Below are 55867 nucleotides of genomic sequence, written 5' to 3' on the forward strand. Positions count from 1 at the left end.
AGCCTGCGCGGGGCGGACATCGTGTCCGCGTCCGGGCGGCCTGCGGTCTCGGTCGCCGGCGGCACCAAGGGCTGGCTGCGGGCCGGTCACCCGGTCGAGCAGGGTGGCACCCGATGAGCCTGCTCGAGAAGGTCAAGGCGCGCTTCGCCAAACCCTACGAGACGGTCGACGTCCGTCGCGCACGCGAGCTGCTCGAGGCCGGGGCGGTCCTCGTCGACGTGCGGTCCGCCGCCGAGTACCGGTCCGGGCACGCGCCCGTCGCACAGCACTGCGAGCTGTCCCAGGTCCCCACGCGCGCGGCGCGGATCGTCCGCAACCGGCCGGTGGTGTTCGTCTGTCACTCCGGCATGCGGTCGGCCAGCGCCGCGCGGATGTTCGCCCCGGAGGCGCAGGCGCCCGTGGCCTCGCTGCGTGGCGGCATGATCGCCTGGGAACGGGCCGGGGAGCGGGTGGTCAGGGGCGGTCGCCGCTGAAGGCGACGCCGGATCGAGCGGCCCGTGATCCGGGAGGCGGCATCGAGTCGGAAGGTGGGCGCGGGAATACCCCACGGGGTATGATGTGTTCATCTTCAGTATGAAGGGGCCGACCATGACAGTTAACACCGTGAATGCCGCAGAATCCACCACCCAGGTTCTCAACCGGCTGCGCCGTGCGCAGGGCCAGCTCGCCGGGGTCATCTCCATGATCGAGAGCGGGCGCGAGTGCCGCGAGGTGGTCACCCAGCTCGCCGCGGTCTCGCGTGCCCTGGACCGGGCCGGCTTCAAGATCGTCGCCACCCGGTTGCGGCAGTGCGTCCTCGACGAGCAGGACGACACCTGCGTCGACAAGCTGACCGAGGAGGAACTCGAGAAGCTCTTCCTCGCGCTCGCCTGACATCAGCGAATCACGAAGGAGCGCTATGACACTCGCCCTCGCCACCACGCTGCGCGCCCCGCTCGACGACGTCGTCGAGCGCACTCGTGCGGCACTGAAGGAGCAAGGCTTCGGGGTGCTCACCGAGATCGACATGCAGGCCACCCTGAAGACCAAGATCGACGTCGACATGGAGCCGTACGTCATTCTCGGGGCGTGCAACCCGCCGCTCGCGCACCGGGCCGTGTCGGCCAACCGGCAGATCGGGCTGCTGCTGCCGTGCAACGTCGTCGTCCGGCGCGATCCGGAGGACTCCGGCACGGTCCACGTCGAAGCCATGAATCCGCAGTTGATGGTGCAGGTGGCCGAAGACCCCGAGCTGCAGCCGGTCGCCGACGAGGCCGCGCGGCGGTTGCAGGCGGCGATCGACGCGCTGGGTAGCTGAGCCGTCACGACGGGCGCCGGGATGTCTCTCGGCGCCCGTTTCGCGTTTGCCACGGTCTCCCGTGTGTCACGGTCTCCCGTGTGTCACGGTCTCCCGTGTGTCACGGTCTCCCGTACGCCGTCCGGGCCTTCTCCCGCAGCAGGCGCACGGCGCGGGCCGGGTCGTCCGTGCCGTAGACGGCGGTGCCGGCCACGAAGCAGTCGGCACCGGCCGTCGCCGCAGCCCCGATGGTGTCGAGGTTCACCCCTCCGTCGACCTCGATGAGCAGGTCGAGTTCACCTGCGTCGACCAGGCGTCGCGCCGTGCGCACCTTGTGGAGCATCTCGGGAATGAACCGTTGACCGTTGAAACCCGGCGGCACGCTCATCACCAGGAGCGTGCCGAAGTGCGCGAGCGTGCCGAGGTGCGGTTCGAGCGGGGTCTGCGGTGCGAACGCGAGACCGGCACGGGCGCCGGCGGCTCGCAGGCGACCGGCGAGGGCGATCGGGTCGCGGGTCGCCTCGATGTGCACGGAGACGTTGTACGCGCCGGCCTCGGCGTAGTCGACTGCCCACCGGTCGGGGTCCTCGATCATCAGGTGACAGTCGAGCGGCAGCGGCGTGTGCCGGGCGAGGGACCGCACGACCGGCAGCCCGAAGGTGAGGTTGGGGACGAAGTGCCCGTCCATCACGTCGATGTGCAGCCAGTCGGCTCCGCGGTCGGATCCACCGGCCACGATCCGCGCCTCGTCCGCGAGACGCGCCAGGTCGCCCGAGGCCAGGCTGGGTGCGATGAGGGGCTCGCGGCGGCGGCCGGGGCCGGTGCGGACATCGGGGTCCATGCGACGACGGTACCCGGAGTCGGCGCACGTGGGAGGCACGCCGGAATCGTCGTCAACCGAGCGTTGACGAGCGTCATGCGTCAACCTATGGTTGACGAATGACGAATCCGATCCCCATGAGCAATCCCGTGCGGCTGGACGACCTCATCGACGCCATCGAGAAGGTCCACTCCGATGCCCTCGAACAACTGACGGACGCCGTTCTCGCCGCCGAGCATCTCGGAAAGGTCGCCGACCACCTGATCGGCCACTTCGTCGACCGGGCCCGTCGCTCCGGCGCGTCCTGGACCGACATCGGCCGCAGTATGGGCGTCACCAAGCAGGCGGCCCAGAAACGTTTCGTGCCCAAGGGGTCCGCCGATCTCGATTCCGAACAAGGCTTCAGCCGATTCACCGAACGTGCCCGGAACGTCGTCGTGGCGGCACAGAACGAGGCCCGGGCGGCCGGCAATGCCGAGATCGCCCCGGAGCATCTCGTGCTCGGTCTGCTGAGCGAACCCGAAGCCCTCGCGATGCGCGCGCTCGTCGCGCAGGATGTGTCGCCGGACGCGGTCCGTCGCGCCGTGGCGGCGACGCTCCCGCCGGCGACGGGGGATGTGCCCGACCTGATCCCCTACGACGCGCGCGCCCGGAAAGTGCTGGAACTGACCTTCCGGCAGGCGCTGCGGCTCGGGCACAACTACATCGGCACCGAGCACATCCTCCTCGCCCTGCTCGACCACGAGAACGGCAGCGGCGTTCTCGGCGGTCTCGGGGTGGACGCCGCCGCCGCCGAAGCGCATGTCGCCGAGGCCGTGGCGGCGGAACAGGCCGCGTACGAGTCGCACGGACGATCGGACTGAGCAGGTAGCTGTCCGCTCCGCAGCAGGAAACCGGCTCCGCCGCCTGCTCTTCGGTCTACCGTGGAGTCGAGTAAGCCGAGAGGGGGAGCAATGACCTACCCGCTCGTCGAGAAGACCCGGGAACGCTCGGAAACCGGGCGGCATCTCGTGACCGAGGACTACACGAAGACGCCGTCGCTCTGCCGACGCGGGGTGTGGGTCGGCCGGCAGATCGACTTCTCCGAAACCGTGCTGATCTCCTTCGAGCACGGCCACGAGGATCTGTCCGTCGGCTGGATCGTCGACGGCGCGGCGATCGTGCCGGCAAGCTACTACGCGCCGTGCCAGGGTGCGCCGGCGATCCGGTACCGGTGTCCCGGGGACGGTCGGAACCTGCACACCCTGTCGCTGATGAGTACACCCGGCAGCGACCGGGGCTGTGTGGACCTGCAGGTGGTGTTCACGCGTCCGCCACAGTGGAATCCGCTCGAGTACGGCCCCTCGACGAGGGTGTGCCTCCGGGGGCGGGTCGTCGAGTGGCCGTGGTACCTCCTGCAGCAGGAACAGGAATGCTGGGAGCGGTTTCGGAAGGTCTTCGAGAAGTACGTGGTGGTGCCCCGTCCGGTTCCCGCTCCGCCCGGCCCGGTGGAGCGGTGGATCGCCAGCCTTCGCGGCGACGAATCCGTGACGGTACGGGCGCACTTGGACACCGTCGAGCACCTGGACCCCGCGCGGGACGGCGACCTCTTCGCTGAACTACGTGCCGACCTCGCAGCGAGGTTCCTCCGGTGGGCGAACTCCGCGGACGGACCGGATGCCGACGGCCGCTCGGCCGACACGGCGAGCAAGGCCGATATCCCCCGTGAGTGACGAGGGTGGAGCTGCGACCGGCCGGTCCGTGCTCCGGCGACTGGCCGAGCGGGTGTACGACGGCGCCGTGCTCGTCGTCGACACAGCCTTCACGGTGGTGCGTGTCGCCGTGTGGCGCTCGCGTTGGAAGCCCGCCCTGACTGCCGTGCGCCGGTACAACAAGTCCGTCCTCAACCCGGTGATCCTGAAGAGGAGAGGGGCGACGGTCACCGCGGTGCACCACGTCGGCCGCCGATCCGGGAAGCCGTACGTCACCCCGGTCTGGGCGGAACGAGCCGGACAGTCGTTCTTCGTCCATCTGCCCTACGGCACCGACGTCGACTGGTGCCGCAACGTCCTGGCCGGTGGGGGCTGCACCCTCGAGCAGGCCGGCGTGCGCTACGACGTCGTCGCTCCCGTGATCGTGCCCGCAGCGGAAGCGGAACCGCATCTGACACCGGCATCGAGAAGGATGCACCGCCTGTTCGGCGTCCGGTCGTACCTGCGGCTCGACGTCGCCCCTGAAGCGAAGGTCGACTGATCCAGGGCCGGCAGCGGAACTCGGCCGGCGTTCCCGTGTGCCCCCGGCAGGATTCGAACCTGCGACACCGGCTTTAGGAGAGCCGTGCTCTATCCCCTGAGCTACGAGGGCGGCGCGCGGTGAACCGGTTCGATTCGATGCGCGGTGTGAGTGTAGCCGGGATCGGGGTACCGGTGTGAAACGGTCGCGGACCTGGGGCGCAGCGGTTGTACCCGCCCACTCCGCCCGGCCACTCCGCCCGACCGAATGTCACACGCCGTCGATCCAGCCGAACGCATGTGACATTCGGTCGGGCGCACCCCGGCGACGGCAGTCGGGCGCACCCCGGCGGCGGCAGTCGGGCGCACCCCGGCGGCGGCAGTCGGGCGCATCCCGGCGGAGGTGCGGCCAGTGATCCCGGGGGTGGGAAACGTCCCCCTCGGGGTGACGGGGCGCAGCCCGAAGAGCCCTGGATCGAGACCCCCGCACGCCGGAGGGTGGATCCGCAAGCCGAATCCTCGTCCCCCGGGAGTGCTCATGCCTCGTTCCGTTTCGTGCACGATCCGCCTCGCCGCCGTGGCCGTCGTCGCCGTGGTGCCCGCCCTCGGTGCCGTCGCTCCGGCCGCCGCGGAGGACGAGGCTGCACTGCAACAGCTTTCGCCCACGGCGGAGTGTCCGTTCGCCGCCGGGCCCACCGGGCAGTACACGACGGAGATGATGGGACCGTATGTGCAGTGCTTCCTTCCGTCGATCGAGTCGTGGATCGACGCCACCTATACGGACATGCCGCATCCGAACGCCTACTACGCGGTATCGGCCGGGAAGCCGGGGGAGGCGGCGCCCGGCTGCGCCTACGACGAGAACTCGCTGATGTACTGCGCGGCCGACCGCAGCCTCTACATCGGCGAGAAGGCGGCGAGGGAACTGGTGAGTGACTACGGGGAGATCGCCGTTGCCGCGGTGCTGAGCCATGAGGTGACGCATCACTTCCAGACGATGCTGGGGCTGCCGCAGCCCGACCCGGCAGAACCCAACAGCGCAATCCCGTACGAGAACCAGGCCGACTGCGGATCGGGCGCCTTCGTCGCGTACTCCGAACGGGATCTCGGCGTCACGATCGAGCAGGCCGACCTGGCATCACTGGGGCGGGCGTTCGCCGCGGTGGGGGAGGACAAGGGGCCGGAGCGCACCCACGGCACCGTCGAGCAGCGCATCCAGGCATTCGATACCGGCTACCTCAGCCCGTCGCCGACGCCGTTGCTCTCGTGCGTCGACTATGTCCCCGACGCGCCCCTCGCGTATGTCGGCTGAGGCGGCAGGCGAACCGCTGTGATCACAATCACATAACCGGAGGCGGCTCCGGCCGGTTGTGCGGGAGTGGGACGCGGCGTCGGGGTCCGGTGGACGCTTCCGCCGTGTGGTGCCCACCGCAGGACGGGTTTCCGCTGTTCACGAGGGCGCGGGAAGCGCGACAGCCGACGACGGCGCCGCGGCGTCGGCCGCCCTACCCACCGCGACGGTGTCCGAAACGTAACGCTGGCGCTGGCCTATATCGTTTTGTTACTTTGAGTCGCCAGAAACGGCCGGGGGTCACCCGGCGCGCAACGGACGACGGATGAGGTAGCAACTGTGGGACGGCACCAGCGGGCAGGCGACGAGGCGACCACCTTCGAGATGGACCTGTCCGGTGCGTCCTCCGGCCGCGGCCGGCACCGCGTCGAGCCCGCCGGCCCGTCGGCGCCCGTGAAGGCCGCCACCGTCGCCGCCGCCACCGGCGCCTTCTTCGCCGTCGGCGCGCAGCTCACCGCCGGCACGGCCAGTGCCGCCCCCGCCCCCGCTCAGACCGGCACGCTGCCCTTCGAGGTGCCCCAGGGTCTGCTGCCCGAGGGCTTCGAGCTCCCGCAGCTGCCCGGAGCGCCCGCCCCCGCCGACGAACACGGCCACGGGCATGCCGCCGCTCCCGCCCTGCCGCCGGAGCTCGACGCCCTGGTCGACCAGTTCGCCACGGGTCAGGGCTGGCTGAACAACCTCAACCCGGCCAAGCCCGCCACCGTGCAGCCCGTCTCGGGCACGCTCACCTCGGACTTCGGCCCCCGCTGGGGCAGCCACCACGGCGGCATCGACATCGCCGCCCCCATCGGCACCCCCATCAAGTCCGCCGCCGACGGCACCGTGCTCGACGCGGGCGCCGCTTCCGGCTACGGCCAGTGGGTGCGCGTCCTCAACGACGACGGCACCACCGCGGTCTACGGCCACGTGGACACCTACCAGGTCAGCGCCGGCCAGCGGGTCACCGCCGGTCAGCAGATCGCCACCGTCGGCAACCGGGGCTGGTCCACCGGACCGCACCTGCACTTCGAGGTGTGGGATCAGGCCGGCGGCAAGACCGACCCCAACGCCTGGCTCAGCACACGCGGCGTCGTCGCCGACTGGAGCAGCTACCGCGCCGTCTGACGCTCGCCCCCACCTGCGGTCGCTCGGCCGCTAGGCTGACGAATCATCACCTAGCGGGGGAGAGGGACACGGCTCCATGGGCACGCAGATCAAGGCTCGGTCCTTCACTCGCGCCGACCGGCGCGAGTTCCGCACCAAGGTGCAGGCCTGCCTGGCCGCCCTGGAGCGGATGCTGCGCGAAGGCGCCTTCACCGATGCGCGCGAACGCCCGGAGCCGCTCCTGGGCATGGAGATCGAGTTCAACCTCGTCCAGGACGACATGGAACCGGCCATGTGCAACCTCGAGGTGTTGCAGGCGATCGACGATCACGCCGTGTTCCAGACCGAGCTCGGCCAGTTCAACGTCGAGATGAACGTCGACCCCGGGCCGTTCGCCGGCGACGCCGTCCTCGACATCGAGAACTCCCTGCGCGAGTCGCTGCGCCGCGCCGACACGCGGATGCACCGACAGGACGCCCAGCTCGTCATGATCGGCATGCTGCCGACGCTCGAGCTCGCCCACCTCGACCGGGAACGCATCACCGCCAATCCGCGCTACGAGGCCCTCAACGAGCAGATCTTCGCCGCGCGCGGCGAAGACATCGAACTCGATCTCGACGGCGTGCCCCTGCCCGGCCGCGACGGTGCCGAACAACTGCGGGCCGATGCCAACTCGGTCGTGCCGGAGGCGGCGTGCACGTCGCTGCAACTGCATCTGCGGGTGGCTCCGGAAGACTTCGCCGAACACTGGAACGCCGCCCAGTGCCTGGCCGGGGTGCAGGTGGCGCTCGCCGCCAACTCCCCGTTCCTCGCCGGCAAGGCGCTGTGGCACGAGAGCCGGATTCCGCTGTTCGCGCAGGCCACCGACACCCGCACTCAGGAGCTGAAGAACCAGGGGGTGCGCCCGCGGGTGTGGTTCGGCGAGCGCTGGATCGACTCGGTGACCGACCTGTTCGAGGAGAACTCGCGGTACTTTCCGGCACTGCTTCCCGAGGTCTCCGAGGTCGACCCGCTCGCCGAGCTCGATGCCGGACGGACTCCGGGCCTGCGCGAGCTGCAGATGCACAACGGCACCATCTACCGCTGGAACCGGCCCGTCTACGACGTCGCCGACGACCACCCGCACCTGCGGCTCGAGAACCGGGTGCTGCCGGCGGGGCCGACGGTGCTCGACGTCATGGCCAACGCCGCGTTCTATTACGGGGCGCTGCGGGCTCTCGTCGATGCCGACGTGCCGCTGTGCCGGTTCATGAGCTTCGACGCCGCCCGCGAGAACCTCGGGATCGGGGCCAAGTACGGTCTCGACGCGCGGTTGTACTGGCCCGGACTGGGGTGGGTCGGAGCCGACGAACTCGTGCTGCGCCGGCTGCTGCCGATGGCGGACGCGGGGCTGACCGCCTTCGGCCTGTCGCAGCAGGCGCGGGACAGGTACCTGGGCATCATCGAGGGCCGGTGCCTGAACCGGCAGACCGGTGCGGCGTGGCAGCGCGCGCAGGTCGTCGAACGGGAGGACGCCGGCGCCGACCGGCGCACCGCCCTCCACGGAATGATGCGCGACTACATCCGGAACATGCTCGGTGGCAAGCCCGTTCACGAGTGGCCGCTCAGCGAGGTGTGATCACAACCGGACGGTCCGGGTCACCGCGACCGCCGGGGTGACCACGACCCGGTCGTCCGGAGCGCGGTATCCCGGGACCACGGTCAGCTCGTCGGTGACATCGGCGACGTGCAGCACGGTCGCACCGGAGCGCGGAACGACGGTCAGCCGCACCTCGATGCCCTCGGCCGGCGTCCCCGAGAACAGGAACCCGAACGGCGCGGCCGGTGCGGCGTTCCGGCCGGCCACCGCGGCCTCGCGCACCTCCGCGGTCGTCTCGTCCACCCACAGCCCGACCGTGGGCGCCCCGCGCGGCGACGTCAGCCGCAACGTCAGCGTCCGCTCGTCGCCGTCGGTGACGTCCGCGACGACGTCGAGCCCGGGCGCGGGCAGCGGCGCGGCCGGTGCCCGGCCGTGGGCGAACCTGGTCTCGCTGCGCCACGGGAACGCGTCCGGCAGGGTGGCCGGCGCCTCGGTCAACAGGGCGCGGCTCCAGTCCGACGCGGGGGCGCGCGGCGAGGCCCACACGGCGGCGCCGGTGTCGGCGTTCAGTGCGTAGAGGAGCTGTTCCTGCCGCGGCGGGGTGGCGCCGTCGCGGTTGACCCAGCCCCCGGCCGGCGCGGCCACCACCACGACCGCCGCGGCGGCGATCGCGGCGAGCCGCAGCTGCGACGGGTCGCCGGCGGCGTCGACGAGCGGCAGCGCCAGCGCGAACAGCACCGCGACGAACACGCCCGCGAGCGGCGCTCCGGTGAGCAGACCGGCGTCGAACGACGCGACCGCGCCGGGCACGAGCACCACGACCGCCGGCACGGTCCCGGCCACCGTCACGGGCGTCCGCCACCCGCGCCGGTCGGCCGGCAGCCGGTCCACGACGAGCGCGGCGACCGCGGCCGGCAGCGCCGGCAGGACCAGGACGGTCGCGACGCCCAGGAAGGGCAGCGCGGCCACGGCGGTGACCGCGACGGCGAGCAGCGCGCCCGTCGCGAACGCCGCCGGGCCGACGCGGCGGCGCACCGCCGGGTACGCCGCGAGCAGGACGGCGACGGCCGCGGCCACCGCGGCAACCTGATAGGGCACCGGCCGGTACGGTTCCCGCAGGACCGCCGAGGCCTGCCCGGGGGCGATCCGCAGCGCGAGCCACCACGGGACGAACGCCGCACCCGCCGCCGCGGCCGCCACGGCGATCGAGATCCCGCCCGATGCCGCGAGCCGGCCCGCCGAGGCGGTGCCGTCCCGGATCCGCCGGGCCACGAGGGCACCGGTGACGGCGGCGAGCAGCGCGGTCAGGGCGATCTCGAGCCAGCGGGGGAAGTGCACCGGTCCCCAGGGCAGGGTGACGACGACGTCGTCGCCGCCGGAACCGAGTTCGGCCAGGTCGATGGACGAGAATCGCTGTGCCGCAGCGAGGGTCGTTTCGCCCATGCGCTGCAGCGACGAGGTGTCGAGCCGGTCCGCGGTGTCGACGGGGCTGTGATAGTAGGCGCCGCCGCCGGCGACCGCGGTGTCCGCGGCGTGCAGGCCGGCCTCGGTGAGGCGGCGGAAGTCGGTGTCGTTGGGCAGCAACTCGAACGCCGTCTGGGTGAACGAGTCCGCGGTCGTGCCCGGCACGTCGGACAGCACACCCACGAGACCGGCGTTGGGTGAGGAGATCCGGAAGGTGACGGGGACGCCGCCGTTGCCGCGGGCCTCGTGGTTGAGCACCACGGTCGGCCGCGCGTCGGCCGGCTGCCGCCTCGTGTACTCCTCGGCGCCGAGCAGGCCGCGTTCCTCGCCGTCGGTGACGAGCACCGTCACGTCGTTCCGGGGACGGGGGCCGGCGGACAGGGCCCGGGCGGCCTCGAGGACCGTGGCGATTCCGATCCCGTCGTCGCCCGCGCCGGGGGAAGCGGGGACCGTGTCGTAGTGCGCGGCGAGCACGACGGAACCGGTGGGGTCGGTGCCCGGGAGGGTGGCGACCACGTTGGCGACCCGGCCGCCGCGCTGGGTGCCCTGCACGGCGGTGGTCGACCAGCCGACGCCGTCGTCGACGCGGGCGGCCCAGCCGAGTCCGTCGAGGACGCGGACCAGGTAGTCCCGCGCCGCGGCATGGCCGGCCGAGCCGGGCGGGCGCGGCTGCGCGGCCACCGCCTCGACGTGCGCCGTCGCGCGGGCGGCGCTGAACTCGGTCGGTGGGGTGTCGGCCGGCGCGGGCGCCACCGGGGTCCGCAGCGTGGCCGTGAGCGCGACGAGGAGCAGCACGAGCAGTCCGATCCGGGCGGGACCGCGGGGCGTGTCCGCACGGGCGGGGACCGCGACGTCGTCCATGCGAGCGAGCCTAGCGCCGGATCGTGGAGACGACCGTGCCCCGGCCGGGGCCGGGGCACGGTCGCAGGGAACTCAGGCGCTGGGACTCAGGCGCTGGGACTCAGGCGCTGGGACTCAGGCGCTGGGGGCCCAGCTGTCCGGGCCGAACACCTCGTAGTGGATGTTCTCGGCGGGCACGTTGCGCTCGATCAGGGCCTCGCGCAGCGAGAGCATGAACGGCAGCGGACCGCACAGGTACGCCTTGGTGTTCGGGTCGAGCGGCAGGTCCGACACGTCGGCCCGGCCCACGCGCACGGTCTCGAGCGGTTCGCGGGCACCGAGATCCTCGTACCAGCGGTGCACCTCGGCGGACGGGATGCGCTCGACGAGGGTGGCGAGTTCGTGCCGGTGGGCGTGGTTGGCGACGGAGCGGTCGGCGTGCAGCACCGAAACCTTGCGCTCGTCACCGGTTTCCGCCAGATGCGCGAGCATGCCGATCATCGGGGTGCAGCCGATGCCGGCGGAGGCCAGCAGCAGCGGGGCGCCGTCGTCGGGCAGCACCAGGTCGCCGAACGGCGTGGTCACCTGCAGATCGTCGCCTTCGAAGACGTTGTCGTACAGGAAGTTCGACACTTCACCGGCCGGCGCGACGGCGCCGTCGGGGGTGGTGGTCGCCAGGATCCGCTTGACGGTGATGCGCCAGTCTCCCTGCGACGGCGCGTTGGTCAGGCTGTACTGGCGGATCTGGCGGGCGCCGTCGGGGAGCACGACGCCCACCGAGAGGTACTGGCCCGGGCGGAAAGCAGGCAGCGGGGCGCCGTCGAGCGAGGTCAGGACGAACGAGACCGTGTCGGCGGACTGGTGCCGGCGCTCGGCGACGCGGACGGTGCGCCACACGTCGCCCGGTGCGACGCCCGCGGCCTTGTACAGGTCGTCCTCGAGCTTGATGAGGGTGTTGGCCATCAGCCAGTACAGCTCGTCCCAGGCCGCGGCGACCTCGGGGGTGACGGCTTCGCCGAGGACCTCCACGATGGCCTCGAACAGGTGCTTGTGGACGATCCAGTACTCGTCGGGCTTGATGCCGAGGGAGGCATGCTTGTGCGCGATGCGGGACAGGATGGCCTCGACCCGGGCGGGATCGGGGTCGAGTTGCAGGGTCGCGAACGCGGCGATGGAGCCGGCGAGGGCCTTCTGCTGTTCGCCCTGCTTCTGGTTGCCGCGGTTGAACAGGTTCCGCTCGAGCTCGGGGTGCGCGGCGAACATCTTCTTGTAGAACAGGGGGGTGATGTCGCCGATGGCGGCACCCACGGCGGGGAGGGTGGCGCGGATGACTTCCTTGGACTCGGCTGAGAGCGGCATCGTGGACTCCGTTTCGATCGGGCTGGGCGGGTTCGCGGGCTGTGGAACCCTGCGGTCAGACGGCGGGGCGGGTGAGTTCGAGCAGGACGGTGCGGGTGGGCGGGCGGGCGAGGTCGGCGACGGTGACGGCGTCGAGGGCGGTGTAGAACGCCTCCTGGGCGCGTCGCAGTGCGCCCCGGAGGCTGCACCCGGCGCGCAGCGGACACGGCTTGTCGCCCTCGCAGGCGACGACCTCGTTGTCGCCTTCGAGTTGCCGGGCGAGCCATCCGACGGTGGCGGACCGGCCGAGTTCGGTGATGGCCAGTCCGCCGCCGCGGCCGCGGCGGGTCGTGACGACGCCGAGTTCGCTCAGTCGTGCGACCACCTTGGTGGTGTGGGCGTACGACAACTCCAGTTGCTCGGCAACGCTTCTGGTACTGGGGGAGCTGTCGGGCGCGGCGGCCGCCAGGTACATGACAACTCTCAGTCCGAGATCGGTGAACTGGGTGAGTTGCATGAACCGAGACTAGATAATTGTCATCCCAAATGACAATTTAATGTGACGCAGATCGCTTTCCGGTCTTCAGTGCTCGAGCAGGGGAAGGATATTGCGCCAGCTGACGATTCCGATCGGCCGGCCGTCGCGCACCACCGGCACGGACCGCAGCCGCATCTGCAGCATCGCTCGCGCGATGTCGAACAGCTCCGCGTCCGCGTCGAGGGCGACGGGCGGCAGCGCCACCGCCCGCACCGTCAGCGGCCGGCGGATCGCGCTCACGATCGGCTCGGGCAGATCGGCATACACCGACAGCCGCGCCAGGTGCGCCCCCGCCAGGGCCTCCTCGGTGATCAGGCCGCACAACCGGCCGTACTCGTCCACCACCGGAAGTGTGGTGAAACCGTTGCGCGCCAGCACCTCCCCGGCCCGCTCCAAGGTGGCGTCCACCGTCACCGCCAGCACCGGCGTGCTCATCACGTCCGCCGCGCGGACCTTGCGGGCCGCGGCATCCGTCACGCGGATCGGACCACCGGACATGACGCGCCTCCTCTCCCCACGATTGTGGCCGCATCCTCCCCGCCGGACCAGTGGCTCCGGACTTCCCGGAGAAGGACCAAAGACCATTCCTGGCCCAGGGGGAGCGGGTTAACCTCGAGGCCGAGGACGATCCCTGCGACGAGAGCGGTGACCGACGTGAAGTTCCCCGGCAGCAAGACGCACCACGAACCCGCGCACGACGAGGCGGTGCGGTCGAACACCGTGGTGGTCGGGATCGACGGCTCTCCGGCCTCCGACGACGCCGTCCGGTGGGCCGCCGCGACCGCCGCCGACCGCGGGTTGCCGCTGCACATCGTGCACGCTCTGGACTTCGCCCCCAGCGGGTACAGCGGGGCGCCGTTCATCCAGACCGCGCAGGTCTTCGAATGGGTCGAGGACGAGGGCAAGACGCTGCTGCAACGGGCCGAGGAGGTCGCCCGCACCGTCGCGCCGGCGCTCGAGATCACCACCCGACTCGCCGCCACCGGCAGCGCCCGCTGGCTCATCGACCTGTCCGCCCACGCGCGCATGCTCGTGCTCGGTTCCTCCGGCACCGGCCGGGTGGGCGAGGCCCTGCTCGGCTCCACCCCCGTTTCCGTGGCCAGCCACGGCCGGTGCCCCGTCGTCGTCGTTCGCGGCGAGGCACCGGAGTCCCTGCCCGACACCCGGCCCGTCGTCGTCGGGGTCGACGGCAGCACCCTCAGCGAGAAGGCCGTGCACGCGGCGTTCGAGGAGGCCGGTCTGCGGGGTGTCGACCTGGTCGCGGTCCACGTGTGGAGCGACATGCGGCGCGGGACGTTCGACGAGGCCGTCGAGGTCTCGATCGATCCCGACGCGTTCGCGGAATCCGAGCAGGCCCTGCTCGCCGAGCGTCTCGCCGGATTCCACGACCGCTACCCCGACGTGAACGTGCGCCGCGAGGTGTACGTCGACGGGCCGCGCGCTCACCTGCTCGCCTGGTCCGAGAAGGCGCAGCTGCTGGTGGTCGGCAGCCGCGGACGCGGCGGATTCACCGGCATGCTGCTCGGTTCCACCAGCAACTCGCTGATCCGGGACGCCCACTGCCCCGTGATGGTCGTGCGCCCCGACGAGTCCTGAGGATCGGTGCCGCGCCCCGGCGGTAGGGTACCGGGAAAACGGTACGAGCGTGCCCGTCCGGGCACGCACCAACGGATCACGGGGTATGCCGATGCGCATCGGGATGGGACTGAACTACAGCGGCGGCTTCGCCGAGACGGCGGCGGAGGTGGCCGATCTGGAACGGGCCGGCCTCGACATCATCTTCGTGCCGGAGGCGTACTCGTTCGACGCGGTCAGTCAGCTCGGCTACCTCGCGGCCAAGACCGAACGACTCGAGCTGGCCTCGGGCATCTTCCAGATCTACACCCGCACGCCGAGCCTGACCGCGATGACCGCCGCAGGACTGGACTACGTCTCCGACGGCCGTTTCGTCCTGGGGATCGGTGCGTCCGGCCCGCAGGTCATCGAGGGATTCCACGGCGTCAAGTACGACGCGCCGCTCGGCCGCACCCGGGAGCTCGTCGACATCTGCCGTCAGGTGTGGCGCCGGGAAAAGGTCGAATACCAGGGCAAGTACTACCAGATCCCGCTGCCGCCGGAGAAGGGCACCGGGCTCGGCAAACCGCTCAAGCTCATCAACCACCCGGTGCGGGAACGCATCCCCGTCCTGATCGCCGCGATCGGCCCCAAGAACGTCGAGATGACCGCCGAGATCGCCGAGGGCTGGGAGCCGATCTTCTTCCATCCGGAGAAGGCCGCCGACGTCTGGGGCGATTCCCTCGCGCGCGGCAAGGCCAAGCGCGACCCCTCGCTGGGCGACCTGCAGGTCTACGTCGGGGCCGCCCTCGCGATCGGTGACGACGTCGACTTCCTCCTCGACTTCGTGCGCCCGCACCTGGCGTTGTACATCGGCGGCATGGGTGCGAAGGGGAAGAACTTCTACAACGATCTCGCCGTCCGCTACGGCTACGCGAAGGAAGCAGAGACCATTCAGGACCTGTACCTCGCCGGCCGCAAGGAGGAGGCGGCCGCCGCAGTGCCCGACGACCTCGTGCGGGCCGTCTCGCTGATCGGCCCCGAGAGTTACGTCCGGGAGCGGGTCGCCGCGTTCGCCGAAGCCGGCGTCACCACCCTCACCGTCACCCCGATCGCGGAGAACACCGCCGGCCGGGTCCGACTGATCGAACAGCTGCGGGAGATCTGCAACTGACGCTCGCGAGAACCGGGCCGCCGGCCCGCCGACAGAGGGGACACCTATGACCGATACCCAACCGATCGTCGTCGCGGTCGACGGATCCGACGCGGCGGCCACCGCGGTGATCTGGGCGGCCCGCGCCGCCGCGGCCCGTGCGTTGCCGCTGCACATCGTCACCGTCGTGCACATCCCCGCCTTCTACTACTCCGAGCCCTACCTCGCGGAGAGCTTCCACGAGGAGATGAAGGAGACGGCGCGGGCCCGGCTCGACAGCGCCGTGGTGCTCGCCAAGCGCATCGCCGACGAGCAGGGCCCGGTCGAGATCACCACCGAGCAGATCGAGGGCAAGGTCGTCCCCACCCTCGTCGAGGTTTCGCGCCGTGCCGACACCGTCGTGCTCGGCTCCCGCGGCCTCGGCGAGGTCAAGGGGCTGCTCGTCGGCTCCGTCACCCTCGGTCTCGCCTCGCACGCCCACTGCCCGGTCGCGATCGTGCGCGGCCGCACCCTCGACGGGGCACCCCCCTCCGACGGCCCGGTCGTGGTGGGCGTCGACGGCTCCGAGGCGTCGGTGCGCGCCGTCGAGGTGGCGTTCGCCGAGGCGGCCGCCCGCAAGGCCACGCTCGTCGCGGTGAACGTGTGGAGCGACGTGAGCGTGCAGCCGTCGCTGGGCGCGGTGCCCGAGGATCCGCAGTGGAGCCGGATCCAGACGGGCGAGGAGGTCGTGCTCGCCGAGAACCTCGCCGGGTTCCAGGAGCGCTACCCGGACGTCGTCGTCGAACGCGTCGTCGCGCGGGACCGGCCGGTGCGGGTGCTGAGCGAGTACGCCGAACGCGCCCAGCTGATCGTCGTCGGCTCCCGAGGTCGCGGCGGGTTCAAGGGCCTGCTGCTCGGATCGACCAGCAATGCGCTGATGCAGACCGCCGACTGCCCCGTGCTGATCGTCCGGCCCGACGGCGAGAAGTAGCCCTCCCGTCCCGGCCTGCGCCGCATGTGGTTGCGCGGCTGGGTGCTTCTCGCGCGCGTTCTCACGCGCGCGAGAAGCACCGCACCGCGCGACCGTACCCGGACGCTCGATGCCCGGCACCCGGAAGCGGGTGCCGGGCATCGTCGCACGGTGGTCTCCTCGGTGCGCGAGTCAGCCGAAGTCGTCGAGGCCACGCTCGCGCAGTTCGCGCCAGACGTCGGCGGGATGGATGCCGCGACGGACCGCGTCGTTCTCGATGAGGACGCCCAGCAGCACCGAGCTCAGGTAGGCGACGTCCTCCGGGCGGTGGGTACTGCTCTTGGCGGTCAGCCAGCCGGACACGTCGCCGCGCTTCGCGGCGCGCGCCATGTCCAGAACCGAGCCGAACAGCTTGCTGTCGGTGGTTCCGGTCCGGGTGGTTCCGGTCCGGGGGGTTCCGGTCCGGGGGGTTCCGGTCCCGGGCTCACGCACGCTGGTCATGCGCTCGCCCCCGCGTGCTCGTCGCGGTGGGCCTGACGTGCGAGCGCGCGGTCCCGGGCTTCCTCGAACCGCTCGGCCTTCGTCTGCAGATCGGTGAGGAAGGCGTCGAGGTCCTCGCGCAGCTGTTCGCCGCGGCCGCCGAAGTCGGTGCGCTCGAACACGCGCCACTTGCGGAGCACCGGCAGCACCACGTCGTCGAGGTGCTGGCGCAGGTCGTAGATGCCGCCCTTGGCGATCAGGACGGCGTTGCGCCGGAAGTTCGCCATCGACGCACCGGGCATCCGGAACCGGGTCAGCACGCTCATGATCGCGGCCAACGTCTGGTCGGGGGCGATGTCGAGGGCGCCGTCGACGATGTTGCGATAGAACATCATGTGCAGGTTCTCGTCCGCGGCGACGCGGGCGAGCATGCGGTCCGCGATCGGGTCGCCGCACGCCCTGCCGGTGTTGCGGTGCGAGACCCGGGTCGCCAGTTCCTGGAAGGTCACGTACGACACGGACTCGAGCATCGATGTCGACCCCGGGTCGAAGCCGGTGGTCATGTGCGCCATGCGCGCGTTCTCGAGTGCGACGGGGTCCACCCCGCGGGTGACCACGAGGTAGTCCCGCATGACGACGGAGTGCTTGTTCTCCTCGGCCGTCCAACGTCCCACCCACGTGCCCCACGCGCCGTCGAGGCTGAAGTGCTCGGCGATCTCACGGTGGTAGGAGGGCAGGTTGTCCTCGGTGAGCAGATTGGTGATCATCGCTGCCTGGGCGGTGTCGGACAACGCGGACTGGGCGGGATCCCAGTCGGTGCCGCCGAGGGCGGCGAAGTTGCGGCCCTCGTCCCACGGAACATAGTCGTGCGGATGCCAGTCCTTCGCCATCGCCAGGTGGCGGTGGACGTTGTCCTCGGCGATCGGCTCGAGCTCCCGGAGCAACTGCAGGTCCGTGAGTTCCCTTGTCACAGTGATGTGTTCCCTCTCTGATTGGTCGGGGCGCCCCCCTGCGACGCCCCGTTCGGTCCGGTCAGAACCCGATACGCATGATCAGTTGCGGAAGACCGTCGAGGTCCATCCGTTCGGCGAGCCGGGCCGCGGAGTCCTCCACGCGCAGTGGATAGGTGAGCACGGAGGCGGACAGCCGGGCATCGACCGCCGCCAGCCACGCCCGCTCGGATGCGATGCCCACCCGCACCAGGTCGATCGGATCGGCGGACTGTACCGAGAAGACCAGCACGGTCTCCCGGTCGATGGCCGCCGCGAGTTCGGCGGTGTCCGGCACGCCGGTGGTGATCAGTGCGCGCCCGGCCGCTCCGCCGGCGTCCAGGTCGGCGCCCCAGTCGGTCACCACCTCGGCGTTGCCCTCCGGATGCCAGTGCGACGTCCACCGGAACATCTCGCGCTGGTAGTGCGGGTTGCGGCGCATCGCCTCGGCCGAGTACGTGAGCATGTCGGCGAGGGCCGGTGCCTCGTCCGAGGCCAGCAGGCGAACCCGGACACCGGGAATGTCGGCGGCCGCCATCACGTCGGCGATGGTGGTGGCCGGCACCGGGATCCGGGCGAACGACTCGCGGTGGCTGCGCCGGTGCGAGATCGCGGCGAAGTACCCCAGATCGGTGCTCGACGGGGTGGCCGGAGCCGCCGCCTCGATCCGCGCGATCAACTCGGGCCGCTCCGGCTCCGGTAGCAGCAGGGTCCGGGTGCTCCAGCCGAGCGCCCGGATGCCGAGTTCGAGATTGGCGACGGCGGCCCCGCACGAGATGAGGCGATCCGGGCGCAACGGGTCCGGACCGGGCGCGGCGAACTCGACCCGCTCCTCCAGTTCGGCGGTGCGCGCCGGGAGACGCAGATTCCACGGCTGGGTGTCGTGGATGGAGGGGGCCTCGATCACGGCACGCGCGATGACCTCGGTGTCGCTCGTGGACCAGGTGTCGGGCACCGTGGACATCGCAGCCTCCTCGTCCTGGTCGGTCACCCCCGCACGGCTCATCGGGGCGACGTTCCGAGCATCGCCCGTGGACTGTGCCGGGCGCATGTGCCGAAGGTCCCGAAACTGCCGTCGAACGGCCCGCGGCAGGTGGTGTGCGAGCATGGTCACCGCAACACCGGTGCCAGGAAAGGTGAGGGACGATGCCTCGGGTATTTCTCGTCGACGACCACGAGATCGTGCGGCGCGGGTTGGTCGACCTGCTCGACAGCGTGCCCGACTTCACGGTCGTCGGGGAGGCCGCGTCGGTCGGCGAGGCGCTGGCCCGCATCCCGGGGAGCGGAGCCGAAGTCGCGGTCCTCGACGTGCGTCTGCCCGACGGCAACGGCGTGGAACTGTGCCGTGAGCTGCGGGCCCGCATGCCGGAGCTGCGCGCTCTCATGCTCACCTCCTACGCCGACGACGAGGCCCTGTTCGACGCGATCATGGCGGGTGCGTCCGGATTCGTGCTCAAGCAGATCCTCGGCACCGACCTGGTGTCGGCGATCCGGACCGTCGCGGCCGGCGGCTCGCTGCTCGACAGCCGGGCCACGGCCGCGCTCATGGAACGCATCCGCGCGTCCCGCACGGCGGATCCGCTCGCCGAACTGTCCGACCAGGAACGGGCCGTGTTCGAGCTGATCGGGGAGGGCCTGACCAATCGCGAGATCGCCGAGCGGCTGTTCCTGGCGGAGAAGACGATCAAGAACTACGTCTCGCGGCTGCTGGCCAAGCTCGGGATGCAGCGTCGCACGCAGGCCGCGGTGCTCGCCACCGAGTTGCGCAAGCAGCGCGAGGTCTGACGCCGACCCGTCAGAGCGGCGCCTGCCACACCACGCGCGTGCCGCCCGTCGCGCCGGGGCCGATGCTGCAGCGGCCGCCGCACTGCTGGGCGCGCCGCTCGAGGTTGGTGAGGCCGCTGCGGCGCGGGGCGTCCGGCAGCCCGATGCCGTCGTCGACGATCTCGATCGTGAATTCGTCTCCCGCTGAGACGGATACGGAGATCTTCTCCGACTGCGAGTGACGCAACGCGTTGCTGAGTCCTTCCCGCAGCACCGCTTCGGCGTGCGGATGGATGCGGGCGGGGACCAGAGTGTCTATCGGCCCGGAGAACTGGACGTTCGGCGCCACCGGCGACTGGGCGGTCAGGTCGCCGACCACGTCCAGCAGCCGCCGCCGCAGGCTGGTCGATGCCGCGGCGCCGGTGGTGTGCAGATCGAAGATGGTGGTGCGGATCTCGCGGACGGTGCGGTCGAGTTGCTCGACGGCGTGCTGGACCACGTTCGCGACCCGGTCGGGGTCGGTGCCGGGAACCAGCGTGCTCTGCAGGCTCATCCCGGTGGCGAACAACCGCTGGATCACGTTGTCGTGCAGATCCTGCGCGATGCGGTCGCGGTCCGCGAGCACGTCCAGCAACCGCTTCTTGCGTTGCTGTGTGGCGAACTCCAGCGCGACGGTGACGAGATCGGCCATGGATTCGAGCCGCGTGACGTCCTCGTCGTCCCACGCGTCGGATCGGGCCGCCCGGGTGACGATCAGGGCGCCGCTCGCGCCGGAGGTGGCGGACAACGGCAGGACGACGGCGCGGCCGTCGGTGCCCGCGGCGTCCGGGATGCCCTCGAGACTGTCGGTGAGCAGGGTGCGCCGCGTCCGGATCGCCTCGAGCACAGGAGAACCGGTGAGGTCGAGGCGGGTGCCGGCCGAGGGCGGGCCGGGTGCGGCGGCGGCCCGGACCGTGCCCTGGGTGCCGTCGACGAGCACGACGTAGCTGCCGTCGGTGTGGGCGAGGTCGCGCACGTGGTCGACCAGCAGTTCCAGCGTTTCGTCGACCGAGCCGCCGACCAGCAGCCGGGAGTTGATCGTCGCCACCGCCTCGAGCCAGCGTTCGCGGGTGACGGAGCCCTCGAACAGGCGCGCGTTGTCGATCGCGACGCCCGCGGAGGTCGCGAGCACCTTCAGGATCACCTCGTCCTCTTCGGTGAACGCCGGGGAACCGACCTTCTCCGTGAGGTAGATACTGCCGAACACCTTGCCGCGCACCATGATCGGGGTCCCGAGGAAGCTCTTCATCGGCGGATGTCCCGGAGGGAAGCCGATCGATGCGGGATGCCGGGACAGGTCCGCGATGCGGACCGGCCTCGGGTCGTTGATGAGCAGACCGAGGAGGCCGCGGCCCTCCGGCAGATGCCCCATGCGGCCGCGCGCCTCAGGGGCGATACCCACGTAGACGAACTCCGAGAGTCCACCGTCGGGAGCCCGCACGCCCAGCGCGCCGTAGCGGGCGTCGAGCAGCGTGACGGCCGCGGAGACGATGCGCTGGAGCATCGAGTCGAGTTCGAGACCCGACCCGACGACGAGCACCGCCTCGAGCAGGCTCTGCAGGCTCGCGCGGGTGGTGACGGTGTCGGTCAGCCGATCCCGGATCTCGGCGAGCAGTCCGTCGATGTCGGCGGTGCGGTCGCCGGGGCCACCGACGGCGGTGCCGTCACCGGGGCGACCGACGGCGGTGCCGTCACCGGGGCGACCGACGGCGGTGCCGTCACCGGGGCGACCGACGGAGATGCCGTCGGTCGTAGCGTCACCGGTAGTGCTCACACCCGTCAGCATAGGTGCCGTCGAAGACGGCCCCTCTCGTGCACCGGACGCAACCGGCCGCCGGCGCCTCGCCGGCGTGTGAGAATTCGGGTATGGAGAACACACCGGCCCGGACCGGGCTCGGGTGACGGTCGCCGTGCGATTCCCGGGCGCCGCGCTGTTCACCGACCTGTACGAGGTCACGATGGCGCAGGCCTACGCGGTCCGGGGCATGTCGGAGACGGCCGTGTTCGAGACGTTCTTCCGGAAGCTGCCGCCCGGAAGGTCGTACGTGGTGGCCGCCGGCCTGCCCGATGTGCTCGACTTCCTCGAGGCGTTCCGGTTCGAGGACGACGACCTGCGATACCTGCGCGGGCTCGGATTGTTCTCCGACGAGTTCCTCGGACAGCTCGCTGCGGTGCGCTTCACCGGCGACGTGTGGGCGGTGCCGGAGGGCACGGTGGTCTTCCCGAACGAACCGATCGTGCAGGTCGTCGCGCCGATCCTGGAGGCACAGCTCGTCGAGACGTTCGTGCTGAACCGGATCCACCTGCAGAGCGTCCTCGCCAGCAAGGCCGCGCGCATCGTCGAGGCCGCGCAGGGGCGCCCGGTGGTGGATTTCGGCGCACGCCGGGCGCACGGCACGGACGCCGCGCTCGAAGTCGCCCGCGCCGGATACCTCGCGGGAGCCGCCGGAACGTCGAATCTGCTCGCCGCCAGGGAGTACGGGATTCCGGCGTTCGGCACGATGGCGCACAGCTTCGTCCAGGCCTTCGACGACGAGGCCGAGGCCTTCGAGGCGTTCGCCCGGCTGTATCCGGGTACGACGCTGCTGGTCGACACCTACGACACCCTGCGCGGCGTGGACCTCGTCGTCGACCTGGCCGGGAGGCTGGGCGATCGGTTCGACGTGCGCGCGATCCGGCTGGATTCCGGTGATCTCGGTGCCCTGTCGAAGGCCGCGCGCGCCCGGCTCGACGCAGCGGGGCTGCACGACGTCCGGATCTTCGCCTCGTCGGGCCTCGACGAGTACAGCATCGCGGCACTGCTCGACGCCGGTTGCCCCGTCGACGGCTTCGGTGTGGGCACCCACCTGTCGATCGCCCAGGACGCGCCGACCCTCGACATGGCGTACAAGCTGGTCGAGTACGCCGGCGTCGGACGTACGAAGCTGTCGAGCGGCAAGGTGCTCCATCCCGGGCGCAAGCAGGTGTTCCGGCGGACCGACGGCGGCGTATTCGCCGGCGACACCATCGGCCGGCCGGACGAGGACCTCCCGGGTGAGCCGCTGCTGGTGCCCGTCATGAGAGCCGGCCGGCGGCTGCCGCAGTACGACACAGGACTCGACGACGCGCGACGGCGTGCACGGCAGCAGATCGACGCCCTTCCGACGGCGCTTCGTTCCCTCGACGAGGCGGGGGCGCCGTATCCCGTGGCGGTGAGTGCACGGGTGCAGGACGATCTGGATCGGTTGCGCGGTGCTCGGCAGGCTCCCTGACCGGTTGACTGCCGCGGCGGGCGGAGGCCGCTTCCTGGGCAGCTCGCCGTGCCGACGGTGGCGTTCGCGCTCGTCGACCCCATGGGTTTCCTTCGGCGGCTCTTCGGTGGGCAGCGGCGTTGTGGGCAGCGGCGTGGTCTGCACCGGCGACGGTTGCGCTGGGGGCCGTCCTCGCCGATTCTGAGTCGATGACGGTTGCGGGGGGTGCGGAGTCCGGCACGGATCCGGTCGACGCCGCACGGCGTGCGCTCGCCTCCGTGGGTACGTTCCTGATGCCGGCGGCAGACCTGTGGCGATCCCTCGGTGCCGACGCCGATGCGTGGGTCCGGTTCTCCGCGCATTGGGAGGAGCTCGAGCCCGACCCGTACGCGGCAGAACAGGGTGTGCACCGGCTGCGGCGCTACGGCCGATTCCGGTACCGGACGGCCGACGGCGCGCTGGAGCCCGCGGCGCACCGGGACTTCGTCCAGCCGGACGGCTCCAACGTCCTCTACCTCGCCCGGGACCGCCGTTTCGAACCGCTGAGGGCCGCGTTCCTCGAAGATCCGCTGTTCGAGCGCACGGTGAAGCTCGTGGGCCGGATCGCGCCGGTCCTCGACGAAGCTCCCGAATGGACGGTGTGGGTGCATCCGTTCCGTGTGGTCGCCTCGGCAGACAACGAGGGCCGGCCCACACCCGAGGGCGTGCACCGCGACGGTGTCACGCTGGTCGGTTCCCTGTTGATCGGCGTCGACAACGCCGCCGGGGGCGAAAGCTCGGTGTTCGGCCCGGACGGCGAGCGACTCGTGACGACGACCCTGCGCGAACCCGGCACCTTCCTCCTGGGCGACGACCGTTGCACCTGGCACGGTGTTTCGCCGATCCGGCCCGTCGACCCCGGAAAGCCGGCGCGGAGGGACGTGCTGGTGGTCACCTTCGCTCCGTCGGCCCCGTGCGGCGGGACATGAGCACGAAGGCCGCCACCGCCACGGCGACGGGCAGGACGCTGACCGTCAGCATGGTGAGGCGCACCGCGTCGGCCAGGTCCGCGCCGAGATCGAGACCGCCCGCCTGCCGGAGCAGGTTCGGGTCGTACCCGGCGCCACCGAGGCTCTGCGCCACCGCGCTACGCGCGGCATCCACGGCCTGCTCGCCCTGGGTCGCCGTCAGCCCGCGTGCCTCGGTGTCGGCCAGCCATTCTCGCTGGAAGAACACGTTGAGAAGCAGCAGGTACACGGTGGGCCCGAACGCATAGCCGGTCATCCCGAAGGCCAGCTGCACGGAAGCCACCGTTCCGGACTGCCCGCTCGGCGCCTGCGAGAGCACCGTCTCGGACACGGAGGTGGAGGTCACCATCGAGCCCAGGTTGTACAGCCACACGGCCGAGACGAGCAACCACAGCGCCATTGCCGGATCGATCGTGCCCGCCATCAGCAGTCCGCCGGCTGCCATGAACAGGAGGCCGACGACCATCACCGGTCTCGGCGAGAACCTCCCCACCAGGCTCCCGGACCAGACCACGAAACCGGCGATCAGCAGCGTGCCGGGGAGGAACAGCAGGCCGACGGTCTCCGGCGACAGCGCGAGCACCACACTGCCGAACTGCCCCAGGACGATGCCGAGCCCGGCCATGAGGAAATTCAGCGTGAAGGTCGCCGCCAGGGCCACGCTGAAGGCCCGGCTTCCGAACAGCGCCAGGTCCAGTGCCGGTACGGGGGTGCGACGTTCGTGGCGAACGAACAGCACGGCGGCGACCACGCTGACAGCCAACGGGAGCCATGTCTGGGGCCGGAGGATGCCGTTCTGCGCGGCTGCCAGCCCGATGACGAGTGCCAGGAGCGCCGTACCGACCAGGACGACGCCGGCCACGTCCAGCCGAGCGCGATGCTGAACGGGCGTCTCCGGGACGAACCTCGCCGTCAGCAGAAGCGAGATCACGGCCAGCAGCGGTGCGACCAGGAACACCACTTGCCAGCCGGCGGCCGCCACCGCCCAGCCCGTCAACGCAGGGAGTACCCCACAGAGAATCATCTCGACGGCCACGAAGACGCCGATGGCCGTCGGCCGCTGCTTGTCCGTCACGGACGTCTTGAGCAGTGCCAGCGGCACTCCGAGCAGCGCCGTCATTCCCAATCCGGCCACGACCCGCATCGCAAGCAGGAAGGCGTAGTGGGGCGAGAGCATGGAGAGCAGATCGGCGACGGTGACGACGACCAGTCCCGACATCAGCAGGCGTCGAAGCCCGAACGCGTCGCCGAGGTTGCCCGCGGCGAGGACGGCTGCGGCCATCACCAGTGTCGCCGTGCCGCCGAGCAATCCGACGAGCTGCGGTGGCACATCGAGGGCACGGCTCACCTGGGGCATGTTCAGGCTCAGCACCAGCGGGTCGACGACCGTGATCGTGAAGGCGAGGGACAGGGCCAGGATGATCGGCAGGGTCCTCGCGGGGGTCTGCAACCGAGACGTAGGCACCGCCCACCTCCCTGCTCCCAGGTCCGACGTGATCGACTCTAACCCCCGGATTCCGCGTCCCGTCGGAGGTTGGAGGGCCGAATCGACTGCCGGACACCGGCTGCAACGGCGGTTCGGCTGGATGCGAGAGACCGCCCCGGCCGTCGTCGGGGAGGATCCACCCGAGACCCGGCCACCGACGCCCCGCCCGCGGTCGGGGGTGCTACGCCCGGGACGCCGTGTCCGAGAGCAGCCCGGACACGGCGTGCACGATCGACGGTGCCGGATCGGTCCTCGACTTGCCGAGGTCGTGGGCCGCGCCCGTCACCGGGAGCAGCACGACGGGCGCTGGGATCAGCGGCACCGCGTCGCGCATCTCGTCCAGGGTGCCGAACGGGTCGCGGTCACCGTGGGCGAACACCGCCGGCACGGCGAGCGCGGGCAGGTGCTCGGTGCGCGCTTTCTCGGGCTTGCCCGGCGGATGCAGCGGATAGGACAGCAGGACGAGCGCGTCCGCGACGCCGGGCCGTTCGGCCGCGAGCATCGACGTCTGCCGGCCGCCGTACGAGACGCCGCCGAGCACGAGTCGGCCGACTGTGCGGGCCCGCATCGCCTCGGCCGCCGCCGCGATCCCGGCCCGGTCCTCCGCGGCCCGCGACGGCTGCGGCGGCCCCTTCGGGCGTCGGCGCCGGAACGGCAGGTCGAAGCGCAACGCGAGGAACCCCGCGTCGGCGAACGCGCCGCACAGCTGCCGCAGGATCGCCGCGTCGCAGTTGCCGCCCGCCCCGTGGGTCAGGGCCACCGCACCGCGCGGAGCGCCGTCGGGGTGATGCAGCACGCCGTGCACCGAATCGTCGTCGAGGGCCTCGGTCGTCACCGGCCCACGGTAGCCGGACGCGGACGCAGCACCGTGCGCCACAGGTGCACGAGCATCGCGGCGAACACCGCCGCCCACACCGTCACGGCCACCCACAGTTCCGTCCGGCCGACGACACCGACCCACGGCAGCTCGTCGGCCTCGGCGAGGTAGATCCCGGCGACGCCGTACATCCCGAGCGGGAACACGATCGACCACAGGCCCGGTTCGTAGCGCAGCCGGATGCGGTGGGTGCGGTGCCGCCACCATCCGGCGGCGACGAGGGCGGGCAGCAGCCACGTCGCGAACGCCCAGAACACCACGACCAGCCCGGCGACGAGTCCGCGGGTGGCGTCGACCATCGGGGCCGACTCCATGGCCACGATGCGGGAACCGGCCACCACGGTGATCGCCGCGGCCCCCATCGACACCCAGTACGACGGCGTGAGGTCCACCGGCCGCAGCGGATACTGCATCATCCGTGCCGCGACGAACACGCCCGCCGCGGCGTAGAGGAACAGGCCCACCGACCACGCGAACACCGCCACCAGCGACAGCGGCCGGCGCAGGTCGTCGTAGACCGGCTCGAGGGTCGCCGCGGCGAGTGCGACCGACTGGGCTGCGACCACCCACACGAACCAGCTGCCGTTGGCCTTGGCGATCACCGGGCGCCGGCGGGTGCCGAGCACCGCCGTCCACGGGATGACGTAGCCGAGCACGAGCCACGTCGCGGCCGCGGCGGCGAGCAGGACCGCGGCCGTCGAGTGCCACCCGTCCATGGTCAGGCGGATCCCCAGCACGTTGCTGCCCGCGACGAACGTGAAGAATCCGAATGCGCGGCTCGCGTCGGTGAGGTCGGTGCGGACCTCGTCGCGGAACCGCACGAGCCGCCACCCGGTCAGCGCGAGCAGGACGACGTAGGCGACGGCAGAGACCAGCAGCAACGCGGCCGACACCGTCGTCAGGCCGTGCAGATGCATGCCGATCGACACGATGCCGGTCGCCATCACGAGCGCGAAGTAGCCGGGGTCGAGCGTGCGGGCGCACCCGCGGAGACCGTCGAGAACCGTCACAGCCGCACGCTACCGCCGGGGTGCCCGTCCGGATCGGCGCGGGTCCGCACGGCACCGCTCACTTGACCAGCCGCGACAGCCGCCGGTCCGCGAGGATCCTGCCGCCGGTCTGGCACGTGGGGCAGTATTGGAAGGAGCGCTCGGCGTAGGCGACCTCGCGGACGGTGTCGCCGCACTCCGGGCAGGGCAGCCCGGTGCGGGCGTGGACCCGCATCCCCGACCGCTTCTCGCCTTTGAGCCGCGCGGCGTCCTGCCCCACGGAACGGGTGACGGCGTCGAGCAGCACCGTGCGCATCGCGTCGTACAGCGCCTGTCGTTGCTCGTCGCCGAGCCGGCCCGCCGGCGCGAACGGCGACAGCCGGGCGACGTGCAGGATCTCGTCGGAGTAGGCGTTGCCGATCCCGGCGAGCACCTGCTGGTCGGTGAGGGCGGTCTTCAGGCGGGCGGTGCTGCCGGCCAGTCGCGCGGCCAGCTCGTCGGCGGCGACGGCCAGGGCGTCGGGACCGAGCCGGGCGATGCCGGGCACCTGCTGCGGGCGGTCGACGATCCACACTGCCAGACGTTTGCGGGTGCCGGCCTCGGTGAGGTCGAAGGCGGGGGTGGCGGCCTCGGGGGTGAACAGATGTACCCGCAGCGCGAGCGGGCCGCGGCCCAGCTTCGGCGGGGCCGGCGACGGGTTGTCCTGCCAGCGCAGCCACCCGGCGCGTGACAGGTGCACGACGAGCCACAGCCCGGCGCAGTCGACCGCGAGGAACTTCCCGAAGCGGGACACGCCGGTGACGTCGCGGCCCTGCAGCGCGGTGACCGGCGGGTCGGCGGTCTGCAGGACGCTGAGCGCCGCCACGTCGATCCGGCCGACGACGGCACCGACGGCGTGCTCGCGCAGGAACACCGCCAGGGCTTCCACCTCGGGCAGCTCGGGCATGGTGCCAGGCTATCGCGCTCGTGCGTGCTTCGGGCTGCCCCGACGACCACAACCACGCACGGGCGATAGCCTGTCGGGGTGACTGCCGTGCCCACCCCGTACGAAGACCTCCTCCGCTTGGTGCTCGAGACCGGCACGCCGAAGGCGGACCGGACGGGCACCGGTACGCGCAGCCTGTTCGGGCACCAGATGCGTTTCGACCTCGCGCAGGGCTTTCCGCTGATCACCACCAAGAAGGTGCACCTGAAGTCGATCGTGTACGAGCTGCTGTGGTTCCTGCGCGGCGACTCGAACGTCAAGTGGCTGCAGGAGCACGGCGTGACCATCTGGGACGAGTGGGCCGACGCCGACGGCGAGCTCGGTCCCGTCTACGGGGTGCAGTGGCGGTCCTGGCCGGCCCCCGACGGCGGGCACATCGACCAGATCACCAAGGCGATCGACACCATCCGCACCGACCCCGACTCGCGGCGCATCGTGGTCTCCGCGTGGAACGTCGGCGAGATCGACAAGATGGCGCTCGCGCCGTGCCACGCGTTCTTCCAGTTCCACGTCGCCGGCGGCAGGCTCAGCTGCCAGCTGTACCAGCGCAGCGCCGACCTGTTCCTCGGCGTGCCGTTCAACATCGCCAGCTATGCGCTGCTCACCCACATGGTCGCTCAGCAGACCGATCTCGAGCCGGGCGAGTTCGTGTGGACGGGCGGGGACTGCCACATCTACGACAACCACGTCGAGCAGGTCACCGAGCAGCTCGCCCGGGAGCCCTATCCGTACCCCACCCTGGAGCTGAACCGGCGCGGGTCGATCTTCGAGTACGAGTACGAGGACGTGCAGGTCACCGGCTACCGGCACCACCCGCCCATCAAGGCCCCGGTCGCGGTATGACGGCGGCGGGGGACGTCGTCCTGATCTGGGCGCAGGACCGCGCCGGGGGCATCGGCCGCGACGGTGCGATCCCGTGGCACATCCCCGAGGACATGGCGCACTTCCGGGCCGCGACGCGGGGAAAGCCGGTGATCATGGGCCGGTTGACGTGGGAGTCGCTGCCGCCGCGCTTCCGGCCGCTGCCGGGCCGGCGCAACATCGTCGTCACCCGCGACCCGGCCTGGTCGGACGCGGGCGCCGAGGTGGCCCACGGGGTGCCGCAGGCCCTGGCGCTCGCCGGGGACGGCGACGTCTGCGTCATAGGTGGCGGACAGATCTACGCGCAGGCCGTACCGCACGCGACGCAGCTGCTCGTCACGGAGGTGGACCTGGACACCGGAGCGGATGCCTTCGCCCCGCCGATCGGTTCCGAGTGGACGGCCGTGGACGTCGGTGAGCGGCAGGAATCCGGCGACGGAATCGGGTTCCGTTTCGTCCGGTACACGCGAACCTGACCGGTGGCGCGTCCGGTGGGCCATACTGCGAGGGCGTACCCCGACCAGGAAGGGCAGCCATGGACAAGCTATCCCTCACGGCTCTGGCGCGACAGCAACTGAAGCTGGCGGCGGCATCGAGCAGCGGCCGCAGCTCGCAGACCATCTTCGGCGGGCACGCCAGGCATCTGCGGCAGACGATGGTCGCGCTGCTCGCCGGACACGAACTCGCCGAGCACGACGGCCCCGGCGAGGGGTCCCTGCAGGTGCTCAGCGGGCGCCTGTCCCTGATCGCCGGGGACGATTCCTGGAAGGGTTCGACCGGCGACTATCTGGTGCTGCCCACCGTCCGGCACAGCGTCACCGCGCTCGAGGACGTCGTGTTCCTGCTGACCGTGGTCAAGTGAGCGCTCACCGCTGCGGCAGCGCCACTCCGCGGTAGCCGCGGTACCCGGCCCAGGCGAGTCGCCGCTCCCGCCACGGGTCGTACTCCACGTGCGTCGGGTCGTCGAAGACGACGGTGGCGCGGTCGTGTTCGTCGTAGCGCGGCCACGACGGCAGCGGCTCTCCCACGTGCGCGAAGTGCAGCCATTGGCGCTGCACCGCGTCGCTCACCGTGCGCAGCGCACGCCGGCCCCCGGCGGCGGTGACCACCCGTCCCAGGGCGGTGTCGGCCTGGCCGAACACGGAGAGCAGTTCGAAGGCGTGGGTGGCGTGGAAGCCGGTCCAGCGCAGCAGCGGCGGCGCGTAGTCGAACCGGTAGCTGTAGGTGGGGGCGTGGCGGGAGTGGGCCTGGGCGATCTCGATCGAGGGATGCCAGAACGTGAGGTCGCCGCCGAGGTCGACGGCCGCCCGGGCGTCCGGATACCCGGGATAGGCCGCGACGACGCGTTCCTGGGCCGTGGGATCGGTGAGCCCGAACATCTGCTCGATGCGGAGTTGATTGGTCGGCAGCGCGTCGAGGACCCGCGGGAACAGCGTCCCCTCCCGGGCGTTGGTGCCGATGACGAGCGGAACCCGATGTGCGGCACCGGTTTCGTAGGCCTCGACGGGGGTGGTGGGGAGGTAGTCGCCGTCGACGACGGGACCGAACGCGTGCAGGCCGGGAGTCTCGTGCAGGATGCGCCCGCTGAGCCGCCGGGCGGCACGGCCGAAGTCGACCGGAGTGGCGGACCCGAGTGCCTCGACCGCGGAATCCCGGTCTGCGCCGAGCAGTTCGACGAAACGTCGCGCCCACTCGGCCGCATGCTCGGCGTCGACGACGAGGTTGGGTGCCGAACTCTGGGCGACGGCGCGGGCGAACAGTCCTTCGGCCGCCGGGGTGGCGAGCAGCGTGGTCACGGCATTGCCGCCGGCGGACTCGCCGAAGATCGTGATGTTGTCGGGGTCGCCGCCGAAGGCGGCGATGTTGCGGCGCACCCACGCCAGCGCGGCAACCTGGTCGCGTAGTCCGAGATTGGAGTCGAACGGTCTTTCGGCCGTGGAGAATTCGGTGAAGTCGAGATAGCCGAGGCTGCCGAGCCGGTAGTTGATCGACACGTAGATCAGGTCACCGCGGCGTACCAGCGATTCCCCGCCGTAGAGCGGCAGCGCCGTAGTGCCCAGCGTGTAGGCGCCGCCGTGGATGAACACCATCACCGGTCGGGGTGCCGCGGCGGGGGCCGCGGGTGCCAGCACGTTGAGCGTCAGGCAGTCCTCGCTCGCGGGCTGCTGTTTCCGGAAGCCGATGGTCAGGCCCCGTGGGTGCTGGCTCGCCGCGGCACCGAAGTGCGTGGCGTCGCGCTCGCCGGTCCACGGCTGCACCGGTTGCGGGGCGCGCAGTCGCAGCGGGCCGACCGGAGGAGCTGCGTAGGGGACTCCGCGCCAGGCGAGCAGGTCGCCGATGCGGGTGCCCCGCAGGGCACCGTCGGAAACTGTGACAAGGGTCTCGTCCGCCATGTTCGAACTGTACGTGACGGCCGGTCATAGGTGCCGCGTTACCAGTGCCGGCCGTGCAGGCCGTGGGCGGCGAGCTCGGCGTCGGTGTGGGCGCGCAGGGCGGCCCGGGTGGGGAAGCACTCGTCGTCGAGTGCGACGAGAGCCAAGGTGTAGCGGTCCCCCTGACGGCACAGGTATGCGGCGAGCCGGGTGGACGTCGCGGCCCGGGCGGTCGCGAGTCCCGGGTGGACGGCGCGGGTCGCGACGCCCGTGGTGCGGTGCGGCCCGAAGCCGTCGAGCACCGCGGGCAACGGTCCGATGTTGGAGCACAGCAGGTCCCGCTCACCGGCCCCGGCGGCGAGGCGCGCGGCGAGCCGGTCGGGCAGCAGTTGCAGCGCCTCGTCCGGCAGGCCGTGCGGTGCCCCCTCCCGGCCGCGGGTGTACGCCGCCCGGGCGTGGTGGCGGATCGACGCCGGGGTGTCGGAGGCGTCGACCACCACCTCGGTCATCGTCACCCCGTTGCCGGCGCCGGGGAGCCCGGGCGCGGCGGTGCGGCCGTCGACGGGCACCGCGATCCGCACCGGCCAGTCGAGCCCGGCGCGGTGCGCGACGCCCGTGGCGAGGGCGAGGAAGAGCGAGTTGGGGGTGCCGCCGGCCGTGTCGGCGGCGGTGTCCCAGGCGAGCGCGTCCACGTCGAGCAGTGCCGTCCGCGCCGGTGAGCGGATCGGACGGGGACGCGGGGGCTTGCCGGTCGTGGGGGACCAGCGGGCCCGGCGCAGGCCGCGGGCGACGCGACGGACCAGGCGTGCGGCGTCGCGGAGGTCGGAGACGCGCTCCGGGTCGGACGGACGGATCCGCTCGGCCAGCGCGTCGGCGACGGCGTCGATCAGACCGCGCGCGTCGGCGAGCACGTGCGAGCACACCAGCGAGACGACCGTTCCGCCGCCCTCGACGCGGGTGGCGGTCAGCGCCCAGCCCGGTCCGAGTTCGGGGTCGACGTCCACTTCCGCCTGCTGGTCCGCCCAGGTGAGGACGTCGGTGGTGGGGATCGGCTCGGGTGGGTAGCGCAGCGGGTAGCTGCGCAGGCCCGGCTCGAGCCGGGGGCGGGCGCCCGGGACGTGCGGGCGAACCACGCGGCGGCCGAGGGGGCCGCGGCCGAGTGCGTCGTGCAGCGAGATCAGCAGGGGGGCGCCCACGGTGTCGCCGGTGCGCCACAGTCCCTGCAGTGCGACGGGCAGGCCGAGGCCGCGATGTCTGTACAGGAAGATCTCGTCCACCACGCTGAGCCGGTTCACGGTCCCGACGGTAGCCGCCGTCCTTGACCCAAGCTGTGAATCGAGGTTCAATTCTTTCGTGGCCTACCGCCGGACCCCCGCCGTGCAGCAGCGGCTCGACGCGCAACGCGCGGCGATCGCCGACGCCGCCGTGAGCCTGCTGTCCGAGCGCGGCTACCAGGGACTGTCCATCGCGGCGGTCGCCGAGCGCGCCGGCGTCGCCACCGGCAGCGTCTACCGGCACTACGCCGACAAGTCCGAACTGATGGTGCGCATCTTCCGCAGCCTGTGCGGCCGGGAGGTCGACGCCGTCGTCGCGGCCGCCGACGCGGCCCGGCCGGACGGTGCGGCCGCACAGGTGGCCGCCGTCGTCGAGACCTTCGCCCGCCGCGCCCTGCGCAACCCCACCCTCGCATATGCCCTGCTCGCCGAACCCGTCGACGCGGCCGTCGACGCCGAACGCCTGGTGCTGCGCCGCGCCTTCGCGGCGGCGTTCGAGGACGCCGTGCGCCGCGGTGTCGACTCGGGCGATCTCACCTCTCGCAACCCGGCGCTGTCCGCCGCCGCCCTCGTCGGGGCGGTCGGCGAGGTTCTCACCGGCCCGCTGCAGTCCGGCGTGGCCGCCACCGACACCGTCCCCGAACTCGTCGCATTCGCCCTACGCGCACTAGGAGCCCGGCCATGACCGAATCACCCACGTTTCCCGCCACCCACGAGGTGTTCAACCAGGTGCCTGACCTCGTGCCGTACCAGGCGGCCGACGACGCGGCACTGCTCGAGGGCCTGCGCCGCGAAGGAGCCGCCTGGGCCGAGGACGAAGTCCGGGAGATCGGCGCGCTCGCCGGAGGGACGCGTGCGCAGGAATGGGGCAGGCTCGTCGACGAGTACCCGCCCGTGCTGCACACCCACGATCGCTACGGGCACCGCGTCGACGAGGTGGAGTTCCATCCGCACTGGCACGACCTCATGACGGTGGCCGTCGAGCACGGCATGCACGCGGCACCGTGGCGCGACCCCCGGGCCGGGGCGCACGTCGCCCGGGCCGCCAAGTTCTACGTGTGGGGCCAGGCCGAAGCGGGACACATGTGCCCGATCTCCATGACGTACGCGGTGATACCGGCGCTGCGGCACAATCCCGAACTCGCCGCGACGTACGAGCCGCTGCTCACCGCCCCGCACTACGACTTCGGGCTCCGGGAACCGTCCACCAAGCGCGGCCTGATCGCCGGCATGTCCATGACCGAGAAGCAGGGCGGATCGGACGTGCGGGCCAACACGACGACCGCGACCCCTCAGGCGGACGGCAGTTACCGCATCGTCGGACACAAGTGGTTCACCTCCGCACCGATGTCGGACATGTTCCTCACGCTGGCGCAGACCACCAGCGGCCTCTCGTGCTTCCTGCTGCCGCGGGTGCTTCCCGACGGCAGCCGCAACCGCATCCGCATCCAGCGGCTCAAGGACAAGCTCGGGAACAAGTCGAACGCGTCCTCCGAGATCGAGTACGAGGGCGCAACCGGCTGGCTCGTCGGCGCGGAGGGCCGCGGCGTCAACACCATCATCGAGATGGTGAACATGACGCGCCTGGACTGCGTGATCGGCTCGGCGACCGGAATGCGCGCGGCGACGCTGCGCGCCGTCCACCACGCCCGCCACCGGAAGGCGTTCGGCGCCCTGCTCGTCGACCAGCCGCTCATGCGGAACGTGCTCGCCGACCTGATCGTCGAGTCGGAAGCCGCGACGACCATGATGATGCGGCTGGCCGGTGCGACGGACCGCGCATCGACGGATCCGCAGGAGGCGGCGCTGCGCCGCATCGCCCTCGCGGTCACCAAGTACTGGGTGTGCAAGCGCGCCCCCGCCCACGCCGCGGAGGCCCTCGAATGCCTCGGCGGCAACGGCTACGCCGAGGAATCCGGGATGCCGCGGCTGTACCGCGAGGCACCGCTCATGTCGATCTGGGAAGGCTCGGGCAACGTCGCCGCCCTCGACGCGCTACGGGCGATGGTCAAGCAGCCCGAGACCGTGGACGCGTTCTTCGCCGAGGTACGCCTGGCCGAGGGCGCCGACTCCCGGCTCGACGACGCCGTGGCGCGCGTCGGCAAGGAACTCGCCGATCTCGAGAACGTCGAGTACCGGGCCCGCCGGATCGTGGAACTGATGGCGCTGGTCCTGCAGGGTGCACAGCTCGTGCGGCACGGGCATCCGGCCGTCGCGGACGCCTTCTGCGCCACCCGGCTGGGCGACGACTGGGGCATCGCCCTGGGGACCATGCCCACCGGCCTGGACACCGCGGCGATCCTCGCGCGCGTCTGATCGGCGGCGATCCTTTCGCGACCCGGACCTGCGACGATCCACAGGGCATACTGGAGGTAACGACAACGATCGTCGAGCGAGCCCGGAGCCCCTCATGATCAGAAGCAGCGAATGGCGGGAATGGGGGGTCCCGGTGACGGTGGCCGTCACGGAGTACGCCGCCCTGGCGGAGGCCGAAACGCGGGTGCGCGCCGCGATCGCGGAATCCGAGGCGGCGTGCAACCCGCAGCGCGGCGACGCGGAGATCCACGAGGTCAACCTCGCCCAGGGCATTCCCGTCCAGGTCAGCCCGCGGCTGTCGGCGTTGCTGCGCTCGGCGCTCTGGGTCGCCCGGATGACCGACGGGACGGTGAGTCCCTTGGCGGCCGACGACGCAGGGATCGACGAGGACGCCACCCCGCCCATCCATCCGCTCCCCGACTACAGCGACATCCACCTCGACGGCGAGACCGTGCTGGCCCCGTTCGGCGTCAACCTCGACATCACCGAGACCGCCCGGGCCGACACCGCGGATCGGGCCGCCGCGACCGTGGCACGCAGCCTCGAATGCGGTGTCCTGGTGCGGATGGGCGACGTGACGGCCACCGCCGGTCACAGTCCCGCCGGCGGGTGGCAGGTGTCCGTCCCCGGCGCCGGGACCGTCGAACTCCCGGCCGGAAGCGCCATAGCGACGCGCGTGCGCGACGACTCCGACGCAGAGCAGGACGGCGGAAACGACGTCTCCGGACGGTGGGTGCAGGTCACCGTCATCGCCGAGGACGCGTTGTGGGCCGACGCCGCGGCCGCGGCAGCTCTGCGCCGCGGAGCGCCCGCGGTGCGGTGGCTCGAGCAGTACGACCTGGCCGCCCGCCTCGTCGACGGCGACCGGGTCCACACGACCCGCCGCTGGTCCCGCCCGCACGCCGCCTGAGCGGCAGAGCTTGCGCCCGAACCGGCGGGCTTGCCCCCGTTTCCGCAGTCGGAAACCGGTGCAAGCCCGCCACAACGGGTGTCTGCTCTAGTTCTTACGCCACCGCCGGATGGTGCGGACGAGGGTGTCGGTGGAGGTGTCGCCGGTGTCGGGGTCCGCCGCGCCGGTCAGGGCGGGTGTCAGTTGCAGGGCCTGGGTCTTGCCGAGTTCGACGCCCCACTGGTCGAACGAGTCGATACCCCAGATCACCCCCTGGACGAACACCTGATGCTCGTACAGGGCGATCAACTGGCCCAGCGTCGCCGGCGTCAGCGCCGGGGCGAGCAGGGTGGTCGAGGGCCGGTTGCCGGGCATCACCTTGTGCGCCACCAGCGCCGGGTCGGTGCCGTCGGCGGCGACCTCGGCCGCGGTCTTGCCGAACGCGAGCACCTTGGCCTGGGCGAGCATGTTCGCCAGCAGCACCTGGTGCATGCTGCCGGTGCCGTCGATGGTGGGCAGATCCTCGAGCGCGGTGGCGAACCCGACGAAGTCGGCCGGGATCAGCCGGGTGCCCTGGTGCAGCAGCTGGAAGAACGCGTGCTGACCGTTCGTGCCCGGCTCACCCCAGAAGATCTCCCCGGTGTCGTGGTCGACGGGGCTGCCGTCGAGCCGCACCGACTTGCCGTTCGACTCCATGGTCAGCTGCTGCAGATACGCCGGCAGCCGCGCCAGGTCCTGGCTGTAGGGCAGCACCGCCCGCGTCTGCGCCCCCAGCACCGACGCGTACCACACCCCCAGCAGCCCGAGCAGCACCGGCGCGTTCGCCTCGAGCGGCGCGGTGGCGAAATGCTCGTCGACGGTGTGCATCCCGGCCAGGAATTCGGCGAACCGCACCGGGCCGATCGCGCACATCACCGACAGGCCGATCGCCGAACCCACCGAGTACCGCCCACCCACCCAGTCCCAGAACCCGAACATGTTCGCCGGGTCGATACCGAACTCGGCGACCTTGGCGGCATTGGTGGACACCGCCACGAAGTGCGCCGCGACGGCGTCCTCACCGAGGGCGGCGACCAGCCAGCGCCGCGCGGCGGTGGCGTTGGTGAGGGTTTCGATGGTGGTGAACGTCTTCGACGCCACCACGAACAGCGTCCGGGCCGGATCCAGGTCGGACAGCTGCGCGGTCAGATCCGCCGGATCGATGTTGGCGACGAACCGGGCGTCCGGGCCGTCGGCGTAGTGCCGCAACGCCCGCGCCACCATCGCCGGGCCCAGGTCCGAGCCGCCGATGCCGATGTTGACCACCGTGGTGATCGTCTCCCCGGTGGCGCCGCGCCAGGTGCCGGAGCGGACCTGCTCGGCGAAGCCGGCCATCGCGTCGAGCACGGTGTGCACGTCGGGGACCACGTCGGCGCCGTCCACGGGCAGCGTCGCCGACCGCGGCAGCCGCAGGGCGGTGTGCAGCACCGCCCGGTCCTCGGTGCTGTTGATGCGCTCCCCGGCGAGCATCGCGTCGCGGCGGGATTCGACCCCGGCAGCCCGGGCCAGATCCAGCAGCAACCCGACCGTGGTGTCGGTGATCCGATGCTTGCTGTAGTCGATGTACCACTCGCCCGCGGTCACCGACAGCCGCTGCGCCCGACCCGGATCCGCCGCGAACAACCCTCGCAGATCCACCGCCTCGAGCTCCGAACGGTGCTGGGACAGCTGCTGCCACGGTGCGGTTCGAGTCACGTCGCTCATGAATTCAGAGCCTAGTGCGGGCCCGTAGTTACCGGCGGGTTCGGAACCCGCCCGGGTCCCGGAGCGCATGATGTGGGACATGGACACCGAAGAACTGATCCGGACCGTACCGACAGAACTGTTCCTCGGCGGGGAATGGGTGGCCGCCGAGAACGGCGCCACCTTCACCGTCCACGATCCCGCCACCGGCGACATCCTCACCGACGTCGCCGACGCGAGCCCCGCCGACGCCGTCCGCGCCCTCGACGCCGCGGTGGCCGCCCAGCACGAGTGGGCGGCGACCGCGCCGCGCGAGCGGGGTGAACTGCTGCGTTCGGTGTTCGCGAGGATCACCGAACGGGCCGAGGACTTCGCGCTCCTGATGACTCTCGAAATGGGCAAGGCCCTGCCGGAGAGCCGGGCCGAGGCCAAGTACGGGGCCGAGTTCTTCCGCTGGTTCGCCGAGGAGGCGGTGCGGATCTCGGGGCGCTACACGCACGCACCCGCCGGCAACGGACGGATCCTGGTGACCAAGCAAGCGGTGGGACCGTGCCTGGCGATCACGCCGTGGAACTTCCCGCTCGCGATGGGCACCCGCAAGATCGGTCCCGCCCTCGCCGCGGGCTGCACGATCCTGATGAAGCCCGCGTCGGAGACCCCCCTGACGATGCTGCTGCTCGCCCAGCTGTTCGCCGAGGCCGGGCTTCCGAAGGGGGTGCTGTCGGTGCTGCCGACCTCGCGTGCCGGCGCGGTCACCGGCCCGCTGATCGACGATCCCCGCCTGCGCAAGCTGACCTTCACCGGTTCCACCGAGGTGGGCCGGACCCTGTCCGAACGGGCCGGGAAGGCGATGCTGCGCACGTCGATGGAACTGGGTGGCAACGCGCCGTTCCTGGTGTTCGACGACGCCGACCTCGACGCCGCGGTGGAGGGAGCACTGGCCGCCAAGCTGCGCAACGGGGGCGAGGCGTGCACGGCCGCGAACCGCTTCCACGTCGCCAACCCGGTGCGGGAGGAGTTCGTGAAGAAGCTCACCGAGCGCATGGCGCAGTACCGGCTCGGGCCGGGTACCGACCCCGGCACCACGCTCGGTCCGCTGATCAACGCGGGCCAGCGGGAGACCGTCGGCACGCTGGTGCAGGACGCGGTCGCGGCCGGTGCGAGCGTGCGGCTCGGCGGGGACGTCCCCGACGGTCGGGGGTGGTTCTACCCCGCGACCGTGCTCGACGGAGTGACGGCCGACGCCCGGATCCTGCGCGAGGAGGTGTTCGGTCCCGTCGCCGCTGTGACCGGATTCGACACCGAGCAGGAGGCGATCGACGCGGCCAACGCCACCGAATACGGACTGGCCGCGTACATCTACACGCAGAACCTGGACCGGGCGCTGCGGGTGTCCGAGGCCCTCGAATCCGGCATGGTGGGCGTCAACCGGGGCGTGATCTCCGACGTCGCGGCGCCCTTCGGCGGCGTCAAGGCCTCCGGGCTGGGCCGCGAGGGCGGCAGCGAAGGCATCGAGGAGTACCTCGAGACGAAGTACATCGCGCTGCAGTGACCTGCGCGACGGCTACGCCCCCGACCGTCGCGTGCTCGGGGGCGTACCGGGGCCGGGGTGCCTCGGTGACCCCGGCCGCAGCCTCGGTGGGTCCAGGCGGCCGCGGCCTCGGTGGGTCCAGGCGGCCGCGGCCTCAGTGACCCAGGCGGCCGCGGCCTCAGTGACCCAGGCGGCCGCGGCCTCGGTGGGTCCAGGCGGCCGCGGCCTCAGTGACCCAGGCGGCCGCGGCCTCAGTGACCCAGGCGGCCGCGGCCGAGTCGCAGCAGCAGCATGGCCAGCGTGTGACCCTCCTGGCCCAGCTCGCTGAAGCGCTCGAGGACCTTCATCTCCCGGCTGTGGACCAGGCGGGTGCCGCCGGATGCCATCCGGGTCTGGCCGATGATGCGCGAGACCTCGGTGCGGCGCTTGACCGCCGCCAGGATCTCGGCGTCGAGCCGATCGATCTCCTTGCGGAGCTCGTCGATCTCCGCCTCGGTGGTGGGCAGGGCAGCATCGGATGCGCTGGCTCCGGAACCGGTGGCCTCGGTGTTGGTGCTCATGTCGTCTCCTCGCGTCAGCTCTGGGATCGCTTCGGATTCTGCGGGCGTTACCGGTCCGGCCGTCGGCTCGGGCTTCGGTGGCGCGGCAGCCGAAGCCTCGGGGTGCGGTCAGGCCTCGGTCATCGGCTCTCACACCGATGGCAGTGTCGCCGGTAGCGGCGACGTGGAGCACATGACATGACGTTCAGTTTGCCACCCGTCCCCGAACCGGCCAAGTAAGGCATACCTGTCGAATCGCCCCCGCCCGGCCGGCACGGCTGTCGGCGATCGCCGGTAGTTTGGTACCACGATGAACACTCCCGTTGCCTCCGGCCGTCCCGTCCCCGCCCCGAACCCGGGGGTGCGAGCGACGACCTCCGACGCTCTGCTCGAGGGCCTCAACCCACAGCAGCGGGAGGCGGTGACCCACACGGGTTCTCCGCTGCTCATCGTCGCGGGCGCCGGCTCGGGGAAGACGGCGGTGCTGACGCGGCGCATCGCGTACCTGCTGGGGGAGCGGAGGGTGACGCCGGGCCAGATCCTGGCCATCACGTTCACCAACAAGGCGGCCGCCGAGATGCGCGAGCGCGTCGCCCACCTGGTCGGCCCGCGGGCGAACAGCATGTGGGTGTCGACGTTCCACTCGAGCTGCGTGCGGATCCTGCGCGCGCAGTCGGCGCTGCTGTCGGGGATGAACTCGAACTTCACCATCTACGACGCCGACGACTCCCGGCGGCTGCTCACCATGATCGCCAAGGATCTCGACCTCGACGTCAAGCGGTACTCCGCGCGGCTGCTGGCTACGCACATCTCCAATCTCAAGAACGAGCTGATCGGTCCCGAGGAGGCCGCGGCCGCCGCGGATCGCGAGGCGGCGGACCTGCCGCGGATCGTCGCGACGGTCTACGCCCACTACCAGCAGCGGCTGCGCGCGGCCAACGCCTTCGACTTCGACGACCTGATCGGGGAGACGGTGGCGCTGTTGCAGGCGCATCCGCCGGTGGCGGAGTACTACCGCCGACGGTTCCGCCACGTTCTCGTCGACGAGTACCAGGACACCAACCACGCGCAGTACGTGCTCGTGCGCACGCTCGTCGGCGGGGCGGACGACACCGTGTCGGACGACGCGGTCGCGCCGGCGGAACTGTGTGTCGTCGGCGACGCCGACCAGTCCATCTACGCGTTCCGCGGCGCGACGATCCGCAACATCGAGGAGTTCGAACGCGACTATCCCGAGGCTCGCACGATCCTGCTCGAGCAGAACTACCGTTCCACCCAGACCATCCTCTCCGCGGCGAACGCGGTGATCGCCCGCAACACCGGGCGTCGGGAGAAACGGCTGTGGACTGACTCCGGTGCGGGGGAGCCGATCACCGGGTACGTCGCCGACAACGAGCACGACGAGGCGCAGTTCGTCGCCGCGGAGATCGACCGGCTCGTCGACGCCGGGGACGCGAAATTCGCCGATATCGCCGTCTTCTACCGCACCAACAACTCCTCGCGCGCCCTCGAGGACGTGTTCATCCGGCACGGCGTGCCCTACCGGGTGGTCGGCGGCGTGCGCTTCTACGAGCGCAAGGAGGTGCGGGACCTCGTCGCGTACCTGCGGGTGCTCGCCAACCCGGACGACACGGTCAGCCTGCGCCGGATCCTCAACACCCCCCGTCGCGGCATCGGCGACCGCGCCGAGGCCTGCGTGGCGGTGCACGCCGAACGCACGGGCGTCGGGTTCGGCCGGGCCCTGCGCGACGCCGCCGAGGGAACCGTGCCGCTGCTGAATTCCCGCTCGCAGAAGGCCGTCGCCGCGTTCGTCGACCTCATGGACGAACTACGGGCGATGCTCACCGAGACCGACGCCGACGGCAACGACCTCGTCGACATCGGCGACATCGTCGAAGCGGTGCTCGATCGCACCGGATATCGCGCCGAGCTCGAGGCCAGCGACGACCCGCAGGACGGCACGAGGCTCGACAACCTCAACGAGTTGGTCAGCGTCGCAAGAGAATTCTGTTCGGACGCGCGCAACGCCGCGGGTCTCGAGGACGAACGCGAGGTGCCGGAGGGGGAGCCCGAGCCCGGTTCCCTGGCGGCGTTCCTCGAGCGGGTGTCGCTGGTGGCCGACGCCGATCAGATCCCCGAGGAGGGCGACGGGGTCGTCACCCTGATGACGCTGCACACCGCCAAGGGGCTCGAATTCCCGGTGGTGTTCGTCACCGGGTGGGAGGACGGGCAGTTCCCGCACATGCGCGCTCTCGGCGACCCTGCCGAACTCTCGGAGGAACGGCGCCTGGCCTATGTCGGCCTCACCCGTGCGCGGCACCGCCTGTATCTGAGCCGCGCGGTGCTGCGCTCGGCCTGGGGGCAGCCCGTGACCAATCCGGAATCGCGTTTCCTCCAGGAGATCCCGCAGGAACTCGTGGAATGGCGCCGGGAGGATCCGGGGGTCGCCGGTGGGCACGCCATCGGTGCCGGGCGGGGCCGGAGCGGTTACGGCGGAATCGGTTCCGGCTTCGGGGGCGGGACTTCCCGGTTCGGCGGCGACCGGCCGTCGACGCCGAGTTCCGGGCGTTCGCGCAACAACCATCTCGTGCTCGCCGTCGGCGATCGGGTCAGCCACGACAAGTACGGCCTCGGCACGGTCCTCGAAACCCGCGGCTCCGGGCCGACCGCGACGGTGGTCGTCGACTTCGGCAGCGCCGGGAAGGTGCGGTTGATGCTCGTCGGCGGCGTGCCGATGGTCAAACTCTGAGCCGGACGCGATACGGGCCCCGCACCAGCCGGTGCGGGGCCCGTATCGCGAATGCGGTCGGCGGTCAGTCGTTCCGGATGCCGAGGGAGATGCCGCGAGTCGCGAGCCAGGGCAGCGGATCGATCTTGTCGATGCCGTTGAGGTGGACCTCGAAGTGCAGGTGCGGGCCGGTGGACTGGCCACGGTTGCCCATGGTGGCGATCTGGTCACCCGCCATGACCTGCTGACCGACGGTCACGAAGGACTGGTCGATGTGACCGTAGACGGTGACGGTGCCGTCGGCGTGGCGCAGACGCACCCACATGCCGAACCCGGACGCCGGACCGGAGTCGATGACGGTGCCGTCGGCGACCGCGAGGATCGGGGTTCCGATGGGACCGGCGATGTCCACACCGGCGTGCAGGGTTCCCCAGCGGGCGCCGTAGCTGGAGGTGAAGACGCCCGCGGCCGGCAGGACGAACAGGGGGCGACGGGCGGCGGCCTCGCGGGCGGCGCGCTCCTCGCTGAAGCGCTGGCCCTTGGCGAGCAGATTGGAGAACTGGGACAGGTCGTTCGGGTCCGCGATGTTGAGGACCTGAGGGGCCTGGGAGGGAGTCGCGCTCTCGGACTCGGTCTCCGCGGCGAACTGGGCGGCCTGCGGCACCGCGGTGGCGGTGATGACGTTCGAGCCGGTGGTGTCGGCGGCGAGGGCGACCTCGGAATGCTCGGAGTTCTGAGCGGGGCCGCTGGTGGCGGCCTGACCCGCGGCGACGACGGCGCCGGCGGCGACCGCGAGGACCGCGGCACGGCCCTTGAGGGCGGCGGGCGGAGTGGGAACGCGGTGGGCGCCGCCGCGACGAGGCGGGGCGGCCGGATCACCGTCGGACACTGCGGGGGCGGTGAGCGGGCGGGCCGGCTCGTCGCCGTAGAATTCGTACTGCTCGGTGGTGCTGGTGTTACGGAAATTCACAATGCTCGAGACGTCCGGATCGTCCGCAGGGCCCTCGTCGAAGTAGTGCTCGTGCGGCTGCCAGTGGCCCGGGTAGAGGCGGTCGGTCGCCCCTGCGAAGTCGATATCGTCGAACTCGCTGTCGGGACGGCTGTCGGCGCGGGGAGTGCAAGTGTGCATCGACTGCCGTCCTCCGTTCGTGACCTGACCGTTACTCGGACCGAAGCGACGGTAACGAAACGATCGCAAGCGTGGCAACCTAAACGGGCAGGAAATCGGACCTTGTGACCGGCATCACAGTTTGAGCTGGGCAAATCTGGAAACATTTCCCTGGTTACGGGGCGATACCGAAGACTTACGGTGTGTCACGCCGGGATGTACCGGAAGGCCGTCGTAGCGTCGGATCGTGCCGAGCCGCCCGCCCGTACTTCTCGCTGCGCTCGTCCTGGCCGCGCTCGGAGCCACCGCGGTGGCGGTCGCGCCGCTCCTGCCCGTGGTCCGTGCCGACACGGGACCGGTCGGCGCCGCCTCGGGCGCCGCGTCCCTCGTCGCTGCCGTCGTCGCGCTCGCGGTTCCCGCCGGTGCGGTGAGTCTTGCCCGCCGGCGCGGCCCCCTCCCCGCCGTCCGGGCCGCCGCGCTTCTCGCTGGAGCGGGGTTCGTCGCACTCGGCGCGGCCCTGCTCGACGTCGCGCTGTTCACCGACGCCCTCGACGCGGACCGCCTCGAGCTGTTCCGGCCCGTCACCGCCGCGGGACTCGCGGCAGGTCCCGGCGCGGGCGTCGTCCTCGCCGGTCATCTCGCCTCGGTCCTCGCCGGGGCCCTCGGAGCCGTCGCGGTCCGGCAACTGGAAGCCGAGCCCGACGCCCACCTCCCCGGCGAGGACCGGCCCGCGGTTGCCCGCACCGGGGCTCCGGCGGCGGCCGGTGTGGCGGGAGCTGCACTTGCCGCGGCCGGTGCGCTGCTCGCCCCGCCCTTCGTGTCGAACGACCCGGTCCTGCTCGGTTCCGGCGTCCTCGACGCCACGCCGGCTGCGGCGATCGGCGCCCTGGTGGCGGCGGTCGCGGTGCTGCTGGCGGCGACGTGGGCGCTGGTGACCTCGTCGTCGGCCGCCGCAGCCGGGGCGTTGGCCGGTGCGGGGCTCGGTGCGCTGGGCATCCTGGGGCCCCGGCTGGCGGCGGGACTGAGCGGTGCGCGGCTGACGCCGTCGTCCGCGGCCGCCGTCGGCGTGCTCGCTGCCGTCCTGCTCGTCGCGGCCGCGGCCGCGCTGCCCCGGCTCGTCGCACGGTCCGATCACGCCGCCGGGCCGGTGCCCAGGGTGCTGCCGTCCGCTCCCGCGGCGCGGCATCGGCAGGCGGGTGTCGCGGGGCTCGTCACCGGCGCCGTCGCGACAGTGGGTTCGCTGCTGCCGGCGCTGTCGGTGCCCGCCGGTGCGGCGCCCGAACTGCCTGCCGCCCGCATGCTGTTCGCCGCGGGTCTGCTCGTGCTGGCACTGAGCGTGTGGCTGCTGCTCTCCGAGTTCGCTGCTCCGCTGCGACCCGCCGTCGTGGTGCCGGCCGCCGGGGTGGTCACCGCCGCCGGGGCGGTGCTGCAGTCCTGGGTGCTCGCCGCGGGCCTGCCCGGTGTCGGCGCCGGGCCGGGCACCTGGCTGGCCGGGGCCGCCATCCTGGGGGCGGCGGTGACGGGCGTGTTCGTCGTCCTCGCGGGAGGTGCGGAACGCGACGGCATCGACACCTCCGTCGAACGGATCGCCGGGCCCGTCGCGCGCACGGTGGGCGCGGCGGCGGCGCTCACTGCCGGTGCCGGGGTGCTGCTGCCGTTGCAGCCCGGCGCCGGCTCGGTGCTGAGCTACCCCTGGGGGTACGACGTGTGGGGGCGGGCGGTGCTCGCCGTCGCGGTGGTCGCCGCGGTGCTGGTCGCAGCGCGTGCGCGGCCGGCCCGCGGCAGTGTGCTGTTGCTCGGTGCGGCGGCCTCGGTGGCCCTGTACGCGGCCTCGTGGGTGCTCGTACGGACCCCGGAGCAGGAGCCGGTGAACGGAGTCCTCACGCTGCCTGCAATCCTGGGGGTGGTGCTCCTCCTGGCTGCGGCGTGGCTCACAATCCGGGAGGAAAATCCGTGAGGTACCCCTCGGGGCCCCACTCCGGTGACATGCGACACATACCAGGAGTGCGGGCGTTTGGTGGGACTTCCGACTAGTTACAGTCCGAACGGACCCGCTCATACCCCTCGAGCGGGCGTCAACGCAGACGAGACGGTGAGCAGATGGATCTCTTCGAATACCAGGCGAAGGAACTCTTCGCCAAGCATGGTGTGCCGACGTCGCTGGGTCGTGTGACCGACACGGCCGACGATGCCAAGGCTATCGCCGAGGAAATCGGTAAGCCTGTGATGGTCAAGGCCCAGGTCAAGACCGGTGGTCGTGGCAAGGCCGGCGGCGTGAAGTACGCCGCCACCCCCGAGGATGCGAAGACCCACGCCGAGAACATCCTCGGCCTCGACATCAAGGGTCACATCGTCAAGAAGCTGCTGGTCGCCGAGGCCAGCGACATCGCGGAGGAGTACTACATCTCCTTCCTGCTCGACCGTGCCAACCGCACCTACCTGGCCATGTGCTCGGTCGAGGGCGGCATGGAGATCGAAGAGGTCGCGGCAACCAAGCCCGAGCGTCTCGCCAAGGTGTCCGTGGACGCCGTCAAGGGTGTCGACCTCGCGTTCGCGCGCAGCATCGCCGAGCAGGGCCACCTGCCCGCCGAGGTGCTCGACGCCGCGGCCGTGACCATCCAGAAGCTGTGGGAGGTCTTCGTCGCCGAGGACGCCACCCTGGTCGAGGTCAACCCCCTCGTGCGTACCCCCGACGATCAGATCCTCGCCCTGGACGGCAAGGTCACCATCGACGAGAACGCGGGCTTCCGTCACCCCGAGCACGCCGAGCTCGAGGACAAGGACTCCACCGATCCGCTCGAGGCCAAGGCCAAGGAGCACGACCTGAACTACGTCAAGCTCGACGGTCAGGTCGGCATCATCGGCAACGGCGCGGGTCTGGTCATGTCGACCCTCGACGTCGTCGCGTACGCCGGTGAGAAGCACGGCGGCGTCAAGCCCGCCAACTTCCTCGACATCGGCGGTGGCGCCTCGGCCGAGGTCATGGCCGCCGGCCTGGACGTGATCCTGAACGACTCCCAGGTCCAGAGCGTGTTCGTCAACGTGTTCGGTGGCATCACCGCGTGCGACGCCGTCGCCAACGGCATCGTCAAGGCGCTCGAGATCCTCGGCGACGAGGCCAACAAGCCGCTGGTCGTCCGTCTGGACGGCAACAATGTCGAGGCCGGCCGCAAGATCCTGGCCGACGCCAACCACCCGCTGGTCACGCTGGTCGGAACCATGGACGAGGCCGCTGACAAGGCCGCCGAGCTGGCGTACGCCGCGAAGTAAGGACACACGGAGAACATGTCTATCTTCCTCAACAAGGACTCGAAGGTCATCGTCCAGGGCATCACCGGCGGCGAGGGCACCAAGCACACCGCCCTGATGCTCAAGGCCGGGACCCAGGTCGTCGGCGGCGTCAACGCCCGTAAGGCCGGCACCACGGTGTCCCACACCGCGGCCGACGGTTCCGCCGTCGAGCTGCCCGTCTTCGGCACCGTCGCCGAGGCGATGAAGGAGACCGGCGCGGACGTCTCGATCGCGTTCGTTCCCCCCAAGTTCGCCAAGGACGCCATCATCGAGGCCATCGACGCGGAGATCCCGCTGCTCGTGGTCATCACCGAGGGCATCCCGGTGCAGGACACCGCGTACGCGTGGGCCTACAACGTCGAGAAGGGCAGCAAGACCCGGATCATCGGCCCCAACTGCCCCGGCATCATCACCCCCGGCGAGTCGCTGGTCGGCATCACCCCGGCCAACATCTCCGGCAAGGGCCCGGTCGGCCTGGTGTCGAAGTCCGGCACGCTGACCTACCAGATGATGTTCGAGCTGCGTGACTTCGGCTTCTCGACCGCCATCGGCATCGGCGGCGACCCGGTCATCGGCACCACCCACATCGACGCCATCGAGGCGTTCGAGAAGGATCCCGAGACCAAGCTCATCGTCATGATCGGCGAGATCGGCGGCGACGCCGAGGAGCGCGCGGCCGACTACATCAAGGCGAACGTGACCAAGCCGGTCGTCGGCTACGTCGCCGGGTTCACCGCTCCCGAGGGCAAGACCATGGGCCACGCCGGCGCCATCGTCTCCGGCTCCTCGGGCACCGCGCAGGCCAAGAAGGACGCCCTCGAGGCGGCCGGCGTGAAGGTCGGCAAGACGCCGTCCGAGACCGCCGCTCTCGCGCGCGAGATCCTGCAGTCGCTCTAGAACAGAGCGGAGCGGCTTCGCCGCCGGTGTGTCCTTTGGGCGGTCCAGGCAGCCCAAAGGACACACCGGCGGCTCCGCTGCCTACCCGTCGACCCATTCGGTGCCGACGGGCACGAGTTCCCCCGCACCGGCCGTCACCGACGCCACCACGCTCTGTAGGTCGGTCGCATCCCGCGCCGCGACGGTGAAGACGACACGCTCCGTGTAGGACACGTCGAGCACGCTCACTCCGCGGCCCCGTAGTTCCGACTCCACGCGTCCGGCATCACCGTGCCCCACCGCCAGCGTGAACACCTCCCGCCGCTCCCGCGGCACCAGCGTCGCCGCGTCGACCGCAACCGCCACCGCACCCGAATACGCTCGGACCAGTCCGCCCGCGCCGAGCTTGATGCCCCCGAACCATCGGGTGACCACCACCGCGACGTTCACCAGGTCGCGGTGGTGCAGCACCTGCAGCATCGGCACCCCGGCCGTGCCACCCGGCTCCCCGTCGTCGCTCGACCGCTCCGCCCGGTGCGCCGGCTCGTCGCCCACCACGAAGGCCCAGCAATGATGCCGCGCATCGGGATACAGCCGCCGCTGTTCTTCGACGAAGGCGAGCGCGGCGGTGTCCGAGTCGACGCGGCGCAGCACGGCGAGGAAGCGGGAGTGCTTGATCTCCGTCTCGGCGACGACGTCCGGTCCGGGCTCGAGGGTGCTGGGCATGGGCACATTCTCGCCGGTGGGGATTCGCCGGATTCGCGGGACTCCTGCCGCCCACGGTGATCGTGCCTAGGCTGGTCGCAGAGCAGCCGACGACATCAGGAGGAGCGATGACCTACCCAGCAGGCTCGGGAACGGGCCGGTCCGACAACCCGGCAGGCCCCTCGGGGTCGTCGACCGGGGCAGGACCCGGGTCCGCCGCCCGCGGCGTCTCCGACAAGGTGGTGCCGCTGCTCCTGCCGATCGCCGTCGCGGTGCTGGCGGTGCTGAACTTCCTGCTCGGCCTGGCGCCGTACGTGCGCATCTCCTTCGGCACCCAGGTCGCGCTGTCGTCGTTCGACTTCGGGTTCGCGGTCGTCCCGCTGGCCTTCTTGCTCTTCGGCGGCGCGGCCGCTGCGCTGTCGCTGCTGCCGGGTCAGGACCTGCGCTCCGTCGCGGTGGCGGCCTCCGCGGTCGGCTTCGTGGTGTCGCTGTTCCAGCTCTTCCACCTCCCGGACGACACCGGCATCTCCTGGGGTGGGGTGTCGATCCTCGTCCTCGGTTTCCTGCAGACCGCGCTCGCGCTCATGGCGCTGCTCTTCGGGATCGGGATTTTGGTGCCCGGCCAGCGTCGTTCGCCCGCGCAGTCGTTCGGCGGCCAGGGCGGCGGCCAGGGTTACGGCGGGCAGGGTTACGGAGCGCAGGGTGCCGGAGCGCAGGGCTACGGTGCGCAGGGCTACGGTGCGCAGGGCTACGGTGCGCAGGGTGCCGGTGGGGGGCAGGGTTACGCTCCCGGCGCGACGGCGAGCGGATACGGAACGCCGGGCTCCGGGTACCCTTCCGGATCCTCGGCCTACCCGTCCGGGACCTCGGCGCAGTACCCCGGCTACCAGCAGGCGCAGTACCCCTCGGGTCAGTACCCGTCCGGTCAGTACCCGTCCGGTCAGTACCCGTCGGGCCAGTACCCGTCGGGCCAGTACCCGTCCGGCCAGTACCCCTCCGGCCAGTACGCCGGGGGCCAGTACCCCGGCACCCAGTACTCGGGGGCGCAGCCGCGCGAGCACTACCCCAGCCCGGACGCCGGCGCCCAGACCGAACACCTGAGCCAGCCGCTGCGCGTCGACCGGCAGCACTCCGAGGGCCAGCACCCCGGACAGCAGGCCTACACCCCGACGGGCGCGCAGGCGCCGTACGGTGCGGGGACTCCGGGTCCCGCCGGTCGGACGGGCGAGTCTGCCGGCGGCGACGTCGACGAGCCGACGGTGCTCGCCCCCCGGGACGCAGACTCTGAGCGCGAGGCCACCGGCCGTTCCTCGGAGGGGGACACCGAGCGGACGTCGGATCCGGCGCCGACGCAGGCGTTCCGTCCCGGCGACGAACCGCGGTGAGGGCTCCCGCACATGCTGCGGCGCGCCTGACCGTCCCGATCGTCGCCGGGTGACACTCTCGACACGATGACCTCGACGCTAGGCCGGTCCGACCGGCACACGACCCCGGAAGACACCCCGGTCGAACCGGAGCAGTTGCGGATCCTGCTCGGCACTGCGGCCAAGGTGCCGGCAGTGACCCTCGCGTTGATCGCCACGCTGGTGGTGACCACGATGGTGGCCGCGAGCAGCGACCTGACCGGCATCTACGCGGCCATCGCGGGCAGCTGGCTGGCCCTGCACCAGGTGACATTGACGATCGACGGGGTACCGCTGGGGGTGCTGCCGTTGCTGCCGACAGCGGTGCTGGTGTGGCTGACCGCTCGGGCCGCACGGTCGGCCACCGATGGTGTCGTCGCCCTCGGTGGCCGTCCGCTCGATCGCCGGAACGCCTCGCGCATCGCGGCGGCCACCCTCGCCGGTCCGACGGTGATCACGGTGGCGGCACTGATCGTGATCCAGGATGCGGCAAGTGTCCTGCCTGTCGTCACCCCCAATCCCGCGTCCGCGCTGGCGTGGGTGACCGCGCTGTACCTGGTCGGGGCCGGGCTCGGCATCGGTTCCCGGACGTGGCGGCCGCTGGCGTCCCGCTACGGGGTGCCGAACTGGCTGGTCGCCGCCGTGCGTCCCGCGGCCCGGACGGTGCTGGGGATGTTCGCCGCGGGCGGGGTGGTGACCGTGCTCGCGCTGCTGTGGTCGTGGACCGTGGTCGGTGACCTGATCGGCCGCGGCGGGGGAGCGGTCGGCGCCCTCGGGCTGACGGTGTTGTCGGTGCTGTACCTGCCCAACGTGCTGATCGGGGCCGCCGCCGTGGTGACCGGCAGCACGGTGCAGTTCGGCGACGTGCGCCTGAGCCTGTTCGAGGCGACCGGCGGGGACCTGCCTGCCCTGCCGGTGCTTGCCGTGATCCCACCGGGACCGGCCGCGCCGTTCTGGCCCGTGTTGCTCGCCGTCCCCGCGACGGTGGGCGCGCTGCTCGGGCGGTACGTCGCCCGGTGCCACCTCGAGGCACGCGCCCGAGGGGAACGCGTGTCGTCCACCGACGCCGCCCTCACGGTGGTTGCTGCGGCGGCGCTCGCCGGTGCGGCGACCGCGCTGGCCACGTGGGCTGCCGGTGGCCCGCTGGGGGTCTTCGGTGTGGTCGGCGGAAACTGGTGGCTGGCCGGGGTGCTGGTGTTCGCGTGGACGGGACTGCTCGGCCTCGTCACCTCGCAGCTGCTGCTCTGGCGCGAGCACCGCCTGGCTGCGGTGGAAGCCGCCCGGCAGTCGGCCGCCGAGGAGAAGCTCGCCGATGACGAGGTCGCCGGGGAGCAGCTCGCCGACGAGGAGCCCGGCGACGAGGCGGCCGAGGGCCCCGGCGACGAGCCGGACGAGAACCCCGACGACGACGTCCGGGCGCTCGAGGCGGCACCGGTCGCCGCCGTGCTCGACGCCGAGATCGTCGAGGACGACCCCTCGGCCGCCGACGATGCGGCCGTCGCCGAGGACCCGGGCACCGAGGACCCGGACACCGAGGACCCGGACACCGAGGACCCTGTGGCCGAACGTACGGACGTCGTCGACGCGACGATCGAGGACGCGGCCGACGAGCCGGCCCGGCCCGTCGAGAGGGACCGGGATGCCGGCGCGCCACCGGAGCCCAACGGCGACCTGCCGGAGGGTGCCACACCCCCCAAGGGCTAGGCTCTACCCGGCCGAGCCTCCGGCCGCCCCCTCTCGAGTTCCAGGAGTAGAGCGCTGACTGCCTCGCGTGACCAGCTGCCGCCCACTGTGCCGGCACGGGTCGTCGTCCTCGCTTCGGGCACCGGCAGCCTGCTGCGGTCGCTGATCGACGCGACGCACACGGACGGATATCCCGCCCGGATCGTCGCCGTCGGAGTGGACCGCGAGTGTGCCGCCGAGGGGCATGCGGAGGCCGCCGGTATTCCCCATGTCCGTGTCGCTCTGCGCGAGCACCCGGACCGGGCCGCGTGGGACCGCGCCCTGACCGACGCCGTCGCTGCGCACGAGCCGGACCTGGTGGTCTCGGCCGGTTTCATGAAGATCCTGGGGCCGGTCTTCCTGGACCGGTTCGGGGGCCGCATCGTCAACACCCATCCGGCGCTGCTGCCCGCGTTCCCCGGCGCACACGCCGTGCCGGACGCCCTCGCCTACGGGGTGAAGGTCACCGGCTCGACCGTGCACCTGGTCGACGCGGGTGTCGACACCGGTCCCATTCTGGCGCAGGAACCCGTGCCGGTCCTCGACGACGACGACGAGGCCACCCTGCACGAACGCATCAAGGTTGTGGAGCGACGACTGCTGGCCGACGTGGTCGCCGCCGTCGCCACCCGTGGAGTTGTATCCGATGGACGAAAGGCCGTGATCCCCAGTGACCGAACGTAAGGCTGTGCGACGCGCACTCGTCAGCGTCTACGACAAGACCGGTTTGGTCGAACTGGCGACGGGCCTGCACGAGGCGGGTGTCGCGCTGGTCTCCACCGGGTCCACGGCGGCCACCATCGCCGGCGCCGGAATCCCCGTCACCAAGGTGGAGGACCTCACCGGATTCCCCGAATGTCTCGAGGGCCGGGTCAAGACGCTGCACCCGCGGGTGCACGCCGGCATCCTCGCCGACACGCGCAAGCAGGATCATCTCGATCAGCTCGCCGAACTCGGTGTCGAGGCGTTCGAACTGGTCGTGGTGAACCTGTACCCGTTCACGCAGACCGTCGCCTCCGGCGCCACCGCCGACGAGTGCGTCGAGCAGATCGACATCGGCGGCCCGTCCATGGTGCGTGCCGCCGCGAAGAACCACCCGTCGGTCGCGGTGGTCGTCGACCCGGCCCGCTACGACGACGTGCTCGACGCCGTCAAGGGCGGCGGTTTCACCCTGTCGCAGCGCAAAGCCCTTGCCGCCCAGGCATTCCAGCACACCGCCGCCTACGACGTGGCGGTGGCGAGCTGGATGAACGCCGGCTACGCCGCCGGGGAGGCCGACACCGCCGAGCAGTTCCCGGCGTGGGCCGGTGCGACGTGGGAGCGCGCGGCCGTGCTGCGCTACGGCGAGAACCCGCACCAGGCGGCGGCGCTGTACGTGAACGAGGCGGGCGAGCCGGGTCTGGCGCGGGCCGAGCAGTTCCACGGCAAGGAGATGTCGTACAACAACTATCAGGACGCCGACGCGGCCTGGCGCGCCGCGCACGACCACGACCGGCCGTGCGTCGCGATCATCAAGCACGCCAACCCGTGTGGGATCGCGGTCGCGGAGTCCGTCGCCGAGGCGCACCGCAAGGCACACGAGTGCGATCCGGTGAGTGCGTTCGGCGGCGTGATCGCCGTCAACCGTGAAGTGAGCGTGGCGATGGCCGAGCAGGTCGCCGAGATCTTCACCGAGGTGATCATCGCCCCCGGCTACGCGGACGGCGCGGTCGAGGTGCTCAGCCGCAAGAAGAACATCCGCATTCTGCGGGCCGACTCGCCGCAGGCGGCGCAGATCGAACTGCGGCAGATCTCCGGCGGAATGCTGCTGCAGGAGCGCGACACCCTCACCGCGCCGGGCGATTCGGCCGCGAACTGGGAGCTGGCCTGCGGCGAGGCCGCCGACGCCGAGACCCTCGCGGATCTCGAGTTCGCGTGGCGTGCCTGCCGGGCCGTGAAGTCCAACGCGATCCTGCTCGCCGCGGGCGGCGCCACCGTCGGTGTCGGCATGGGGCAGGTCAATCGCGTGGACTCCGCCCGGCTCGCGGTCTCCCGCGCCGGGGACCGGGTCGTCGGATCCGTCGCCGCATCCGACGCGTTCTTCCCGTTCGCGGACGGCCTGCAGGTGCTCACCGAGGCCGGTGTCCGGGCCGTCGTGCAGCCGGGCGGTTCGGTGCGCGACAACGAGGTCATCGAGGCCGCTCGCGAGGCCGGCGTGACCCTGTACCTCACCGGCGCACGCCACTTCGCGCACTGAGCGACGCCGGCCGCCCGCACGCGCCGGTCAGGCTGCGTGCGGGTGCCCGGTCGCCGGGCGGGTCACCGTCCGCGGCGCGGCGTCGCGGGCGTCGGAGATGACCAGCCGGGCGGCGCCGCGGTCGAGCAGTTCGCGGATGAGGTCCGCAGCGGCCGCAGCCTGTTCGGTGCCGACGTGGCTCAGGTCGATCGTGATCGCGTGACCGGTGAGATCGTCGGGCAGGTCCTTGGGGACGGCGCCGGTGGCGCCGAGTCGCAGTTTCATCGTGTTCTCCTCTTACTGGACAAGATCGGTATGCGGGGAAAAGAAAGGGCACCCGAGGCGATGTGCCCGGGTGCCCGAGAAGGAATCGGTCGAGTCGTCGACTCATTCCCGGGGTCGCCACTTGGCGAAGTGGAAGTACGCGTAGGTGTGTCGGCACCAGCTGGGTACGGCAACGCGCATCGACTTCGCCGCGATGACCTTGTCGTCTCGCATCGGACCGTACCTTTCTCGTGTGTTCCTACGGGTTAACCGGACACCATACCCGAGTAAAGCGAATCTGACATCTCTTGTGTTCCGCCCGTCTCGGGCGAGGGGTCAGAGCTTGGCGAGCCACGCCTCGAAACCGCGGGTGAACTCGTCGGAGAAGGGCAGATCGGCGATGTAGTCGGCACCGGTGGACTGCTGGTCGCCGATGTCCTTGAGCACGTGGTTGGACCGGTGCAGGCGCAGGGACGTCAGGTTCGTGTGCACGAGCGCCGAGTCGAGGGCGTCGACGTCCTCGACCCGCACCTGGATGTCCTTCGCCGAGACGCTGGTCAGCACCGGCAGCCCGCCCTCGAGCTGAGCCGCGAGCATCCGCGGATCGAGCGCGTCCTCCTCGGCAAGGGCCTTGGCGTTGGCCGAGACCAGACCGGCGTTGCGCAGCGGCTCGGGCAGGGTGTCGCTGAGGGTGCCGTCGGCGCGCAGCGATTCCACGGCGCCGGCGAGGGCCAGGCGCAGTTCGTCGGCGACCTGGATCGGGAGCTGACCGGCGTCGACGACCGCGTCGAGCTGGGCGTCGATCTGGGCGGTGAGCAAGTCCAGCAGCCGCACGGCCAAGGGCTCGAGCAGCGCGATGCCTGCGACCGGGGCACCGGCGTCGGCGAGGGTGAGGGCGATGAGGGCGCCCTCGCTGTGCCCGACCACGTAGAGCCGCTCGGCGTCGATGCCCGGCTGCGCGGCGAGGAACCGGAGGCCGTCCGTGGCGGCGTCGATGAACGTGGAGAACCCGAGGTCGGCGACGTCGGCGACGTCGTACGGGCCGAGGCCGGTCACACCGCTGCCGAGCTTGTCGTAGCGCAGGCTCGCGAAGCCGTTGCGCTCGAGCACGTCGGCGAGGTGGCGCAGCGTGCCGATCGGGCCGGGCAGCAGCGCACTGTCGCCGTTGCGATCGGTGGGACCGCTGCCGGCGAGCAGCAGCACGGCGGGGACGTTTCCGTCGCTCGCGGCGGGCACGCGCAGGCTGCCGTGCAGGGTCACGTCGCCGCTGCAGAAGGAGATGTCGGTGTCCGCCATGCGTCGTGTCTATCAGAACCGGTCAGACCGTCCGCAGGCGGCTCAGCCGTCGATACCCGCGGTGGACGGCCCACGCGAAGCCCGCGAGCAGGGGCACGACGAGCAGCGGGACGACGAGCGCGATCAGCGACGTGACGAACGACAGCAGGTCGTCGAGCAGCGACAGCGCCGGGTTGCCGAGTCCCGCGGTGGTGACCGTGCTCGCCGCGCGGGTGCCGGTCTGCACAGTGCTCACCGCCATCGCGGTCGGGGCGCCGACGACGATGCCGGCGAGAGCGGCCATCGCCGGGTCGAGATCGGCGAACGCCGCCCAGGCGGCCAGCGCGCCCGCGACGGGCCGCACGACGGTCGCGACGGCCGCGAGGACGTTGTCGACGAGGGGGACGAGGTCGGCGCCGACCTCGACGACGGTGGCGATCGCCAGGGCGACGAGCGCGCCCGTCGACCCGACCCACTGCATCGACTCGTTGAGCGCGATTCCGAACAGGCCGAAGTGCACTGCGGTGCCGAGCATCAGCAGCGGGAGAAAGGTGCGCAGGCCGGTGGCGGCGGCCAGCCCGATGCCCAGCAGTGCCGCGAGGAGCCAGGTGTCCATGGCGGGAGTCTAGGGATCGGTGCCGACAGCGCGCTCCGGCACGACCCGATCCGGGAAGAGCTGCCGGTACGGCGCCCGGTTCCGGGTGGGGCATCGCCGCGGCTGCAGGTGCCGAAATCACCGAACGCTCGTACCTTGGGAGGGGTGACGTCACCCACA

General features: G+C 71.5%; 54 protein-coding genes and 1 tRNA gene (2 of these 55 running past the window's edge). 32 read left to right on the forward strand and 23 right to left on the reverse strand.

Annotated features, from left to right (window positions below; genetic code table 11):
* From RR3_RS06940 to RR3_RS06955, 4 genes are all read left to right on the forward strand, one after another.
* Positions 1-117, forward strand: the 3' end of a protein-coding gene (locus RR3_RS06940; RefSeq protein ID WP_010593082.1) for a rhodanese-like domain-containing protein. Its footprint begins 198 nt before the window's first position; 117 of the gene's 315 nt are visible here — the last part of the coding sequence; its start codon lies off the left edge, out of view; its stop codon occupies positions 115-117.
* Complete coding sequence (locus tag RR3_RS06945; protein WP_010593081.1) at positions 114-473, forward strand: rhodanese-like domain-containing protein; 360 nt, start codon at positions 114-116, stop codon at positions 471-473. The genes RR3_RS06940 and RR3_RS06945 overlap by 4 nt, the downstream gene beginning before the upstream one ends.
* A gap of 115 nt (positions 474-588) precedes the next feature.
* Positions 589-873, forward strand: a complete 285-nt coding sequence (locus tag RR3_RS06950; protein WP_040274363.1) for a metal-sensitive transcriptional regulator — start codon at positions 589-591, stop codon at positions 871-873.
* A gap of 25 nt (positions 874-898) precedes the next feature.
* Positions 899-1297, forward strand: a complete 399-nt coding sequence (locus tag RR3_RS06955; RefSeq protein WP_010593079.1) for a DUF302 domain-containing protein — start codon at positions 899-901, stop codon at positions 1295-1297.
* A gap of 100 nt (positions 1298-1397) precedes the next feature.
* Here RR3_RS06955 and rpe read toward each other — a convergent pair whose 3' ends face one another.
* On the reverse strand, positions 1398-2117 hold the full coding sequence (gene rpe / locus RR3_RS06960) for a ribulose-phosphate 3-epimerase (RefSeq protein WP_010593078.1): 720 nt from the start codon (positions 2115-2117) through the stop codon (positions 1398-1400).
* Positions 2118-2215: 98 nt separating this feature from the next.
* Here rpe and RR3_RS06965 point away from each other — a divergent pair, with 98 nt between their 5' ends.
* The 3 genes from RR3_RS06965 to RR3_RS06975 all read left to right on the forward strand — a co-directional run bounded on the left by RR3_RS06965 (position 2216) and on the right by RR3_RS06975 (position 4328).
* On the forward strand, positions 2216-2959 hold the full coding sequence (locus RR3_RS06965) for a Clp protease N-terminal domain-containing protein (protein WP_048774081.1): 744 nt from the start codon (positions 2216-2218) through the stop codon (positions 2957-2959).
* Between the two features lie 90 nt (positions 2960-3049).
* On the forward strand, positions 3050-3808 hold the full coding sequence (locus RR3_RS06970; protein WP_059174868.1) for a hypothetical protein: 759 nt from the start codon (positions 3050-3052) through the stop codon (positions 3806-3808).
* Entirely contained in the window at positions 3801-4328 is a 528-nt protein-coding gene (locus tag RR3_RS06975; RefSeq protein WP_048774076.1) for a nitroreductase family deazaflavin-dependent oxidoreductase, read from the forward strand. The genes RR3_RS06970 and RR3_RS06975 overlap by 8 nt, the downstream gene beginning before the upstream one ends.
* Positions 4329-4366: 38 nt before the next feature.
* On the opposite strand, the gene RR3_RS06980 is transcribed toward RR3_RS06975, so the two are convergent.
* A tRNA-Arg gene (locus RR3_RS06980) sits at positions 4367-4439 on the reverse strand.
* A gap of 405 nt (positions 4440-4844) precedes the next feature.
* Here RR3_RS06980 and RR3_RS06985 point away from each other — a divergent pair.
* From RR3_RS06985 to RR3_RS06995, 3 genes are all read left to right on the forward strand, one after another.
* Positions 4845-5618 (forward strand): neutral zinc metallopeptidase, encoded by a 774-nt coding sequence (locus RR3_RS06985; RefSeq protein ID WP_010593074.1) that lies wholly within the window; start codon positions 4845-4847, stop codon positions 5616-5618.
* A 318-nt stretch (positions 5619-5936) separates the two neighbouring features.
* Positions 5937-6761 carry a M23 family metallopeptidase gene (locus RR3_RS06990; RefSeq protein WP_017679408.1) on the forward strand — a complete coding sequence of 275 codons (825 nt, stop codon included), beginning with the start codon at positions 5937-5939 and terminating at the stop codon, positions 6759-6761.
* 76 nt (positions 6762-6837) lie between these two features.
* Positions 6838-8358 (forward strand): glutamate-cysteine ligase family protein, encoded by a 1521-nt coding sequence (locus tag RR3_RS06995; protein ID WP_059174867.1) that lies wholly within the window; start codon positions 6838-6840, stop codon positions 8356-8358.
* On the opposite strand, the gene RR3_RS07000 is transcribed toward RR3_RS06995, so the two are convergent.
* From RR3_RS07000 to RR3_RS07015, 4 genes are all read right to left on the reverse strand, one after another.
* A complete protein-coding gene (locus tag RR3_RS07000; RefSeq protein ID WP_064065838.1) occupies positions 8359-10644 on the reverse strand; it encodes a M28 family peptidase in 2286 nt (761 codons plus the stop codon).
* Between the two features lie 114 nt (positions 10645-10758).
* On the reverse strand, positions 10759-11982 hold the full coding sequence (locus RR3_RS07005) for a globin domain-containing protein (protein ID WP_010593070.1): 1224 nt from the start codon (positions 11980-11982) through the stop codon (positions 10759-10761).
* A 55-nt stretch (positions 11983-12037) separates the two neighbouring features.
* Complete coding sequence (locus tag RR3_RS07010) at positions 12038-12478, reverse strand: RrF2 family transcriptional regulator (protein ID WP_010593069.1); 441 nt, start codon at positions 12476-12478, stop codon at positions 12038-12040.
* A 66-nt stretch (positions 12479-12544) separates the two neighbouring features.
* Positions 12545-12997, reverse strand: a complete 453-nt coding sequence (locus RR3_RS07015; RefSeq protein WP_010593068.1) for a CBS domain-containing protein — start codon at positions 12995-12997, stop codon at positions 12545-12547.
* 147 nt (positions 12998-13144) lie between these two features.
* Here RR3_RS07015 and RR3_RS07020 point away from each other — a divergent pair, with 147 nt between their 5' ends.
* The 3 genes from RR3_RS07020 to RR3_RS07030 all read left to right on the forward strand — a co-directional run bounded on the left by RR3_RS07020 (position 13145) and on the right by RR3_RS07030 (position 16176).
* Positions 13145-14095, forward strand: a complete 951-nt coding sequence (locus RR3_RS07020) for a universal stress protein (RefSeq protein ID WP_010593067.1) — start codon at positions 13145-13147, stop codon at positions 14093-14095.
* A gap of 91 nt (positions 14096-14186) precedes the next feature.
* Positions 14187-15227, forward strand: a complete 1041-nt coding sequence (locus RR3_RS07025) for an LLM class F420-dependent oxidoreductase (RefSeq protein ID WP_010593066.1) — start codon at positions 14187-14189, stop codon at positions 15225-15227.
* Positions 15228-15273: 46 nt separating this feature from the next.
* A complete protein-coding gene (locus RR3_RS07030) occupies positions 15274-16176 on the forward strand; it encodes a universal stress protein (RefSeq protein WP_010593065.1) in 903 nt (300 codons plus the stop codon).
* Positions 16177-16347: 171 nt separating this feature from the next.
* Here the strand turns inward: RR3_RS07030 and RR3_RS07035 are convergent, their stop codons facing one another.
* From RR3_RS07035 to RR3_RS07045, 3 genes are all read right to left on the reverse strand, one after another.
* Entirely contained in the window at positions 16348-16656 is a 309-nt protein-coding gene (locus RR3_RS07035; RefSeq protein ID WP_174557555.1) for a hypothetical protein, read from the reverse strand.
* Positions 16653-17606, reverse strand: coding sequence for an acyl-ACP desaturase (locus RR3_RS07040; protein ID WP_010593063.1), 954 nt, complete (start codon positions 17604-17606; stop codon positions 16653-16655). The genes RR3_RS07035 and RR3_RS07040 overlap by 4 nt, the downstream gene beginning before the upstream one ends.
* A 61-nt stretch (positions 17607-17667) precedes the next feature.
* Positions 17668-18588, reverse strand: a complete 921-nt coding sequence (locus RR3_RS07045; RefSeq protein WP_064065678.1) for a nitroreductase family protein — start codon at positions 18586-18588, stop codon at positions 17668-17670.
* A 182-nt stretch (positions 18589-18770) separates the two neighbouring features.
* On the opposite strand from RR3_RS07045, the gene RR3_RS07050 reads away from it, so the two are divergent.
* The gene (locus tag RR3_RS07050; RefSeq protein WP_003937734.1) at positions 18771-19409 is read left to right on the forward strand and encodes a response regulator; all 639 of its coding nucleotides are present in this window, start codon (positions 18771-18773) and stop codon (positions 19407-19409) included.
* Between the two features lie 10 nt (positions 19410-19419).
* On the opposite strand, the gene RR3_RS07055 is transcribed toward RR3_RS07050, so the two are convergent.
* Positions 19420-21051 carry a sensor histidine kinase gene (locus tag RR3_RS07055; protein WP_064065677.1) on the reverse strand — a complete coding sequence of 544 codons (1632 nt, stop codon included), beginning with the start codon at positions 21049-21051 and terminating at the stop codon, positions 19420-19422.
* A 286-nt stretch (positions 21052-21337) separates the two neighbouring features.
* Here RR3_RS07055 and RR3_RS07060 point away from each other — a divergent pair, with 286 nt between their 5' ends.
* Both RR3_RS07060 and RR3_RS07065 read left to right on the forward strand, forming a co-directional pair.
* On the forward strand, positions 21338-22678 hold the full coding sequence (locus RR3_RS07060; RefSeq protein ID WP_371851028.1) for a nicotinate phosphoribosyltransferase: 1341 nt from the start codon (positions 21338-21340) through the stop codon (positions 22676-22678).
* A gap of 188 nt (positions 22679-22866) precedes the next feature.
* Positions 22867-23625, forward strand: coding sequence for a 2OG-Fe dioxygenase family protein (locus tag RR3_RS07065; RefSeq protein ID WP_010593058.1), 759 nt, complete (start codon positions 22867-22869; stop codon positions 23623-23625).
* On the opposite strand, the gene RR3_RS07070 is transcribed toward RR3_RS07065, so the two are convergent.
* The 4 genes from RR3_RS07070 to RR3_RS07085 all read right to left on the reverse strand — a co-directional run bounded on the left by RR3_RS07070 (position 23588) and on the right by RR3_RS07085 (position 27962).
* Entirely contained in the window at positions 23588-25114 is a 1527-nt protein-coding gene (locus RR3_RS07070) for an MFS transporter (RefSeq protein ID WP_048774071.1), read from the reverse strand. The genes RR3_RS07065 and RR3_RS07070 overlap by 38 nt on opposite strands.
* Before the next feature lie 217 nt (positions 25115-25331).
* Positions 25332-26027, reverse strand: a complete 696-nt coding sequence (locus RR3_RS07075; RefSeq protein ID WP_017679419.1) for an alpha/beta hydrolase family protein — start codon at positions 26025-26027, stop codon at positions 25332-25334.
* Positions 25982-27037, reverse strand: coding sequence for a tellurite resistance/C4-dicarboxylate transporter family protein (locus tag RR3_RS07080; RefSeq protein WP_010593055.1), 1056 nt, complete (start codon positions 27035-27037; stop codon positions 25982-25984). The genes RR3_RS07075 and RR3_RS07080 overlap by 46 nt, the downstream gene beginning before the upstream one ends.
* Positions 27038-27095: 58 nt before the next feature.
* Positions 27096-27962, reverse strand: coding sequence for an Fpg/Nei family DNA glycosylase (locus RR3_RS07085; protein ID WP_064065674.1), 867 nt, complete (start codon positions 27960-27962; stop codon positions 27096-27098).
* An 87-nt stretch (positions 27963-28049) separates the two neighbouring features.
* On the opposite strand from RR3_RS07085, the gene RR3_RS07090 reads away from it, so the two are divergent.
* From RR3_RS07090 to RR3_RS07100, 3 genes are read left to right on the forward strand one after another with little or no spacing between them, the layout of a single operon-like run.
* Positions 28050-28844 carry a thymidylate synthase gene (locus RR3_RS07090; protein ID WP_010593053.1) on the forward strand — a complete coding sequence of 265 codons (795 nt, stop codon included), beginning with the start codon at positions 28050-28052 and terminating at the stop codon, positions 28842-28844.
* A complete protein-coding gene (locus RR3_RS07095; RefSeq protein WP_017679422.1) occupies positions 28841-29338 on the forward strand; it encodes a dihydrofolate reductase in 498 nt (165 codons plus the stop codon). The genes RR3_RS07090 and RR3_RS07095 overlap by 4 nt, the downstream gene beginning before the upstream one ends.
* A 59-nt stretch (positions 29339-29397) precedes the next feature.
* The gene (locus RR3_RS07100) at positions 29398-29724 is read left to right on the forward strand and encodes a cupin domain-containing protein (protein ID WP_010593051.1); all 327 of its coding nucleotides are present in this window, start codon (positions 29398-29400) and stop codon (positions 29722-29724) included.
* A 4-nt stretch (positions 29725-29728) separates the two neighbouring features.
* Here RR3_RS07100 and RR3_RS07105 read toward each other — a convergent pair whose 3' ends face one another.
* Positions 29729-31255, reverse strand: a complete 1527-nt coding sequence (locus RR3_RS07105; RefSeq protein ID WP_010593050.1) for a carboxylesterase/lipase family protein — start codon at positions 31253-31255, stop codon at positions 29729-29731.
* A gap of 38 nt (positions 31256-31293) precedes the next feature.
* Entirely contained in the window at positions 31294-32529 is a 1236-nt protein-coding gene (locus RR3_RS07110; RefSeq protein ID WP_017679423.1) for a hypothetical protein, read from the reverse strand.
* Between the two features lie 58 nt (positions 32530-32587).
* Here RR3_RS07110 and RR3_RS07115 point away from each other — a divergent pair, with 58 nt between their 5' ends.
* The 3 genes from RR3_RS07115 to RR3_RS07125 all read left to right on the forward strand — a co-directional run bounded on the left by RR3_RS07115 (position 32588) and on the right by RR3_RS07125 (position 35734).
* A complete protein-coding gene (locus RR3_RS07115; RefSeq protein WP_061064816.1) occupies positions 32588-33193 on the forward strand; it encodes a TetR/AcrR family transcriptional regulator in 606 nt (201 codons plus the stop codon).
* A complete protein-coding gene (locus RR3_RS07120) occupies positions 33190-34824 on the forward strand; it encodes an acyl-CoA dehydrogenase family protein (RefSeq protein WP_048774062.1) in 1635 nt (544 codons plus the stop codon). The genes RR3_RS07115 and RR3_RS07120 overlap by 4 nt, the downstream gene beginning before the upstream one ends.
* A gap of 94 nt (positions 34825-34918) precedes the next feature.
* Positions 34919-35734: an FAD:protein FMN transferase gene (locus tag RR3_RS07125; protein WP_064065673.1), complete on the forward strand. Its 816-nt coding sequence runs from the start codon at positions 34919-34921 to the stop codon at positions 35732-35734.
* Positions 35735-35821: 87 nt separating this feature from the next.
* On the opposite strand, the gene pgi is transcribed toward RR3_RS07125, so the two are convergent.
* Positions 35822-37456: a glucose-6-phosphate isomerase gene (pgi, locus tag RR3_RS07130; protein WP_064065672.1), complete on the reverse strand. Its 1635-nt coding sequence runs from the start codon at positions 37454-37456 to the stop codon at positions 35822-35824.
* Between the two features lie 79 nt (positions 37457-37535).
* On the opposite strand from pgi, the gene RR3_RS07135 reads away from it, so the two are divergent.
* Complete coding sequence (locus tag RR3_RS07135) at positions 37536-38987, forward strand: NAD-dependent succinate-semialdehyde dehydrogenase (RefSeq protein ID WP_026137462.1); 1452 nt, start codon at positions 37536-37538, stop codon at positions 38985-38987.
* 230 nt (positions 38988-39217) lie between these two features.
* Here the strand turns inward: RR3_RS07135 and RR3_RS07140 are convergent, their stop codons facing one another.
* Positions 39218-39526 (reverse strand): chorismate mutase, encoded by a 309-nt coding sequence (locus RR3_RS07140; protein WP_003937752.1) that lies wholly within the window; start codon positions 39524-39526, stop codon positions 39218-39220.
* 289 nt (positions 39527-39815) lie between these two features.
* On the opposite strand from RR3_RS07140, the gene pcrA reads away from it, so the two are divergent.
* Complete coding sequence (gene pcrA / locus RR3_RS07145) at positions 39816-42254, forward strand: DNA helicase PcrA (RefSeq protein ID WP_082900265.1); 2439 nt, start codon at positions 39816-39818, stop codon at positions 42252-42254.
* A gap of 64 nt (positions 42255-42318) precedes the next feature.
* Here pcrA and RR3_RS07150 read toward each other — a convergent pair whose 3' ends face one another.
* Positions 42319-43362 (reverse strand): M23 family metallopeptidase, encoded by a 1044-nt coding sequence (locus RR3_RS07150; RefSeq protein ID WP_010593041.1) that lies wholly within the window; start codon positions 43360-43362, stop codon positions 42319-42321.
* 226 nt (positions 43363-43588) lie between these two features.
* Here RR3_RS07150 and RR3_RS07155 point away from each other — a divergent pair, with 226 nt between their 5' ends.
* The 3 genes from RR3_RS07155 to sucD all read left to right on the forward strand — a co-directional run bounded on the left by RR3_RS07155 (position 43589) and on the right by sucD (position 47529).
* The gene (locus RR3_RS07155) at positions 43589-45298 is read left to right on the forward strand and encodes a hypothetical protein (RefSeq protein WP_010593040.1); all 1710 of its coding nucleotides are present in this window, start codon (positions 43589-43591) and stop codon (positions 45296-45298) included.
* A gap of 143 nt (positions 45299-45441) precedes the next feature.
* Positions 45442-46611, forward strand: coding sequence for an ADP-forming succinate--CoA ligase subunit beta (gene sucC, locus RR3_RS07160; protein ID WP_010593039.1), 1170 nt, complete (start codon positions 45442-45444; stop codon positions 46609-46611).
* Positions 46612-46626: 15 nt separating this feature from the next.
* On the forward strand, positions 46627-47529 hold the full coding sequence (gene sucD, locus RR3_RS07165) for a succinate--CoA ligase subunit alpha (protein ID WP_010593038.1): 903 nt from the start codon (positions 46627-46629) through the stop codon (positions 47527-47529).
* An 81-nt stretch (positions 47530-47610) separates the two neighbouring features.
* On the opposite strand, the gene RR3_RS07170 is transcribed toward sucD, so the two are convergent.
* The gene (locus tag RR3_RS07170; RefSeq protein WP_017679430.1) at positions 47611-48234 is read right to left on the reverse strand and encodes an IMPACT family protein; all 624 of its coding nucleotides are present in this window, start codon (positions 48232-48234) and stop codon (positions 47611-47613) included.
* Positions 48235-48341: 107 nt separating this feature from the next.
* Here RR3_RS07170 and RR3_RS07175 point away from each other — a divergent pair, with 107 nt between their 5' ends.
* The 4 genes from RR3_RS07175 (at position 48342) to purH (ending at position 53574) form a co-directional block, all read left to right on the forward strand.
* Positions 48342-49598 carry a DUF5336 domain-containing protein gene (locus RR3_RS07175; protein ID WP_064065670.1) on the forward strand — a complete coding sequence of 419 codons (1257 nt, stop codon included), beginning with the start codon at positions 48342-48344 and terminating at the stop codon, positions 49596-49598.
* Positions 49599-49664: 66 nt separating this feature from the next.
* Positions 49665-51320 carry a cell division protein PerM gene (locus RR3_RS07180; protein ID WP_064065669.1) on the forward strand — a complete coding sequence of 552 codons (1656 nt, stop codon included), beginning with the start codon at positions 49665-49667 and terminating at the stop codon, positions 51318-51320.
* 87 nt (positions 51321-51407) lie between these two features.
* A complete protein-coding gene (purN, locus tag RR3_RS07185; RefSeq protein ID WP_010593034.1) occupies positions 51408-52022 on the forward strand; it encodes a phosphoribosylglycinamide formyltransferase in 615 nt (204 codons plus the stop codon).
* Positions 52009-53574, forward strand: coding sequence for a bifunctional phosphoribosylaminoimidazolecarboxamide formyltransferase/IMP cyclohydrolase (purH, locus tag RR3_RS07190; RefSeq protein WP_064065668.1), 1566 nt, complete (start codon positions 52009-52011; stop codon positions 53572-53574). Before purN ends, purH begins: the two co-directional genes overlap by 14 nt.
* A gap of 27 nt (positions 53575-53601) precedes the next feature.
* Here the strand turns inward: purH and RR3_RS07195 are convergent, their stop codons facing one another.
* From RR3_RS07195 to RR3_RS07205, 3 genes are all read right to left on the reverse strand, one after another.
* A complete protein-coding gene (locus tag RR3_RS07195; RefSeq protein WP_006945013.1) occupies positions 53602-53838 on the reverse strand; it encodes a hypothetical protein in 237 nt (78 codons plus the stop codon).
* A 315-nt stretch (positions 53839-54153) separates the two neighbouring features.
* Complete coding sequence (locus RR3_RS07200; protein WP_064065667.1) at positions 54154-55113, reverse strand: alpha/beta hydrolase family protein; 960 nt, start codon at positions 55111-55113, stop codon at positions 54154-54156.
* A 22-nt stretch (positions 55114-55135) separates the two neighbouring features.
* Positions 55136-55708 carry a DUF4126 domain-containing protein gene (locus RR3_RS07205; protein WP_040274396.1) on the reverse strand — a complete coding sequence of 191 codons (573 nt, stop codon included), beginning with the start codon at positions 55706-55708 and terminating at the stop codon, positions 55136-55138.
* Positions 55709-55852: 144 nt separating this feature from the next.
* On the opposite strand from RR3_RS07205, the gene RR3_RS07210 reads away from it, so the two are divergent.
* Positions 55853-55867, forward strand: the beginning of a protein-coding gene (locus RR3_RS07210) for a sigma 54-interacting transcriptional regulator (RefSeq protein WP_010593030.1). 1371 nt of this gene lie beyond the right edge of the window; only the first 15 of its 1386 coding nucleotides appear in the window; its start codon is at positions 55853-55855; the stop codon falls past the right edge of the window.

The organism is Rhodococcus ruber NBRC 15591, from assembly GCF_001894945.1.
GTDB lineage: Bacteria > Actinomycetota > Actinomycetes > Mycobacteriales > Mycobacteriaceae > Rhodococcus > Rhodococcus ruber.

What these genes read in the sequence shown, in the direction of transcription:
- RR3_RS06945 (WP_010593081.1), top strand. Translation starts at nt 114, where the DNA reads ATGAGCCTGCTCGAGAAGGTCAAGGCGCGCTTCGCCAAACCCTACGAG.
- RR3_RS06950 (WP_040274363.1), top strand. Translation starts at nt 589, where the DNA reads ATGACAGTTAACACCGTGAATGCCGCAGAATCCACCACCCAGGTTCTC.
- RR3_RS06955 (WP_010593079.1), top strand. Translation starts at nt 899, where the DNA reads ATGACACTCGCCCTCGCCACCACGCTGCGCGCCCCGCTCGACGACGTC.
- rpe (WP_010593078.1), bottom strand. Translation starts at nt 2,117, where the DNA reads ATGGACCCCGATGTCCGCACCGGCCCCGGCCGCCGCCGCGAGCCCCTC.
- RR3_RS06965 (WP_048774081.1), top strand. Translation starts at nt 2,216, where the DNA reads ATGACGAATCCGATCCCCATGAGCAATCCCGTGCGGCTGGACGACCTC.
- RR3_RS06970 (WP_059174868.1), top strand. Translation starts at nt 3,050, where the DNA reads ATGACCTACCCGCTCGTCGAGAAGACCCGGGAACGCTCGGAAACCGGG.
- RR3_RS06985 (WP_010593074.1), top strand. Translation starts at nt 4,845, where the DNA reads ATGCCTCGTTCCGTTTCGTGCACGATCCGCCTCGCCGCCGTGGCCGTC.
- RR3_RS06995 (WP_059174867.1), top strand. Translation starts at nt 6,838, where the DNA reads ATGGGCACGCAGATCAAGGCTCGGTCCTTCACTCGCGCCGACCGGCGC.
- RR3_RS07000 (WP_064065838.1), bottom strand. Translation starts at nt 10,644, where the DNA reads ATGGACGACGTCGCGGTCCCCGCCCGTGCGGACACGCCCCGCGGTCCC.
- RR3_RS07005 (WP_010593070.1), bottom strand. Translation starts at nt 11,982, where the DNA reads ATGCCGCTCTCAGCCGAGTCCAAGGAAGTCATCCGCGCCACCCTCCCC.
- RR3_RS07010 (WP_010593069.1), bottom strand. Translation starts at nt 12,478, where the DNA reads ATGCAACTCACCCAGTTCACCGATCTCGGACTGAGAGTTGTCATGTAC.
- RR3_RS07015 (WP_010593068.1), bottom strand. Translation starts at nt 12,997, where the DNA reads ATGTCCGGTGGTCCGATCCGCGTGACGGATGCCGCGGCCCGCAAGGTC.
- RR3_RS07025 (WP_010593066.1), top strand. Translation starts at nt 14,187, where the DNA reads ATGCGCATCGGGATGGGACTGAACTACAGCGGCGGCTTCGCCGAGACG.
- RR3_RS07030 (WP_010593065.1), top strand. Translation starts at nt 15,274, where the DNA reads ATGACCGATACCCAACCGATCGTCGTCGCGGTCGACGGATCCGACGCG.
- RR3_RS07035 (WP_174557555.1), bottom strand. Translation starts at nt 16,656, where the DNA reads ATGACCAGCGTGCGTGAGCCCGGGACCGGAACCCCCCGGACCGGAACC.
- RR3_RS07045 (WP_064065678.1), bottom strand. Translation starts at nt 18,588, where the DNA reads ATGTCCACGGTGCCCGACACCTGGTCCACGAGCGACACCGAGGTCATC.
- RR3_RS07050 (WP_003937734.1), top strand. Translation starts at nt 18,771, where the DNA reads ATGCCTCGGGTATTTCTCGTCGACGACCACGAGATCGTGCGGCGCGGG.
- RR3_RS07065 (WP_010593058.1), top strand. Translation starts at nt 22,867, where the DNA reads ATGACGGTTGCGGGGGGTGCGGAGTCCGGCACGGATCCGGTCGACGCC.
- RR3_RS07085 (WP_064065674.1), bottom strand. Translation starts at nt 27,962, where the DNA reads ATGCCCGAGCTGCCCGAGGTGGAAGCCCTGGCGGTGTTCCTGCGCGAG.
- RR3_RS07095 (WP_017679422.1), top strand. Translation starts at nt 28,841, where the DNA reads ATGACGGCGGCGGGGGACGTCGTCCTGATCTGGGCGCAGGACCGCGCC.
- RR3_RS07100 (WP_010593051.1), top strand. Translation starts at nt 29,398, where the DNA reads ATGGACAAGCTATCCCTCACGGCTCTGGCGCGACAGCAACTGAAGCTG.
- RR3_RS07105 (WP_010593050.1), bottom strand. Translation starts at nt 31,255, where the DNA reads ATGGCGGACGAGACCCTTGTCACAGTTTCCGACGGTGCCCTGCGGGGC.
- RR3_RS07120 (WP_048774062.1), top strand. Translation starts at nt 33,190, where the DNA reads ATGACCGAATCACCCACGTTTCCCGCCACCCACGAGGTGTTCAACCAG.
- RR3_RS07125 (WP_064065673.1), top strand. Translation starts at nt 34,919, where the DNA reads ATGATCAGAAGCAGCGAATGGCGGGAATGGGGGGTCCCGGTGACGGTG.
- pgi (WP_064065672.1), bottom strand. Translation starts at nt 37,456, where the DNA reads ATGAGCGACGTGACTCGAACCGCACCGTGGCAGCAGCTGTCCCAGCAC.
- RR3_RS07135 (WP_026137462.1), top strand. Translation starts at nt 37,536, where the DNA reads ATGGACACCGAAGAACTGATCCGGACCGTACCGACAGAACTGTTCCTC.
- RR3_RS07140 (WP_003937752.1), bottom strand. Translation starts at nt 39,526, where the DNA reads ATGAGCACCAACACCGAGGCCACCGGTTCCGGAGCCAGCGCATCCGAT.
- pcrA (WP_082900265.1), top strand. Translation starts at nt 39,816, where the DNA reads ATGAACACTCCCGTTGCCTCCGGCCGTCCCGTCCCCGCCCCGAACCCG.
- RR3_RS07150 (WP_010593041.1), bottom strand. Translation starts at nt 43,362, where the DNA reads ATGCACACTTGCACTCCCCGCGCCGACAGCCGTCCCGACAGCGAGTTC.
- sucC (WP_010593039.1), top strand. Translation starts at nt 45,442, where the DNA reads ATGGATCTCTTCGAATACCAGGCGAAGGAACTCTTCGCCAAGCATGGT.
- sucD (WP_010593038.1), top strand. Translation starts at nt 46,627, where the DNA reads ATGTCTATCTTCCTCAACAAGGACTCGAAGGTCATCGTCCAGGGCATC.
- RR3_RS07170 (WP_017679430.1), bottom strand. Translation starts at nt 48,234, where the DNA reads ATGCCCAGCACCCTCGAGCCCGGACCGGACGTCGTCGCCGAGACGGAG.
- RR3_RS07175 (WP_064065670.1), top strand. Translation starts at nt 48,342, where the DNA reads ATGACCTACCCAGCAGGCTCGGGAACGGGCCGGTCCGACAACCCGGCA.
- RR3_RS07180 (WP_064065669.1), top strand. Translation starts at nt 49,665, where the DNA reads ATGACCTCGACGCTAGGCCGGTCCGACCGGCACACGACCCCGGAAGAC.
- RR3_RS07195 (WP_006945013.1), bottom strand. Translation starts at nt 53,838, where the DNA reads ATGAAACTGCGACTCGGCGCCACCGGCGCCGTCCCCAAGGACCTGCCC.
- RR3_RS07200 (WP_064065667.1), bottom strand. Translation starts at nt 55,113, where the DNA reads ATGGCGGACACCGACATCTCCTTCTGCAGCGGCGACGTGACCCTGCAC.
- RR3_RS07205 (WP_040274396.1), bottom strand. Translation starts at nt 55,708, where the DNA reads ATGGACACCTGGCTCCTCGCGGCACTGCTGGGCATCGGGCTGGCCGCC.